The organism is Curtobacterium sp. MCBD17_032 (genome assembly GCF_003234855.1).
Classification (GTDB): domain Bacteria; phylum Actinomycetota; class Actinomycetes; order Actinomycetales; family Microbacteriaceae; genus Curtobacterium.
Genome location: NZ_QKTO01000016.1, coordinates 1 through 56,057 on the forward strand (window position 1 = coordinate 1; position 56,057 = coordinate 56,057).

Below are 56,057 nucleotides of genomic sequence, written 5' to 3' on the forward strand. Positions count from 1 at the left end.
GGGTCGAGCCGGCGGGGATCGCCACGGGGAAGTTCCACGGCGGCGTGACGAGCGTCAGCGCGGCCGGAGTGAACGACGCGCCGTCGACGGTGTCGAGCGATGCGGCCAGTTCGCCGTAGAAGTGCGCGAAGTCGATGGCCTCGGAGACCTCGGGGTCGGCCTGGTCGATCGTCTTGCCGGTCTCCGACGCCATGACCTCGATGAGGGCGGCGCGGTTCGCCTCGAGGGCGTCGCCGACGGCGTGCAGGACGGCGCCGCGGGCGGCACCCGACCACGAACCCCAGGTCGTGCCCGCGGCGCGGACGCGCTGCAGGGCGGACTCGAGGGTCGTGGCGGAGGTGATCCGGGCCTCCCGGACGGCGGCGACGCCGAGCGTCGAGGTGGCGATCCGTTCGGTGATGGCGGCACCCCATGCGCGGACGGCACCGACGGACGGGTCGCTGTCCGGCGTGTTCTCGAAGTGGCCGGGGACGGGACGGTCGACGGCCGCGTACCGGTCGGCGACACGGTGCGGCGCCGGGGCGTCCAGTCCCCCGGGCAGCGCGAGCGGGGCGAGGGAGTCGCGGAACCGGGCTTCCTCGCGGGCGAACAGCGTCGGGGACGAGGCGAGGGAGAACACCGCGGACATGAAGTTGTCCTGCGACGCGCCCTCCTCGAGCCGGCGGATGAGGTAGGCGATGGCGACGTCGAACTCGCCCGGGTGCACGACCGGCGTGTAGAGGAGCAGCGAGCCGACGGTCTTCTTCACCGCGGCGGCCTGGCCCTGCGCCATGCCGAGGAGCATCTCGAACTCGATGCCGTTCCGCACACCGCGCTCACCGGCGAGGAGCCACGCGTGTGCCACGTCGAACAGGTTGTGCCCCGCGACGCCGACCCGCACGTTGGCGATGCGCTCGGGCGTGAGCGCCCAGTCGAGCACGCGCTTGTAGTTGGTGTCCGAGTCCTGCTTGGTGTGCCAGGTCGCGAGCGGCCAGCCGTGCACCGAGGCCTCGACCTGCTCCATCGGCAGGTTCGCGCCCTTCACCAGACGCACCTTGATGTCGGCGCCTCCGCGGGCACGGCGGGCGGCGGACCACTCCTGCAGGTGCTGCATCGCAGCGAGCGCGTCGGGCAGGTACGCCTGCAGCACGATCCCCGCCTCGAGGTCGGTGAACTGCGGCTCGTCGAGGAGCTTCGTGAAGACCGCGATCGTCAGGTCGAGGTCCTTGTACTCCTCCATGTCGAGGTTGATGAACTTCTTCGGCGTCGACGCTGCCGCGCGCTCGAACAGCGGCCGGAGCTGCCCGACGATGTCGTCGACGGCGTGGTCGAAGGCCCACGGGGAGTGCGGGTGCACGGTCGAGGACACCTTGATCGACACGTAGTCGACGTCAGCGCGGCTCAGCAGCGCGTGGGTGCCCGCGAGCCGGCGCGCGGCCTCGCGCTCACCGAGCACGGCTTCGCCGAGCAGGTTCACGTTGAGGCGGATGCCGTCCTGCTTGATCTTCGCGATCGCCGGACCGAGCTTCGCGTCGGTGGCGTCGACGATGAGGTGGCCGACCATGTTCCGGAGGACACGTCGGGCGATCGGGACGACGACGCCCGGGAGGCCCGGTGCCATCCCGCCACCGAGGCGCACCAGACCGCGGAGCGCGGCCGGCAGGAACCCGGGCGCGTCCGGCGCGATCGCGCGGAGCTTCCGGGCGGCGACGCCGAGGTCCTCGGGGCGGACGACGCCGTCGACGAACCCGACGGCGAAGGCGAGCCCCTTCGGGTCGGCGAGGACGCCGGCGAGCTGCTTCGCGGAGCCGTCGACCGGGTACGTCTCGGCCTCGGCGAGCCACTGCCGGACGAGGGCGACGGACGCGCCGGCGAGGGCGTCGGGAGCGGTCGGTGCGGCGGCGTCGGTGCGCGGCTGGACGTCGGTCATGGGGACAGTGTGACGGCCGGGCTTCCGGTAGCGGAAGCAACTCTTCGTGATGCGTACCGTTCAGCTCAGCTACGCTTTCCGGCATGCTCGACGTCCGTCGCCTGGTGCTCCTGCGCGAGCTGTCGATCCGCGGCACCGTGGCCGCCGTCGCCGAGGCGATGAACTTCACGCCGTCGGCGGTGTCGCAGCAGCTCGCGGTGCTCGAGCGGGAGGCCGGGGTGCAGCTCCTCCGCCGGGCTGGCCGTCGCCTCCAGCTGACGCCGCAGGCCGAGGTGCTGGTGGCCGCTGCGGGTGAGGTGCTCGACACCCTCGAGCGGGCACAGGCGACGGTGGAGTCGACACTGACGACCGTGCAGGGGCGCATCCGTGTCGCCGTGTTCCAGTCGGCGGCGCTGGCCCTCATGCCGTCCGCGCTCCGGACCATGGCGGTCGAGCACCCGGACGTCCGGGTGGAGATGGTGCAGCGCGAACCGGAGACCGCGCTCAACGAGACGTGGGCCCGGGACTTCGACATGGTGGTCGCCGAGCAGTACCCGGCGCACGCCGCGCCGCGCTTCCCCGGCCTGGACCGGCGCGACCTGACGACCGACCCGGTGCGTCTCGCGCTGCCACCGGAGGCCACCGCGCTGTGGCCGGTGACCTCCCTGGCCGAGGCGGCGACGCTGCCCTGGGTGATGGAGCCGCGGGGCGCCGCATCCCGGCACTTCGCCGAGCAGACCTGTCGTCGCGCCGGGTTCGAGCCCGACGTCCGGTACGAGACCGCGGACCTGCAGGCGCAGATCCGGCTCATCGAGTCGGGCAACGCTGTGGCGCTCATGCCGGACCTCGTCTGGGCCGGCCGGTCGACGAGCTGCCGACTCCTGGACCTGCCCGAACCGGGTCGCCGGACGATCTTCACGGCGCAGCGGATCGCGAGCGCGGAGTCCCCCGCGGTGTCGGCGTTCCGCGCGGCGCTCGAACTGGCAGCGGACGCCCGACGGGTCTGAGGGCAGTGTGACGAGCGTCCTGAGTCGTGATGCACCTGTGACCTGACGCAGTGTCAGGCCTCGGGATCCGCGGACATCTCCGAGTGAGGGCGCCCGACCGGGGCCCGACCGGCATCCGAGGGGGATCCCATGAAGCAGTCCTGCACATCCACGTTCCGGCGCAGCGCCGCGGTCGGCGCCGCGCTGGCCGTCGTCACCGCGTCGTCCGCGTTCGGCATCGGCGCCACGGCCGCGACGGCCGCGACGGGCGCCGAGGGCGCGCCGTCGACCACGACCGTCACGACCGGTACGACCGGTACGACCGGTACGACCGAGACCGGACCGGGAGGCACGTCCGCCGGTCCGACGACGACGCCCGTCGACCACGCTGTGGCTGTACCGACCGTCGCGCCGGCAGCCCCGGCGGAAGCCACACCCGGTGCCGCTCCCACGGCTCCCGCTGCTCCCGCGGCTCCCACGGACGGGACCGACGCCGCGCAACCGGCGGCCCCCGCAGTCACGCCGGCTCCGGCTCCCGAGGCCGCGCCGGCCGCGCCCGCGGCTGCAGCTCCCGAGGACGGCAGCGACCTCGCCTTCACCGAGCCGTCCACCGAGGACGAGCCGCTCGCCCTCACCGCCACGGCCGGGACGCCGTTCTCCCACACCTTCCGCACCACGGGCGGCAACGGCACGGTCGGCTACGCCATCCGGAAGGCACCGTCCGCCGACTGGACGGTCAACGTCGAGACCGGCGTGCTGAGCGCCACGCCGACCGTCGTCGGGACGTACGAGTTCCAGGTGGTCGCGCTCAGCGGTTCGACCCAGATCACCGAGTACGTCGAGGTGACGGTCTCCCCGGGAGCCCCGGTGGGCGTGACCTACGCGGTCTCCACCGCCGACCACTCCGGCATGTGGCAGGTCGAGACGGACGGCACGATCTGGGAGCACGCGATCGGTCAGGGCCGGGTCCGGATCGTGGACAGCATCCCCGTGGCGGACGGTGCGACGCTCCAGCTCGCCGGACTCGCCGTGGACACCTGGGGCAACCGCACCACGCTCGGTGACGACTACCCGCGCTCGACGGCGACCAGCTCCGCGGCGTCCGACCGGGTGGTCTGGGACGACCGTTGGTCGGTGAACACCGTGACGTTCTCCGGCCCGGGGGCGCGCACCGTGACCGTGGCCGAGGGCGGCGTCGCCACCTCGTTCACGGCCGTGGTGCCCTCTGCGTCGTTCGGCTTCACCGAGCAGTCGTCAGCGAAGGCACCGATCGCGCTCGCCGCCACCGCGGGCGAGCGGTTCTCCCACACCTTCAGCGTGACCGACGCCCCCGTTCCCGAGGCCGTGCGCTACGAGCTGCGCGGTGTCCGAGACGGGGGGTCCGACCACACGTCCGCTCCGGACGGCCTCGACGTCACGATCGACCCGGAGTCGGGTGTCCTCAGCGGCACCGCGACCGCGGCGCGGTCCTTCCCGTTCCAGGTCGTCGCCGTGAGCGGCGGCCAGGAGTCGGTCGCGCACGTCGAGCTGACGGTGGCGCCGGGAGCGGTGGCACGGATCGCTTCCTCGGTGACGTTCGAGGACGACCTGGTGGTCGGAGGCCGTCAGGACCGCTGGACCGTCGACGGGGACGTGATCACCTACCACCCGATCGAGGGCGAACCGCGTCGTGTCGAGGCGATCCCCGCCCGCCAGGGCGAGAGCGCGATGATGAGGCACGAGCCGTTCGACGCCTACGGGAACCTGGCCTGGACGGACACCGAGTTCCGCTTCGCGAGCGACGTGGCGAGTGACCGGATCGACTACGACGCGGAGAGCGTCAGCACGTGGGTGACCTTCGTGCACGCCTCCCCGCACACCGTCACGGTCACGTACGGCGACGTCACCAGCGACATCCGCTTCGAGGTGGCCCCCGCTGCCGCATCGACCGCCGGGCTCACGACCCCGACCGCTCCGTCCGGCAGCCTCGCGTACACGGGTACGGACCAGTCCGGTCCGCTCACGTGGGCGCTCGGGCTGCTCACCGCCGGCGCCGGTCTGCTCGTGCACCGGCTGCGTCGACGTCGCGCCTGACGCTGGCTCCGCGGGAGGGGCGTGGCCGGTCGGTCACGCCCCTCCCGTCATCGGGCGTCGTCCCGTCCCCAGATCGGGTCACGAATCGGGAACGACGCCCCGCCGAACCCGCGCGTACCAGTACGCTCCGATCACCCCGTGACATTCACGGCGGATTCTCACGATCCGGCGCCCGACCGGACCTGAACCTGGGGGAACCCGTGCACCGCAGCACTGCCTTCGTCCGACGCGCCTGCGCCGTCGGCACCGCCACCGCGCTCGTCGGCCTGACGACCGGACTCGGCGTCATGACCGCCACCACCGCGTACGCCGCGGACGAGACGGGCGTCAGCGCGCCGACCGTCGTCGTCGGCGACACGACGAGCCCGGCCGCTCCGAGCCTCCCGACCGACGCGGTTGCCGGAACCGGGACCGGGACCGGGACCGGGACCGGGACCGGGACCGGGACGATCGTCCCGACCGCGGGCGCCACCGGCTCCCCGGACACGCTCCCGTCGAACCCGGCGACGGACGCACCGAGCGCTCCCGCCGGCCCTGCGCCCGCTCCGGACGCGTCGTCCGATGCCCCCGTGACGACCGCCGCAGCTCCCAGGGTCACGATCAGCGGTGACGCGAAGCTCGGCTCGAAGCTCACGGCCGAGTCCGACGGTGGCCTCCGGTACGCCTGGAGCATCGACGACACGGTCGTCGAGACCCGGAACGTCTTCACCCCGACCGACACCGCGCTCATCGGCAAGGTCGTGGTGCTGACGGTCACCGACGCGATCACCGGCGCGAGCAACCGGGTCGAGAGTGCGCCGATCCTGCCGAACCCGACGTTCGCCGCCGCGACGACCGACGAGGAGCCCCTCGCCCTGTCGACGACCTCCGGTCAGGCGTTCTCGCACGACTTCACCGTCGCCGGCGTCCAGCCCGACGATGTCTCCTACACAGTGACCTGGTACGACCCCGATGCCGTCGACCCGGACGAGCCGGTGTACACGCCCGCTTCCCAGCTCCCCGACGGCATCGCGCTCGACCAGGCGACCGGTGTGCTCTCCGGAACCACCGAGTACGCCGACTTCTTCGACTTCGCGGTCACCGCCACGAGCCGAGGCGTCTCCGCGACCCAGTACGTCGAGCTGACCGTCGATGCTGCTGCGCCGCTCGGCGTCCAGGTCTACGCGATCGACAAGGCCGACTTCAAGGACTTCGTCGGCAACGGCGACGACCTGCCGCAGGGATCGCTCACGAGCTGGATCGTCGACCCGGAAGGTGCCGTGTCGACGTTGGTCGAGACGTTCGAGGAGACCGAGGAGGGTGTCGCGTTCGTCCCGGTCATCACTCCCGGCGGTAACCCGACGGCACAGCAGGGCGGCACCCTCCTGGTCAACGGTGGCGTCGTCGACCGCTTCGGCAACGAGATCCAGGACGAGGACGGCGACTCCGCTGCCGTCACGGTGCGGTCCGACGTGGCCAGTGACGTGGTCGCCGTGGCCGCCGACCTCGGTGACTACTTCGACGGGATCATCGGCGTCACCTTCCCGCATGCCTCGACCCACCGTCTGACGGTCGCCGCTGGTGACTTCACGACTGCGTTCGACGTCGAGGTCGTGCCGACAGCGGCCGTCATCCCGCCCGCGGCCGTGCCGCCGGTCGCACAGCCGATCGGCAGCGTGCCGGTGGACACCGCTCCTCGCGCGCACCGCCTCGCCTACACGGGCACCGACACCACCGGGGCGCTCCCGTGGGCGCTCGGCATGCTCGCCGCCGGTGCTGCACTGGTCGGGGCACGCGTCCTGCGTCGCCGCACAGCGCTGACGTCGGACGAGCGCTGACCCCAGCGCGATCGGTACGGCCTCGTCGGTCCCAGCAGGGACCGGCGGGGCCGTACCGCTGTCCGGGGACGGCGACACCGGGGGCCGTCAGACCCGGCGGACCTCGTCCGCTCGCCCGAGGAGCTCCGTGTGGAACGCAGTCTGGCTCAGGGCGCTCGCGAGCAGGAACCCCGACATGGACGCGATGCCGCCGCTGAACGGCACGCGGGACGCGACCTCGAACAGCGTCGGCCGGCGCAGGGCGTCGAGGGCCTCCGCCACGTGCCGGTCGCGCTCCTCCCGGTGGGCGACGAGTTCCCGGGCCCGGGACACCACGTCGCGGAACCGGTACTCGTGGCCCGGGCAGACCTCGAGGTCGTCGAACCCGTCGAGCTTCGCGAGCGACTCGAGCGCGTCGCGCAGCGGGTTCGTCGCGGTCCGCCCGCCGAGGCCCACCCCGGGGTTGATCCGCGGGAGGACGTGGTCGCCGGTGAACAGGAGGCCGTCCGCCTCGTCCACGAAGCAGACGTGCCCGCCCGTGTGGCCCGGCGTCCAGAGCGTCCGGATCGTGCGACCCGGGACCGGCAGGAGATCGCCGTCGGCGAGCAGCAGGTCGGCGAACGGGCGCTGCGCGGCCCCGAGACCGATCCGACGGCCGGTCCCCCATGCGGCCAGCACGCCGTCGAGCCGGTCGGCCGGCACGCCCCACGTCCGGACGTCCCGGTCGTTCTGTTCGGCGTCGGCCCGTTCGTGCTCGAGCGCGTGCACCTCGGCGACGTGCATGGCGACGGGAGCGCCGGACCGGCGTCGCACCTCGGACGCCGCGCCGAGGTGGTCGGCGTGCAGGTGAGTGACCGCGACGAGGGTGACGTCCTCGACCCGGCGGCCGACGACGCGCAACCCGTCGGTGAGGGCATCGAGCGAGCCACCGTCGGACCACCCCGGGTCGATGACCGCGAGGGCGCCGTCACTCCCCTCGACCACGTAGGCGAGCGTCGCGTCGGGGACACCACCGCGGAAGGGGACGGCGATGGTCCAGATGCCGGGCCGGACCTCCTCGACGGGCGGGAGGGCGCCGGCGGCGAGTGCCTCGGCCTGCGCGGGGCTGACGGGTGGCGGGATCGGCACGCGACCACCTTAGCCAGCGGGTGCCGACGGACCAGGGTGGGGCGGGCCTCCAGGCCGGTCCCGCGACCGGCGGGTAGACAGGCGGCATGGAGACCATCGCGCCCATGCTCGCCAAGGCCGTCGCCACCGTGCCCGACCCCGACAGCGTCGCGGGTGGCCTGCGGTACGAGCCGAAGTGGGACGGCTTCCGCGGCATCGTGACGATCGACGGCGACGACGTCGAGATCGGCAGCCGCGGCGCCAAGCCGCTGACCCGGTACTTCCCGGAGCTCGTCGAGGCGTTCCGCGCCCGGTTCGGCGGCCGGGAGCACCCCGTCGTCCTCGACGGTGAGGTGGTCGTCCGCTCGGGGGTACCGGGGAACGAACGGCTCGACTGGGAGGCCCTGTCGCAGCGGATCCACCCCGCGGCCTCGCGGATCGCGAAGCTCTCGGTCGAGACGCCGGCGCAGTTCGTCGCCTTCGACCTGCTGCACCTCGACGGCGAGGACCTGACCGGCCGGCCGTTCGACGAGCGGCGGGCGGCGCTCGAGGAGCTCGGAGCCGACCTCACCGCGCCCCTCTTCGTCACCCGCACGACACTCGACGTCGACCTCGCCCGGGAATGGCTCACGACCTTCGAGGGCGCAGGGCTCGACGGCGTCGTCGCCAAGCCGCGCACGAAGCCGTACGAGCCGAACAAGCGCACGATGCTGAAGGTGAAGCACCACCGCGAAGCGGACGTCGTGGCCGTCGGGTACCGGGTCCACAAGAGCGGGACCGGCGTCGGGTCGCTGCTGCTCGGCCTGTACGACGAGGACGGCGAGTTGCACATGGTGGGTGGGGTCTCCGCCTTCACCGACAAGCGGCGCCGCGAACTCGTCGACGAGCTGGAGCCGCTCGTGGAACGGGACACGGACGGGAGGCCCGTCACCGGTGACGGGGAGCGGTCGCGGTTCTCGTCCGGTCGTGACACGTCGTTCGTGCGGCTCGCGCCGGAACGCGTCCTGGAGGTCCGGTACGACCAGATGGAAGGCGACCGGTTCCGGCACACGGTGCAGTTCGCGCGGTGGCGTCCGGACCGGGAGGCACGCTCATGCGGGTTCGACCAGCTGGAGGTCCCGACGGCGTACGACCTGAGCGCGGTCCTGTCCTGACGTCCGCGGTCCCGTCCCGATGTCCGCGGTCCTGTCCCGATGTCCGATGTGCGCTCCGGAGGTATCAGTAGTTAGCCGAACTAGTGAAACTGTGGAAGCATCTGAGGCACCAGGGGAACGGTGGTCCGACACCGTCTCGACACCACGGATCGGAGTGGACATGAGCAACGAGATCCTCATTCGCCGGGCGCAGCGCAGCCCCTTCAGCGAGGTCCGCGAAGCACGTCACCTGCGTGCACTCCAGACCAGCGCGATCGTCAGCGGCATCGCCGGTGTGACCGCCGCCGCGCTCGCCTTCGTCACGATCGGCCTCGGCGCATGATCGTCCTCGACGGCGTCACGCAGGGCAACCGCCGCACGTGGTCCCGCCTCACCCGCCTGCACACCGCCACGGTCGGCCTGCCGCTGCAGACCTCGCGGGTCGAGGACGACGGACTCCGGAACGAGGACACCTCCTCGCTCGTCTGATCCCGGGCCGGGCCCGTCACCAGGGCCGGGCCGTCAACCCTTCTTCGCCCGGGACGGCTGGACGCGGGGCGGCTCGCCCGGCATCTTCGGGAAGTCAGGCGGGAACGGCAGTTCACCCTCGCCCCGTTCCAGGTCCCGTTCCCACCACGCGAGGAGCGGGTCGATGCTCCGCGGCGCAGCGGACATCGTCTCCCACGGGTCGCCGGTCGCGGCGAGGCGACCGGGCACGGTCCGGATCGTGAACGTGGTCGGGTCCGCGCCGTCGAGCTCCTCCCACGCCAGCGGGGTCGAGACCGCCGCGTGCGGGAGGGCGCGGGGGCTGTAGGCACCGGCCATCGTCCGGTCACGGTTCGCCTGGTTGAAGTCGACGAAGACGCGCTGCCCACGCTCCTCCTTCCACCACGCGGTCGTCACCTGCTCGGGCATCCGTCGCTCGAGTTCGCGGGCCGCGGCGATCACGGCGTGCCGGACGTCGAGGAACTCGTACACCGGCTCGATCGGCGCGAACACGTGCAGGCCGCGGTTGCCGCTCGTCTTCACCCACGCCTCGAGTCCGACCTCGGCGAGCACCTTCCGCAACGCGTGCGCGGCGGGGACCGCGTCGTGGAAGTCGGTACCGGGCTGCGGGTCGAGGTCGATGCGGAGCTGGTCCGGGTGGTCGCTGTCCTCGGCCCGGGACGCCCACGGGTGGAAGACGACGGTGTTCATCTGCGCCGCCCAGACCGCGACGGCCGGCTCGTCGACCACGAGCTGGGGGTGGCTCCGGGCACTCGGGTAGGTCACAGTCACCGCACGGACGTAGTCGGGCGCACCCTTCGGCGGGTTCTTCGAGAAGAACTGCTCACCGTCGACGCCGTCGGGGAACCGCTGCAGCGAGATCGGTCGATCGCCGTTCGCCCGGACGAAGGGCTCCCCGACGTCGACCAGGTACTGCGCGAGGTCGAGTTTCGTGATGCCGAGGTCCGGCCAGAGCACGCGTGCCGGACTCGAGATCCGCACCTCCCGGTCGCCCTCGGGTCCGGGTACGGTCAGCGTCGTCGCCGGTGTCGCCATGCTGCGGAACCTACTCCCCCGCACCCGCGGAGCGCGTGTCCCCGGTGTGCGGGCAGGATGACACCGTGAACGCGTACCTCGGGGTCGACCTGGCGTGGGGACTCGGCACCGAGCACCGGGCACCGAACGAGACCGGCCTCGCCGCCCTCGACGACGCGGGACGGGTCGTGGACGCCGGATGGGCCCGCGGGGTCGACGCGGTCACGACGTGGATCGCCGACCGGCTCGGTCCGCGCACGCTCGTCGCCGTGGACGCCTCACTCGTCGTGACGAACCCGACCGGCATGCGCCAGGTCGAGCGGCAGGTCGGGCAGCGCTACGGCCGCTGGAAGGTCGCCGCGAACCCGACGAACCTGGCCTCCGCCGCGAGTGCCGGAGCACGTCTGCTCGACCGCCTGACCGCGCTCGGCGCCACCTACGTCGGCGACACCGCGGGCATGCGGGACCGCAGCGGCCCCGCGGTGTTCGAGTGCTACCCGTACACGACCCTCGTCGGCGTCGAGGAGTTCGGCTACGACGACGAACGACCGCGGTACAAGCGGCTCGACCCGTCGGTCCCGCCCGCGGTCGCCCGGCAGCGCCGTGCCGAGGCGTTCGACGAGCTGGTCCGCCGTCTCCGCACGACCCCGCTCGACCCGCCGCTCGACCTCGACGGCGACCCGCGCACCCGGGCACTCGCGGAGCCGTCGGTCCTGCACGGCCCGACGCACAAGCACCGCGAGGACCTGCTCGACGGCGTCCTCTGCGCCTGGACGGCGGCGTTCTGGGAGCGGCACGGCGACCGACGGGTGCAGGTGCTCGGCGGCGATGACCGCTCCCCGTCCGACCCGCGCGATGCGGCCGGTCGGTTGCCGGCCCTCGTCGCACCGGCGCGGGAGGCCCAACGGCCTGCTCGCTAGGCTGGCCCGGTGAGCACGACGACCGAACCGCTGCGCATCGGGCTGGTCTCGCTGCACACCTCCCCCGGCGACGAACCCGGTTCCGGTGAGGTCGGCGGCATGAACGTCGTCGTCCGGCACCAGGCCGAGGCCCTCGCCGACCGCGGCCACCAGGTCGACATCGTCACGCGGCGCTCGTCGCCGACCCAGCCGGACTCGGTCGCGCTCGTCCCCGGCGTGTGTCTGCGCTTCCTGTCCGCGGGTCCGGCACAACCCGTGCCGAAGGGTGAGCACGACGCCTTCATCGAACCGTTCCGGCACGGGCTCGCCGCGCTCGGGCCGTTCGACGTGCTCCACTCGCACCACTGGTTCTCCGGCGCCGCCGCGCTGCCCGTCGCGCGGGACCGCGGCATCCCGCACGTCCAGTCGTTCCACTCGATCGCGGCCGACGCCGAGACGCCGCTGTCCGAGGGCGAACGCCCCGAGTCCGCCGGCCGGATGGCGGGTGAGCAGCGGCTCGCCCGCGAGTCCGACGCCGTCGTCGTCGTGAGCGAGGCCGAGGCCGAGACCGTCCGCACCCGGCTCGGCGGTGACCCGTCGCGCGTCTGGATCGTCCTGCCGGGCGTCGACGGGTCGGTGTTCCGCCCTGCCGGCAGCGGTGCCCGCCGCGCCGTCGCCCCGTACGTGGTGGCCGCCGCGCGCGTGCAACCGCTCAAGGGCCTGGACCTGGCGATCGAGGCCGTCGCCGGGATCGACCGGGAGGCCCGCCCCACCCTCGTCATCGCCGGGGACGCCTCGAGCGAGGCGGGCGACCACGTGGCCGAACTGCGTCGGCTCGCCGAGTCGCGGGGCATCGCCGACCGGGTCACCTTCATCGGGCCGCAGTCCCGCGCCGACCTCGCCTTCCTGTTCCGCGGCGCGGCGGCCGTGCTCGTCCCGTCGCACTCGGAGACGTACGGACTCGTCGCGCTCGAAGGCTCGGCGTCCGGGGTGCCGGTCGTGGCGGCCGCTGCCGGGGGCCTGCGCGAAGCCGTGGTCGACGGTGAGACCGGGGTCGTGCTCGAGTCCCGCGACCCGATGGTGTGGGCGGCGGAGATCCAGCGCGTCCTGACGGAGCCGGACTACGCGGCCGCACTGTCCGCCGCGGGACGCGAGCACGCCGAGCGCTTGAGCTGGGACCGTTCCGCGGCCGGTCTCGAGCGCGTGTACCTGCGGGTACTCGGGCGCTGAGGGCACCGTGACGGCCGTTCCCGCATCGATCGACCTGAGCGCGTTCTGGGCGGCGCTCGACGCCGTGCCGGCAGCGGCGGACGCCGAGCGGTTGTTCGACACCGGCACCGACGACATCGTCGGCGGCGGTGCCGGGGCGCTGCGTCGGGCGAACCTCGACCGGTACCTCCGGCGGTTCGGCCCGGCGGCCGAGACGATCCTGGTGGCCGAGGCACCCGGGTGGCGCGGGATGACGAACACCGGCGTGCCCTTCACGAGCATGCGCGAGCTGCAGGACCCAGACGGGCTCTTCGCCGACGTCCCCCTGACGGTCCCGGGGACCCCGACCGCTCCGTGGGAGGCGTCCTCCCGCGTGGTGCACGCCGCCCTCCGCGGATGGCACGGCCCACTGCCGGTGCTCTGGGCGGTGTTCCCGCACCACCCGTTCGTCGCGCCGGACCGGCTGACCAACCGCACGCCGCGCCCCTCCGAGGTGCGGGACGGCGCTCCGGTCGCGCTGGCCCTCGCCGAGGCCGTCGGGGCCCGCCGCTTCGTGGCGGTCGGCCGGAAGGCGCAGGGAGCGTTGGCGGCCGCGGGCATCGACGCGATCGCGGTGCGGCACCCCGCCCAGGGCGGCGCGGCACAGTTCACCGCGCAGCTCGCCGAGCTCCGCTGAGGAACGACGCCGGATCGTGCTGCGGACTACGCCGAGCGGACCTCGACGCCCTTGGCCGTGAGTGCCTCGGACACGTGTGCCGGCAGCGGGGCGGCGGCGTACACGATCCGGAGCGCCGGCAGGTCGACCAGGTCGTCCCAGTTCTGCGGGTCGTAACGGTCGTCGGAGCCGTCCCACCCCGGGTGCACGTCCTGCAGGACCTCGAGGTCGGAGTCGACCGTCAGCTCGGTCACGAGGTCGAGGTGCGACGGGAGTAGGTCGAGGTCGTCGTAGTACTCACGCGCCCGGTCGTCCTGTCCCGTGACCTCGTCGTCGTCGACCGTGTCCTCGTCGTCGTCGCCGTCGTAGGGCTCGAGGACGTCCAGGTCGTAGCACAGCACGTCGAGCACGAGCAGCTTCGCGTTGAAGTCCGCGAACTCGATCGGTTCCTCGGTGGTCGTCGACTCCTCGTCCATGCAGGGAGCGTACCGAGGGGCGGCTCCACGTGCCCGGCACGGCGGATTTGCCTGTGGGACTGGACAGGAAGCCGTCAGCAGGAACATGGTGGGGCATGGCGACCACCACGAAGACCGAGCACGACGCGGGGCATCAGACCGAGCTCCGCCGTGTCATCGGTCCGAAACTCCTCCTGCTGTTCATCGTCGGCGACATCCTCGGCACCGGCGTGTACGCGCTCACCGGGCAGGTGGCCGCAGAGGTCGGCGGGGCCGCGTGGCTCCCGTTCCTCATCGCCTTCTCGGTGGCGTTGCTCACGGTGTTCTCGTACCTGGAACTCGTGACGAAGTACCCGCAGACCGCCGGGGCCGCGCTGTACGTGCACAAGGCGTTCGGCATCCACTTCGTCACGTTCATCGTCACCTTCATCGTGATGTGCTCGGGGATCACGTCGGCGTCGACGGCGTCCCGCGCGTTCGCGGCGAACCTCGGCGTCGGGTTCGGGCTCGAGCTGCCGAACGTCGTGGTGATGCTCATCGCGATGGGCTTCATGCTCGCCGTCATGGCGGTGAACTTCCGCGGTGTCAGCGAGTCCGTGAAGACGAACGTCGTGCTCACGCTCGTCGAGCTCTCGGGCCTCGTGCTCGTCATCCTCGTCGGCTTCTGGGCCATCGCCGGCGGCAACGCGGACTTCTCACGCGTGGTGATGTTCGAGACGCCGGAGGACAAGAGCCTGCTGCTCAGCGTCTCGACGGCGACCTCGCTGGCGTTCTTCGCGATGGTCGGGTTCGAGGACTCGGTGAACATGGCCGAGGAGACGAAGGACCCGTCGCGGATCTTCCCCCGCGTGATGCTGACCGGTCTCGGCATCACGGCCGTCATCTACGTCCTCGTGTCGATCTGCGCCGTGGCCGTCGTGCCGATCGGCGAGCTGGCCGGCAACGAGACGCCGCTGGTGACCGTCGTGCAGACCGCGGCCCCGGACTTCCCGATCGGGTCGATCCTGCCGTTCATCTCGATGTTCGCGGTCGCGAACACCGCGCTCATCAACATGATGATGGCGTCCCGGCTGCTGTACGGCATGAGCAAGCAGGGCGTGCTGCCGCGGTTCCTCGGTCGGGTCTCCCCCACCCGCCGGACCCCGTCGACCGCGATCGTCTTCACCACGCTCATCTCCCTGCTGCTCATCGGCTGGGTGTCGCTCGACCCGGAGTCGCCGATCGTCGTGATCCTGGGCGGGACGACCTCGCTGCTGTTGCTCGCGGTGTTCGCGGTCGTGAACACCTCGGTGCTCGTGCTGCGTCGGGACAGGGTCGGGCACAAGCACTTCAAGGCGGGCGTCGTCCTCCCGGTGATCGGCGTCGTGGCCTGCCTGTGGCTCGTGCTGCCGTTCTCGTCCGGACGCGCCGCGGAGCAGTACCAGATCGCCGGCGCCCTGCTCGCGCTCGGTGTCGTGCTCTGGCTCGTGACCTGGTTCACGCACGGGCGGAAGGTCGCGGACAAGGCGCCGACCGGGCTCGTCACCGAGCCGACCGCGGTGCAGCGCGACCCCCGCGACGACCACCGCTGACCGGCAGCGCTGGTCAGCTGCGTCGCCGGGCTCCTGCCGGACCGCCGCTGCGCGTGCGGCGTCAGCCCCGGCGGGCGGGGAGGCCGAGCGGCCCCGGGGTCCGGTCGATCGCCCGGACGGCGAGCGACCGGACCCAGTCGAGCCGTTTGCCCGGCCACCCGTGCACGATGCCGGTCCACTGCTCCGGCAGCGCCGAAGCCCCGGCGAGGGCGCCGGCCAGACCGCCGGTGATCGCGGCGACGGTGTCGGTGTCCCCGCCGCCGCGGACGGCACGTTCGAGCGTGTCGACCAGGCCGTCCCCCGAGGTGATCGCAGCCACCGCCGCCTGCAGCGAGGCCACGACCCATCCGTTGCGCTCGGTGTGGTCCTCTGGCGTCGAGCCCTCGGCCGCGGCGATGCGGTCGAGCCACAGGGTCCGCCGTTCCCGCGGCAGCAGCGGAACCCCGCGGCGGACATCGAGTCGACCACGACGGACCGCGTGCCGGATCGCCACCGTCCAGAGCACGCAGGCGTCGCCGGCGTCCTCCTCGTGGTGCGTGAGGTCGCTCACACGGCGGGCCGCGACGGCGAGGGGCCGCTTCGCCCCGTCGCCGAGGAACCCGAGGACGAGCGGCGTCGTCCGCATGAGCGACCCGTTGCCCGCGGACTGTCCGCGTTGCTCGTGCACGGCGCGGGCTGCGGCCTTCGCGGCCTCCTCGGTGTTCGCGGTCATCCGGCCCAGGACGGCGCGGGTCTGCGCACCGACGTCGGGAGCGTCCTGCGCCCAGTCCGACCAGGCTGCGAGGAGGCGCCCGTGGGTGCGGGGCTCGTTCCAGCGCGCACCGTTGGCGACCGCCTCGAGCACCGGGATCGCCATGCTCGTGTCGTCGGTCCACTCCCCCGGCTCCCAGCCGAAGGGTCCACCGCCGCGCATCCCGACGGGGTGGTCGGCGGCCAGCGCGGGGCCGAACTCGTAGGGGGCTCCGAGCGCGTCCCCGCACGCACTCGCCAGCACGGCGCCGAGCGCCCGGTCCTGCATCGCTGTGTCCATCGTTCCCTCCGCCGACCACGGTAGTGCCGCGAACCGGGGGCATGTCGGCACTCCCCACGTCCAGCAGGAACGCTTAGCCTCGTGTGTGGTGCAGCGGCTCGTCCGCCGCTCCCGACCCCGACCACCAGACGGAGGACCCGCCCCATGCGCCGTGCCGGCATCGCGCTCGCGTCGGTCTTCGGCGTCGGTGTGGTCGCGGCCGTCATCGGGGTGATCGTCCTGGTCGTCGTCGCGGTGAACTCGTTGACCGGGATGGCATCGTCCTCGGCGACGCCCCGCGCGCTCACCTGCCCGGCCGCGCCGGCGAAGACCGTCGGCGGCGTCGTCGTGCCGGCCGGCCCGATCGGTGGCTTCTGCCAGGACCGGCTCGTGAACGCCGCCGAGGTCATCCGCGCCGCTCGTGCCCTCGGCATCGGGCCGCACACGCAGGCCGTCGGTGTGATGACCGCGATCGGCGAGTCGGGGCTCGTCAACATCGACCACGGCGACGCGGTCGGGCCGGACAGCCGGGGACTGTTCCAGCAGCGGGACAACGGCGCCTGGGGCACGTACGAGCAGCGGATGGACCCGTACACGGCCGCGTCGATGTTCTACGCGAAGCTCGTCAAGGTGCCCGGGTGGAAGACCATGACGCCGACGCAGATGGCCCACGCCGTGCAGGTGAACGCCGACCCCGACCACTACGCCAAGTACTGGCCGACGGCGAAGCGCGTGGTCGAGGGGCTGACCGGCGAGACCGTGCCGGACGTCGCGCCCCAGGGCTAGTCACGTGGCCGGCTCGACGGGCTCGTCGTCGTCGAGCTCGATCATCGACGCCCCCTCCTCGTGCACCACGACCTGCCCGCGGAGCCGGACGCCGTGCTCGTCGAGGGCGCACGCCATCGCGTCGACCCACGCCCAGTCGACGGGGAACAGTCCGGTCGCGCCCGGTCGTTCCCACGCGAGCACGACCTGCGCGGCGCCGACCTGGGCGGCCACGTCCTCGACGAGCGCCGCGACGTCCGTCACCTGGTCGTCGGGTTCGTAGGGCAGGTCCGCGATCGGCATCACCAGGTGCACGGGCACCCCTCGTTCACCGAGGAACAACACCCAGCACTGTCGCCGGACGGGGGCGTCGAGGAGGGCGACGACGAGGTCGACCACGTCGGCGTCGGTTCGGACTGCGGTTCGCTCGAGTCGGTCGAGCACGTCGGTGTCTGGCATGCCCTCAGCGTCGCCGTCCGCCCCCTGACCGGACCCGGCTCGACCCTGATCTGTGGACGACCACGACCGCCGGCCGCCCTGTGCAGGAGAGCGCTCAGATGCCGATCGTCACCGAGCCGTCCACGAGGAGCCGCGCCACGAGGAACACCACGACGACCAGCCCGAGGCCGAGCAGCGCGACCGGCCACGCCGTCCGGCGTCTGACGAGCCGGAGCACGCAGACGACGGCCGCCGCCAGGAACACCAGCGCGACGAGCACCGGCCCGAGCGTGACGACCGCTGCGCCGAGCCCCTCGTCACAGCGGTTGCCCGGGGCGTCACACGACCCGAACCCGAGCGCCAGCAGCATGATCCCCCATCCGGCGGTCACCGCGGCGAGCGCCCCGACCACCAGCAGGACGACCGACGTGACCACGTCCGCGACGCGACGACCGCGGTGTCTGCCGGTCCGGGCCTCCCGGTCGGCAGCGCCGTCCCGGTCCACCGACGTCATCGGCGGCGGCGATCGCGGGCCGACCGCAGGGCGGCCGCGAGCACGAGGACGGGGCGCAGGAGCACGCGGGCGGAGGAACGCATGCCCCCCATGGTGCCCCGTGATCGCGACGGCCGTTGCCGCTACGGTCGGGGCATGGCCCGAGCCCGCGACCACGAACCCCCTGCCGCTCCCGCCACCGCAGCCGTGCTGCTCTGCGGGTTCGCGTTCCTGCAGGGTCTGATCCTGCCGGCGGAGGGCGTCGGCCGGCACCTCGCGATCGGCTTCCTGTTCGGTGGGCTCGGCCTGCTGTCGGCATGGCGGGCGATCCGGATCGGTCGGCGCCGACGCGCGGTCCGACGCTGGGCCTGGACCGCGGCCCTCCTCGGCATGCTCGGCGTGGGCATGCTGGCCTACCAGGGGCTCGTCATCCTGACCGGCGGCGCACTGCCCCCGCCGTTCTGGTGGCCGTACGCGCAGCGCTGACGGGAGGCACGACCGCCCGTGCCGATCCGCCGCGGCGGGTGCAGGATGGCGGCATGGCACCGACGCCGCGATCCTCCACCCTGTTCCGCCGGAAGCCGATCGACACGATCGACGACGACGCCGGAGGCGAGGGCGGCCTGAAACGTCACCTCGGCCTGTGGCAGCTCACCGCGATCGGCATCGGCGGCATCATCGGCGCCGGCATCTTCACCCTCGCCGGGGCGGTCGCGAACGGCGTCGCCGGGCCCGCCGTCCTCATCAGCTTCCTCGTCGCCGGGGTCGCCAGCGCGGCAGCGGCACTGTCGTACGCGGAGTTCGCCGGCCTCATCCCGAAGGCGGGCAGCGCCTACACGTACGGCTACGCGGTGCTCGGCGAGATCGTCGGGTGGTTCATCGGCTGGGACCTGCTGCTCGAGTACACGGCGATCGTGGCGGTGGTCGCGATCGGCATCTCGGGCTACGTCGGCTTCCTGGTCGGCCAGTTCGGCATCGACCTACCCGCCTGGATGCTCGGCGCCCCGGGTACGGGCGACGGCCACGTCGTCGACGTCTTCGCGATCCTGCTCTGCCTGCTCACCGCGTTCGTCCTCACCCGCGGCATCCGGAGCGCGGCCCGGTTCGAGTTCGTCGCGGTCGGCATCAAGGTCGCGCTCGTCGTGCTCATCGTCGTGCTCGGGGTGTTCCACATCGACAGCGCGAACTACTCGCCGTACTTCCCGTTCGGGTTCGGCGGCGTCATGACCGGTGCGGCGACGGTGTTCTTCGCCGTGTTCGGCTACGACGCGATGTCCACGGCGGCCGAGGAGTCCACCGACGCCCGGAAGCACATGCCGAAGGCGATCCTGCTCTCCCTCGGCATCTCGATGGTCCTCTACGTGCTCGCCACGCTCGTCCTGACGGGGATGCAGGAGTACACGGACATCGATCCGGCGTCCGGGTTCTCGTCGGCGTTCGCGGCGGTCGGCCTCGGTGGGATCGCGAACGTCATCGCGATCGGTGCCATCGTCGGCATCGTCACCGTGCTCGTCACCTTCATGCTCGGCGCCTCGCGCGTCTGGTTCTCGATGAGCCGTGACGGCCTCATGCCGAAGTGGTTCGCCAAGACCGACCCGAAGCGCCACGTCCCGACCCGGGTGACCTGGATCCTCGGCATCGCGTCGGCGGTCCTGGCGGGTGTGCTGCCGATCGGCGTGGTGGCCGAGCTGACGAACATCGGCATCCTGCTCGCGTTCGTGGTCGTCTGCACCGCGGTGATCGTGCTCCGCTACCGGCAGCCCGACCTCGACCGGCAGTTCCGCCTGCCGTTCATGCCCGTCGTCCCCGCGATCGGGGTCCTGGCGTCGCTGTGGCTCGTCTCGTTCCTGCAGTGGGAGACGTGGGTGCGGTTCGGGATCTGGTTCGCGATCGGGCTCGGCGTGTACTTCGGCTACTCGCGCAAGCACAGCGCGCTGGAGCCACCGCGAGAGCCGTGATCCTGGCGGTCTCCGAGCCGCCGGACACAGCGGACGGGGAGCCCGGCGATCGCCGGGCTCCCCGTCCGGTCGGGTCAGGGTCGGGAGCTAGCTGATGCGGCGGTAGCCGGCGATGAACTGGCGTCCCTGCTTGTCCTTGATCTCCTTGATGCCCTGGGCACGGAGGAACCCGAGCATCTGGGTGTCCGGCACGCCCCAGTAGGTGTGCTGGCCGTGGTCGATGACGATGTACTCGTCGGGGCCGCCGGGGGTCGAGTTCGGAACGTGGGTGAGCCGGATCATGGTGCCTTCTTCGTCGTCGTCGTTGTCGTTGTCGTCACCCACGGGCGAACCGGGGTTGAGTGCTGCGTTCTCGAACGCGGGCGCAGGGTCGATCGGGGTGCCGTTCTGGCGGAGTTCGAGGTGCAGGTGTGGACCCGTCGAGTTCCCCGTGCTCCCGACCTTCCCGATGAACGTGCCGAGCGAGACACGCTGCCCCACTGCGGCGTTCATCGTGCCGTCGGCCATGTGGCCGTAGCGCGTCCGCCAACCGTCCCCGTGGTCGATCTCGACGAGGTTGCCGTACCCCCCGGAGAAGCTCGCGACGGTGACCGTCCCCGAGGCGACCGCGAAGATCGGCGTCAGGTTCGGTGCCGCGATGTCGAGCCCTTGGTGGTTCGTCGATCCGCCGTGGCCCGGCGACGGTCTCGATCCGAAGCGGGACGAGATGCCGTGGCGAGCCGTGAACGGGTACCGCCACGCTGGTGCGGCGAACGCCGCTGTCGATCTCCAGAACGGCCCCATGGCGAGCAAGGCTGCCCCTGCTCCACCCGCCGCGAGGAGTGAGCGCCTTCGGAGCAGTGGCTGCTCGTCGGCGCGTTGTTGAATTTTCCCCATGACTTCAACCTGGCAGAGCATTCAGGCTGCGTCAAGCGCGGATCGGCGCCCCTCCGTGTGGTCCGCCTGCGGCCCAGGACTACGCCTCGCGGCGGTGCTTCCCGAGCGAGGCCGTCGGCGCCGCCATCGGGTGGTTGCGGAACCACCGGAGCAACTCGCGCGCCTTGCTCGCGTCCGCACTGGTGTCGCCGGTGAGGAAGTCGCTGAACCCTTCGGGCGGGTCGACCTCCGCGTCCCGGCTGAAGGCCATCGACCAGTCGGGGAACCGACGGGTGTGGATCGTCTCCTCCACCAGCAGCCGCACCTCGTCGTGGCGCGGGTCCCCCACGATCCGACCGTAGGTCGCGATCACCGCGTCGTGCGGCCCTTCGATGAGCTGCATGAACCGACCCTCGCGGTGCACGAGGAGACCGGTCAGCCCGTCCTGTGTGTTCCGGACTCGCGAGTACTCGAGGACCTCGTCGAGTGCGGCGCCGTCGAAGTGCTCGGTGGCCGAGCTCATGTAAACGAGTGACTGCAGCATGGTGATCCCGATGATGGCTCAGGAGCGCCGGGATGAGCCAGTCCCCCGAACGGGCGTGACCTTCCGCGGACGGTCGGTCACCTTGGGGAACGTGCCGCGGACGACGTCGCCGTCCTCCTCGGGTTCGCCGTCGACCTCCACCTCGTCGGCGGCGGGTTCGTCCGTCGTTCCGTAGTTCATCAGACGGTCGCGGTCCCAGCTCATGAGCATGCCGGCGTACGCCTGACGGTCGTCGTCGTCCACCTGCACGCTGTACGAGGTGCGGTCGTCCGCGGCGTCACGCGGGACACCCCGGAACTCGACCGTGTAGGAGTCCGCGGTCTCGGTCATCGAGACGGTGCCCCCGTCGGTCCCGAGCAGTTCGCAGGTCGCCGTGCCCGGTGTGGCCGCCGCACGGCTCGGCGTGGGTGTCGGGCCCGATGCCGCGTCGTCCCCGCCCGCGGAACAGCCGCTCACTGCCACGGCGGTGAACAGCGCCGCCACGATCACCGTCGCTCCGTCCCGGATGGTCTGCACGGTCATGTCGTCCCCCTCGTCCCGGCGCCGACCCGACGCCCGGTCCACCGTACCGAGGTCCGTCGTCGAGAGCGTCGGCGGGGCCTGGCACGATGTCCCTGTGCCCGCTGCTCCGATGATCGACGCCGTCGACGTCATCCGCTTCGTGGGGCCGCAGACCTTCGGGCGGGCCCGTGACGTCGTGCGCGCCGGGCTGGTCGAGGACGCCACGTGGCACGACGAGGACGGCTCGATCACCGCCACGGTGAGCGGCAGCGCCGACGCTCCGTACGACGTCCAGGTCGACACCACGGTGGCCCGCGGCGCGTTCGTCCGCCCCGTCCGCAGCCGCTGCTCGTGCCCCCTCGGCGGCGAGTGCAAGCACGTCGCCGCCGCGCTCCTCACCGTCAACGCCCGGGCCCTGGCCGCGCAGGCCGGACCGCGCACGCAGGCGCCCACCCCGCCGACACCGGACTGGAGGCGCGACCTCGCCCGCCTCGCCGGGGACGACGACGAGTCGGCCGGGTCCGGCACCGTGCCTCCGGCGGGTGGGATGGGCCTCCAGTTCGAACTCCGCGACGCGGTGCCGGCGCGGCTCGCCGGCCGCGCCGGCGCGGCCGGCCGCCCGCTGCCGGTGGCGTCCCGGGCGGTGCGCCTCGGCGTCCGCCCGGTGAGCCGGAGCGCGGCGGGCAACTGGGTGCGCGGACAACTGACCTGGGGCGCGCTGCCCTACTCGATGAACCGCCTCGGCCTCGAGCCGGAGCAGCACGCCTGGTTCATGCAGTTCGCGGCGCTGCACCGCGCCGGACAACTCGCCGGTCTGCCCGGGGAGAGCGACTGGATCCACCTCGACGACTTCCGCAGTCCGCTGCTCTGGCCGTTGCTCCGGCAGGCCGGGCCCCTCGGGATCGCGTTCGTGACCGGCAAGCGCGCGGCCGGGGTCGAGCTGGGCGCCGACGCCCGCGTGCTGCTCGACGCCACGCGGACTGCGGACGGACTCGTGATCGGAGCGAGCGCCGTGATCGACGGGCGGCCGGTCGCCGTAGGTGCCGCTCGCGTCGTCGGCGACCACGGTGTCTACGCCTTCCGGGAGTCGCCGGAGTTCTCCGTCGCCCTCGCACCGACGCCGACGCCGGTCCCCGAGGACCAACGGCGGATGCTCGTCGAGGGCGCGCGGATCACGGTGCCCGCGGACGAGGTCGACGAGTTCCTGGCGGACTGGTCACCGCGCCTCCGCGGCTCGCTCGGCCTCGTCAGCTCGGACGGGTCCCTCGAGCTGCCCGAACGGACCCCGCCGGAGCTCGTGCTCACCGTGACGTTCGAGCCGGCCCGGGCTCCGCGGACGGACGACCGTGCCCACCTGCAGTGGCGGTGGAGCGTCGACGGGCGGAAGGACCCGGTGTCGCTGCACGGACCGCTGCCCGACCTCGGCAGCGTGCTCGCCGCCGACGACGCTCCGGCCACGGCGGCTGCTGCCGACGAGTCGGACCCGGCCACGTCGGGGACGTCCGATGACACGGCGGAGCGCTCCGGACCTCCCGTCCCGGACGCCGACCACGCCGATGTACCCGAGCACCTGTCCGGGCCCGGTGGCGGACTCGGCTGGTTCGAGGACGGGACGATCGACGGCGCCGACGTCGCCGTGCTCGCCACCGAGCTGCTGCCCGCGCTGCCGGCCCGCGGCGTCCGCGTCGTCCTGCAGGGCGAGCGGGTCGACTACGAACGGCTGAGCGGCCGACCGCACATCCGCGTGACGACGATGCCGTCCGACAAGCACGACTGGTTCGACCTCGGGATCATCGTCAGCGTCAACGGCAAGGAGATCCCGTTCACGCCGCTGCTCCGGGCGCTCGCGAAACGGGACCGGCGGCTCAAGCTCGTGGACAACTCGTACCTCTCACTCGCGGACCCGGCGTTCGACCGGCTCAAGGAGGTCATCGAGGAAGCCCGCGAGCTCGAGGAGTGGGAGCCCGACCAGCCGCTCACCGTCACGCCGTACCGGGCCGCGCTGTGGGCGGAGTTCGACCAGCTCGCCGACGAGACCGAGCACGACGAGCGCTGGAAGGAGATCGCCGGCCGGCTGCTCGACGCGACCGCACCGGCCGACCTCACCGTGCCCGAGACCGTCCACGCCGACCTCCGGCCGTACCAGCGTGACGGGTACGCGTGGCTGTCGTTCCTCGTCGAGCACGGGGTCGGCGGGGTGCTCGCCGACGACATGGGTCTCGGCAAGACGTTGCAGGCACTCGCGATGATCGCCGAGCGTCGGGCCGCCGAGCCGGACGCTCCCCCGTTCCTCGTCGTCGCCCCCACGTCCGTCGTCGGCAACTGGGCGGACGAGGCGGCGAAGTTCGTCCCCTCGCTGCGTGTCACGACGATCGCTTCGACCTCGCTGAAGGACCCCGCCCGGGTCGCCCGGGCGGCGGCCGCCTCGGACGTCGTCGTGACCTCGTACGCCCTGCTCCGACTCGACGCGGCCGCGTACCTCGACCTGCACTGGTCTGCGCTGCTGCTCGACGAGGCACAGTTCGTGAAGAACCCGCAGTCGCAGACGCACCGCGTCGCCGCCGAACTCCGTGCCCCGGTCAAGATCGCCGTGACGGGGACGCCGCTCGAGAACGGCCTGCCCGACCTCTGGGCGCTGTTCTCGATCGTCGCCCCCGGGCTGCTGTCGTCGTGGACGCGGTTCGGCGACGACTACGTGAAACCCCTCGCCTCGCCCGAGCTGCGCGGCACCGCCCGGAAGGAGCTCACGGACCGGCTCCGGCGGCGCATCCGGCCGCTCATGCTCCGCCGGACGAAGGAGAGCGTCGCCCGGGACCTGCCCGAGAAGGTGGAGCAGGTCGTCCGCGTCACCCTCGACCCCGCGCACCGCGCCCTGTACGAGACGACGCTCAACCGCGAGCGGCTCAAGGTGCTCGACCTCGTCGACGACCTCGACCGCAACCGGATGATCGTCTTCCGGTCCCTCACCCTGCTCCGGATGCTCGCGCTCTCCCCCGCGCTCGTGTCCGACGACCACGACGACGTGCCGAGCGCCAAGCTCGACCTGCTGCTCGACGAGCTCGAACAACTCGCTGCGGAAGGGCGGCGGGCGCTCGTGTTCAGCCAGTTCACCTCGTTCCTGAAGATCGTCGCGCGAGCCCTCGATGAGCGCGGGGTCGCGTACGAGTACCTCGACGGGTCGACCCGCCGCCGCGGAGCCGTCATCGACCGGTTCCGGGACGGCACCGCACCCGCGTTCCTCATCTCGCTCAAGGCCGGTGGTTTCGGGCTCACCCTGACCGAGGCGGACACCGTGTTCGTGCTCGACCCGTGGTGGAACCCGGCTGCGGAGAACCAGGCCGTCGACCGGACGCACCGGATCGGGCAGACCCGGTCGGTGACCGTCGAACGCCTGATCGCCGAGGACACCATTGAGGAGAAGGTCCTCGCGCTCGCGCAGCGGAAGGCGCAGCTGTTCGCGACGATGATCGACGACGACGCGCTGTTCGCCGAGGGGTTGAGCGCGGAGGACATCCGGTCGTTGTTGGCGTGAGTCCGAGACCGGGGTGCAGCGACATACGAAGTACCGATTCCTTGGCCCTGGCCGAACCTGCTCGTTACCGTCTCGCCATGCTCCTCGCCAGCCCTGCTCCGCACTCCGCCACCCGCTACCCCACTGCAACTCCCGCTGTCCGGACACCTCCGGATGACGACGGGAGCACCACCGGCGCCCGCCTCCGGCACACCGGACCGGGGCGATCTGAGCTCCACCTCGCCAACGGAGCTGTCGTCACGCTCCTCGGGCCGTCCGGCGCCTTCACGGGCGAGTTCGCTCCCGACCATCTGGAGCGCGTGCGGACCGCGGGCGGATGCTGACGCTCGACGCCAACGTCATCATCGCCGTCACCGACGCGGAGGACGCAGCGCACGGGCGAGCGCTGGACGTCGTCGAGTCGTACGAGTGGGAGGGCTTCGCCACGAACAACGCGCGGGCTCGGGTTCCCCGTGATCGACGGTCCGGAAGACGTCACGGCGAACCCGTACGCCTGCTGCAGCGAGACCGATCCCCACAGAGAACCGACCTGGCAGGAGTGAGTCCCACCAGGCCGGTGACGGTGCAGCGATCGGTCAGTTGCCGAGGCCGTCGATCCGCGCGATCTCGTCCGCGTTCAGTTCGAGCGTGGCACCGGCCGCGTTCGACCGGATGCGGTCTGGGTTCGACGACTTCGGGATGACGACGAACTGGTGCGCGACGTGCCACGCGACGATGACCTGCGCGGCGTCGGCGTCGTGCGCCTCGGCAATCTCGACCAGCGTCGGGTCCTGCAGGTTGCTCGCCTTGAAGGGGCTGTAGCCCTCGAGGACGATCCCCCGGTCGCGCAAGCCGTCGGCCACGGCACGGTCGAACTCCACCGGGCTCCAGCGGATCTGGTTCACGGCCGGGGTCGCGCCGGTCGCGTCGATGAGCTCGTCGATCTGGTCGAGCGAGTAGTTGCTCACGCCGATCGCCTTCGTCAGGCCAGCCTGCTGCGCCTCGACGAGCTGCTGCCAGACGTCGGGACGGGCCTCCCCGTTCGGCGGCCAGTGCACGAGCCACAGGTCGAGGTGGTCGAGGCCGAGCTGGTCGAGGCTCTCCTCAATCGTCTCCCGGACGCGGTCGGCGTTGTCCGGCGGGAGCTTCGTCGTGATGAACAGGTCCTCGCGGGCGAGGCCGGACTCGGCGATCGCCTTCCCGACACCGCGCTGGTTGCGGTAGCCGGTCGCGGTGTCGATGTGGCGGTAGCCGGCCTGGAGTGCAGCGGCGACCGCGGCGGGAGCGTCGGGCTCCTCGATCTGCCAAGTGCCGAAGCCGAGGAGCGGCATCGACCCTCCGGTGACGGGTACGGACGGTTGTGCGTAGTCGGTCATGGTCCCTTGCTACGCCCGCGGCCCACGACCGGACCCAGGCGCGCGGAGCGGCGCGCCTGGAGGAGTCGGCGGCTTCCGCCAAGATCGACGAGTCCCACGAGCACCACCAGGAGCACCACGCACATGACGTCCCGCCGACGCCGCACCCGCACCACCGTCCAGTCCACGATCATCACCCTCGCGGTCGCCCTCGGCGTCTGGGCGCTCTTCTCGTCGGGAGTCCTCGCGAGTGACACCGACGCCACCACCAGCGGGCCGTCGAGCACCGGCACCGAACCGACCATCGCGACGACGACGCGATCCACCGCGCCCGGACCGACGACCTCGGCACCGACGGCCAGTCCGACGGGGACGAGCCGACCCTCCAGTCCGGCCAGCGGTGACACCGGGAGCACCGAGGCCGCCGCTGCCGCCCGTTCGATGCTCGCCACCCTCGTCGTGAAGGGGAAGGCACCCGCGACGGGCTACGACCGCGAGACGGACTTCGGCACAGCCTGGCTCGACGTCGACCACAACGGCTGCGACACCCGCAACGACGTCCTGGCCCGCGACCTGACGGACATCGTCCGGCAGGGGCCGTGCAAGGTCATGTCCGGGAACCTCGTCTCCCCCTACACCGGCAGCGAGGTCGCGTTCGTGCGGGGCAACACGACCTCCACCCTCGTGCAGATCGACCACGTCGTCGCCCTCGAGAACGCATGGCGGACCGGCGCACAGCGGCTCACGCAGGACGAGCGCGAGGCGCTGGCGAACGACCCGGAGAACCTGTTCGCCGTCGACGGGTACTCCAACTCGCAGAAGCGCTCGTCGGACGCCGCGACCTGGCTGCCCGCGGCGAAGGGGTTCCGCTGCGAGTACGTCGAGCACCAGATCGCGGTGAAGGCGGAGTACCGGCTCTGGGTCGTGCCGGCCGAGCGTGACGCGATGGAGCGGGTGCTCTCGAGCTGCTGAGGTGCCTCGTCGCACCGCCCCCGGTCAGACAACACCTGTAGCGTAAGTCGTGTCCGGCGGACGCCCGTCGGACCGGACTCGCCGCCCGGTGCCGCGACCCAGCGCACCGCTTCCGGACCCCGAGCCCTTCATCGTCGAAGACCGCAGGAGGCCCTCATGACCAGCACCAGCACCACGCGCTTCACCGATCGCGTCGTCCTCATCACCGGCGGTGGCTCCGGCCTCGGCCGCGCTACCGCCGTCCGTCTCGCCGCAGAGGGTGCGAAGCTCGCCCTCGTCGACGTCTCTGAACAGGGCCTCGAAGCGACGAAGGCCGCGGTCCTCGAAGCCGCACCCGACGCCGAGGTCCTCACCACCATCGCCGACGTCGCTGACGAGGCGCAGGTCGACGCGTACGTCGCCGCCACCCGACAGCACTTCGGCCGCATCGACGGCTTCTTCAACAACGCCGGCATCGAGGGCAAGCAGAACCCCACCGAGTCCTTCACCGCCGCCGAGTTCGACAAGGTCGTGGCGATCAACCTGCGCGGGGTGTTCCTCGGCCTCGAGAAGGTCCTCGCCGTGATGCGCGAGCAGGGCTCCGGCATGGTCGTCAACACCGCCAGCGTCGGTGGCATCCGTGGCGTCGGCAACCAGTCCGGCTACGCGGCCGCCAAGCACGGCGTCGTCGGTCTGACCCGTAACTCCGCAGTGGAGTACGGCCAGTACGGCATCCGCATCAACGCCATCGCCCCCGGTGCGATCTGGACGCCGATGGTCGAGAACTCGATGAAGCAGATCGACCCGGAGAACCCGCGGAAGGCCGCCGAGGAGTTCATCCAGGTCAACCCCACCAAGCGCTACGGCGAGGCCCCCGAGATCGCCGCGGTCGTCGCCTTCCTGCTGTCGGACGACGCGTCCTACGTCAACGCTGCGGTCGTCCCGATCGACGGCGGGCAGTCCGCCAAGTACTGACCCCGGTGGTCGACGTCGTGGGGCGCGCCTTCCGGCCGGGAGGCGCGCCCCACCCGGTCCACCACTCCTGCGTGGCAGCATGGCCGGTGACACGACCCTGGAGGGGGAACGCGATGAGCGCGAACGGAACGACCGGGTCGAGCTTCGGCCGGGGTGCCGAGGACGCGGTGCCGAACGACGCCGGCGAGCTGCGACGGCGGATGAGCGCCTCCGCCGCCGGCTTCCTCGCGAGCGCCGCCTGGGTGCCGTGGAAGACCGGTGGCGTGGACGGCGACCCGGAGGACGGCAGTGTCGCGCACGTCGTCATCCGTGAACGCCAGTTCGTCCCGGTCTTCACCGACCCGTCGGAGCTGCGGACGAGCCTCCCGGGCCTGGAGGCACGCGCCATGCCGATGGCCGAACTGGTGACCGCGCTGCCCGAGGAGTTCGGCATCGTCGTCGACCCGACGAGTGCGCAGGCGGCGAACTTCCTGCAGGCCGACGTGCTCGCCGGCCTGCGCGAGGGGATGCGAGGCAGCGCGCCGCTCCCGGGTGCCGACCCCGCCTGATGCCCGGGCCGCTCACGCTGCCGGAGGCATTCGCGCTCCTGCTCGTCACGCCGGACGGGCGACTGGTCACCCCCGGTCAGACGTTCGACGCCGGGCTCGCCGGTGCCGCGCTCGGTGAGCTCGCCCTCCGGGGCAGGGTCTCCCTCGACCGCAACCGGGTGCTCGTCGCCAAGGCACCGCCGCCGGGCGACCCCGTCCTCGACGGGTTCACGGCTCTGCTCGAGGCGGCGCCGTCCCCGCGGCGGCCGAGCAGCTGGGTCTCCCGGCTCGGGAACCGTGAGCTCCGCGGTGCCGTGCTGAACGGGCTCGTCGCCCGCGGCGTCCTGGGCCGGGAGGAGAAGCGGTTCCTCGCCGTGTTCCCCGTCGTGCGGTGGCCGGAACGGGACGGCGGCCCCGCGAACGCGCTCCGCGCCGAGGTTCTCGCCGTCCTGCGGGGACATGCCGCGCCGACGCCGTTCACGACCGCGCTCATCGGGCTGCTGCAGGCGACCCGGACGCTGCGGGCGCTGTTCGGGATGCACGACCGGGCGCGGGTGCGGTGGCTCACCGAGGACGACTGGGTCGCAGCGGCGGTCCGGACGATCGTGCAGCGGGCGCAGTCGGCGGGCGGCGGGATGGACGGTGGCGGCGACGGTGGCGGGGACGGTGGAGGTGGTGGCGGGGGCGACTGACCTCCCCCCTGCCGGATCCGCTCTCGCCTGCAGCACCAGAACGGGGGGCTCCCTCGCCAGCCGTCCCGCCAAGAGACTGGTTCGGTTCTGACGGCGAACAAGGGGGAGACGATGCCGCTGGGTGGACCTGGACCACGAGACTGGAGTCCGACGCCGCCACCCCGGGGTCGAGGAGGGAGCATCCCGCCGATCGCCGCGGCCACGATGTCCGACACACGGCCACGGCGGCGGACGCGCCCCGCTGCGCACGCCTTGGCGGCGATGCTGCTCGGGGCCGTCAGCGTGGTCCTCGCGCTCCTGGCGCCGCAGCACGACCACGTCCAGACGGGCTTCGTCGCGTCGACCATCGGGATCACCGCCATCGTCGTCGGCTGCCACGCGGTCCGGCTCGCTCGCTGGGGCTCGGCGGCGGTACGCGCGTTCGGTCGCGGCGGTGCCGTCCTCGGAGGAGTCGGCACAGCGCTCATGGCCTACGCGGTCCTCGCCGTGACCCTCGTCCCGGCCGGGATCGCACTACCTGCCGTGTCGTTGCCCATCACCGGGAACGACTCCTGGATGCAGTCGTCGACCGCGGTCGTCGAGCAGGCCGCACCGTCGATCGAGGACGACGTAGCGGCGCCGGACGCAGCACGAGCCGACGAGGCTGGAGCGGCGCAGGCCGCTGCTCCAGCCCCTGGTGCTCTGCCCGCGATCGCCTCGACCGAGACGGAGCGGGATGCCCTGACGCAGAGTGTCGGAACCTTGGCGTTCATCATGCGGCAGCGCTACGGGACGGGCCCGTTCCCGGCCACGCTCGTCGTCGACACGAGCAGCACCGCTTCGATCCGGCTGGTCGACGGCAGCGTGCTGACGAGCATCCCCTCCGGCGCTCAGGTCGCCTACTCGGTCACTCCGGACGCGACAGCGTGGTCCGTGACAGTCCTCGGCGGCGAGTTCGGGACGACCGCGCACTTCGACTCGACGGTCGGCACGGTGGAAGTCGGCTGAGAGCGATCGACAACCCCGGACCCGACCTGATGTCACTCGCGTCAGTTCCCGAGGAACATCGACGACGCCGCCGAGAGCAGCGTGACCGCCAGGCCGACCGGCACCCCGACCACGCCGAGTGCCACGACGGCAGCGACTTGCAGGCGTCGACGCCGCGCATCGGCGACCTCACGTGCGAGGCGGTCGAACCGCTGCTCCATCCGCAGCGTGTCGTCGAGTACGACTGCGTCAGAGTGCCAGGTGGCTCGCTCCTCGGCTGCGGCGACGACAGACCGGACAGCGCCCTCGGCGAGGACGACCGGCTGCGTTCCGATCCAGCGCCGGACCTGCCCGACGCGGAGGACCGGCACCGCTGGCTGACTCTTGATCGTCAGCTCCTCAGCGCTGACGACGATGAGGGACCGCACCGGGACGTCGAACCCGGCCGCGGCTCGGAGGAGCCGTGTTGCTCGTTCCTCCTCGGCGCGAGCAGCATGAGTGTTGCTCGTTCCTCCTCGGCGCGAGCAGCATGAGTGTTGCGCGTCTTCCGTCCGGCGACCATGAAGGTGGTGCCGGCCACCCACACCCGTTGTCCGCTGTGGTTCTTCGTGTTGATCGTGAAGACGCCGGTCGGACCGATGACGACGTGGTCGATGTCCGTCGTGCCCTTCCCGACCGGCACCGCGTGCAGCACGGTGAACGCGGATCCGAGCCGCGCGAGTTCGGCAGCCACACGACGTTCACCGAGCACGCCCTTGAACCAGGAACGGGCCTCCTGGCGGAGCGGATCGCGCCCCCAGAACCGCTGCCATCCGGATCGAGGCGGGGCCTGCGACTGTTCACGCAGGCACTCCTGCATCACGGCGTACCCGGGGCGCCGAGCGCGTAGCGTCAGTTGCTGCAGTGCTCCCGTGTCAGCGGCATCCGTCGCGATGCTGTGAGCGGTTGCCCGCGCGGTCACCTGTTCGTTCCCCACGGCCTGAGCTTGGCAGCGCGGCGACCGGGCGCGGCAGCCCGCGTTCGGGCGACACCCCGGCATCGGTCGCGCTCCCCCGGTGTGGCAGCATGCGGGACGTGACTGCGCACCGGCGGCGTTGCACGCTCGCCGCGCGATGGCTTCGCCGCTCAGCCCCGCGGCGCCACCAATTCGATGAACCGCGACAGCAGCGCCAGCCCCGGGATCGACGGCGGCAGCGCGGTCGTCAGCGCCGGCGAGTGCACGAGGTACGCCGCCCACTTGGCCCGCGACAGCGCCACGTTCAAGCGGTTCGGCATGAGCAGGAAATCGAGCCCGCGTGGGATGTCGGCTGCGCTCGACGCGGCCAGCGAGGTGATGGACACCACGGCCTCCCGGCCCTGGAACAGGTCGACGGTCCCGACCTGCGTGCCGCGGAAGCCGGCGGTGTCCAGTGCCGCACGGATGACCGCACCCTGCGCGTTGTAGGGCGCGACGACGATGACGTCCTCGTCGGTGAGCGTGCGTGTGCCGTGCTCGTCCGTCCAGGTCCGCCCGACGACGTCCGCGACGAGCGCGACGACTTGCGCCGCTTCCTCCGGCGACGAGGTCGTGTTGCCCGCGTGCACGACGGGCACCGGGTGCACGCCGGGGTCGATCCCGTCGAGGTGCCGCCCCGACACCATCGACGCGAGCTGCCCGTCGTAGGACAGCCCGGAGACGGCCGCGGTCAGCGCCGGCTCCATCCGCCGGGTCTTGGCGAGGAAGTAGCCGAACTCCGGCGGCAGCACGTGCTCGCCGTCCGCCAGCCATCCGAGCGCAGACTCGTCGACCGGCTCGGGGTGCGACCCCTGCGACACCTGGGGCAGCTGCTGCGGGTCCCCGAGCAGCAGCAGACGGGAGGCGGCGATCGCGGAGGCGATGGTCGGCGCGAGGGAGAACTGCCCGGCCTCGTCGACGACGAGCAGGTCGAGGGAACGCCGGCCGATCGTCGCATCGTTCGCGAACGTCCACGCCGTCCCGCCGACGACCCCGCCGGTGCCGGTGTCTTCGCACGACTGCAGGAACGCGGCGATCGCGGCACCGTTCTTCACGGGGGTCCACCGTGCGGCCTCGATCTCCTCGGCGTCGGCACCGCTCTTCGGCTGCTTCACGACACGATCGGCAGGCACCCCGGCGGCGATGACGGCGTCGAGGAAGTTCTCGCTCGTCGCATGGGATTGCCCGACAACGCCGACCCGCCACCCGTGCTCGCGCACGAGCTTCGCCACGACGTTCGACCCGACGTACGTCTTGCCGGTGCCGGGAGGCCCCTGGATCGCGAGGTACGACCGGTCCAGTCCGAGCAGGGTCGCCACCACGGCGCCCACCGTGTCGTCGCCCGTGACCTCCGCGAGGGCCCCGCGCGGCGGCACCCTGCGGAGGAGGTCGAGCGCCGGGTCGGGCAGCATCTCGGGCAGGGCGTCGAGCACCTCGGCGCCCCACTCGGCGATGGCCTCGGGCTGCGGCTTCGCCCGTGGGGGCGACGAGGGCGCGAGCGCGACCGGGAAGTCCGCGTGCGGTTCTCCCCCGCCGACCGGCATGCGTTCGAGGAGCAGCACCTCGGTGGCGTCGCCGTTGTCCCACACCTCCAGGATCACCGCTCGGTCCGTGGCGGCCTTTGAGCCCGGGCCGGGCGCGGTGAGCGACGCTGGGAGTGGGTCGTCGTACACGAGGTGGGGCGAGCCTCCCGGCCGGAGCCGCGAGCCCGGCGCGAGCGTCCCCGACACCCGGATCTCCCGGGAGAGCGAGCGGGCGCGCGGCAGCGTCGCCCAGTCGCGCTCGACGGACGCGCGTTGGACGACCAGGACGTCCCGCGTGTCGGCCCACTCGTCGACCGGGTTGCGGAGGCGGTCGAAGTGGTCCTGCCAGAACGTCTTCGCCTCGCGGCGGTGGTAGTCGATCGCGGCTGCGGCGAGCGCGAGCGCGGTCTGGTCGGGCGTGCGGTCGAGGGCGTCGACGTCGCCGAGGTACTCGGTCAGCGCGACCGTGACCGGGTTCGGCTCGCGCTCGACCGGGATGGGCGGGAGGCCCTCGAGCTCGGTCGTCAGCGTGGCGTCGGGCGCGTGCTCGGCGCGCAGCCCGAGCAACCAATCCCGCAGGCGCAGCGTCGACCGGCAGTCGTAGGCGTTGTAGTCGGCGACCTGGTCGAGCTGCCGCTGCCCCTCGGCGGGGTCGCCGGTGCGGAGCTCCTCGATCGCGTCGACGTAGGCGGTGATGCTGTCGGCCGCGTTCGTCACGTCGCTCAGGCGCAGGTCGTCGCCCATGTAGAGCGGCTCGAGCTTCTTGATCGAGTAGCTGCGGCTGCCGACGACCAGGGCCTTCCGCACGATCGGGTACAGGTCCACCAGGACGCCGGCGCGCAGCAGGTCGTCGACCGCGTCCTCCCCCACCCCGTGCCGGGCGGCGAGGGACAGCAGGTGCGTCCGCTCGTACGCGGCGTAGTGGTAGATGTGCATGTCCGGAAACTGCTCGCGGCGATCGGCGATGAACGCGAGGAAGTCCAGGAGCGCCTGTCGCTCGTCGCGGATCGTGTGCGCCCAGAACGCGCGGAACTCGGCCTGGTCGTCGACGAGGCCGAACAGGTAGTCGAGGCCCCAGTGCACGCCGTCCTCGGTGTGGAGGGGGTCGCCCTCGAAGTCGAAGAAGACGTCCCCCGGGTCGGGTGCCGGGATGGCGTCGAGGGCACGCGGGTCGAGCACCTCGAAGGCCGGTCTCGCTTGTTCGGCTTGTCCGGCCGCGCGCTCCGTCTGGATCTGGAGGCTCGCCTGCCGCACCAGACGGTCCAGCGTCGTCTTCGACATGGTCGCCACCGGCGCGGTCCGGACCGCCAGGTCGTCGATCGACCGCACACCCTGCCGGATCAGCTTCGTCCGCTGGTCGAGGCGCATGCCGGCGACGATGACCAGGTCGCGGTGTCGCTGCACCTCCTGCTGGCAGGCGGAACACCGGCCGCAGCTGGACCAGCGCGGGTCACCCCACTGCAGGGCGTCCTGTGCGTGGAGTCGCTCGTCGATCACCCGGATCAACTCGGCCCGCTGCGTGCGGTACACCGGGACGATGTCGGCCAGGTTATGCGTGGTCGTCGTCCGGTCACCGAGGACCAGGTGCACCTGCTGCCCGGTCGGGATGTCGTTCGCCCGCATCTGCTCGGCGTAGGCAGCGAGCTGCAACAGGGCGCTGATCTTGGCGTGGCGGGCGAGCTTGGTGTCGTAGACCTCGTACTCGCCGCGGTCGTTGCGGATGATGAAGTCGGCGAAGCCGATGAAGCCCGTGCCGTCTGCGGACGCCGGGACGTGGAACGTCGGTTGGAAGAGGACATCCGCGCCGTCCCGCATCGCTCTCAGGGCTTGCTCCGCCGCTTCGGCGTACTGCGGCGGCGCCGGGCGGTCGAACTCCACGACGTCGTGGGTGTGCTTCAGGATCTCGAGGTGGTCGAGCTCGTGCTGGTCCCCCAGGCGGGCCGTCCGGTCGAGCATGTCGTCGTGCTCGTCCGGCAGGGGTTCGCCGAGGCCGAGCCTGACGCCGAGGCGGCGGAGGAACGCCCACTCGCAGGTCGCCCACGTGGTGAGGTCGCTCGGGCTGAGCAGGGCTCGGCCGTCCTCGGTGATCTGCATGCGGTCCTCCTTCCGGTCACAGCCAAGCCTAGGAGCGGGCGCCGACACCATCGGCCGGAGCCCGGGAGCCTCGGTCGGTCGGGCATCACATCGCAGCTGCGCGACATACCACTGTTGCGCTCGCTGGCTGGAATGTGGAATGTTGCGGGGTGTCGGGCGCTCGCCCGCATGAGGGTGAGGAGACACCATGACCACGCTGACCACGATCCCGCTGGCTGCCGCCGCGCGAGCGTCCGCACTCGACGGCGACCTGATGCAACGGGTGACGGCGAGTCGGAACCCCGTGCTCATCATCGTCATCGCTGCCGCGATCATCGTCGGTCTCGGCTTCGTCGCCTACCTGCAGGTCCAGTGCATGTCGCACGGCTACCGGGCCTTCAACGCGGTCGTCTCCGTCCAGTGGCACGGCGCGGTCAACGCGACGGTGAAGTTCAGCTGCGTCAAGTGACGGCCGTGCCGGTCCCCGATCCACTCCTCGCGGAGAACTGCCGCAAGGAGTACCGCACCGGCACCCGCGCGCTGGCCGGGGTCGACCTCTGCGTCGAGCCCGGCCGCCTCGTGGCGCTGCTCGGCCCGAACGGCTCCGGCAAGTCGACCCTGATCCACGGCATCGTGGGCCTGCACGAGGTCGACGCCGACGTGCTGGCGCTCGCCGGTCACGACGTCGACACCGTCGCAGCCAAGCGCTCCCTCGGCTTCGTACCGGACGAGTTGCCCATCCCGCTGTCCCTGACCGGCGGCGAGTACCTCGACCACCTCGAACGACTGCGGCTGAGCGCGGGCAAGCAGGGACGCGACCGGGGCAGGGCGCGACCGGACGGATGCACGACCGCAGCGTGGCGGGACGCCCTGGTCGAGGAACTCGCCCTCGGCCCGCACCTCGGCAAGTTCATCGGCGACATGTCGCACGGCACGAAGAAGAAACTGCAGCTCGTCGCCGCGGTGGAGCACGTGCCCGACCTCCTCGTGCTCGACGAACCGTTCCGTGGCCTCGACCCACGATCCGTCGTCGTGATCCGCGCCGTGCTCGACGCACTGCGGTCGCGCGGCACGGGGATCCTCGTCGCGACGCACGACGTCCTCGCTGCCGAGCACTGGTTCGACCGGGTCGTGATCCTGCACGACGGCGTGGTGCTCGCAGACGGCCCTCCCGCCGACCTTGTCGCCGAGCACGGCGTCGACTCCCTCGAGGCCGTGCTCCTCCGCACCGTCGGCGCTCCGCCCACCGACACCGTCCGCGCCCGCCTGCACGACCACCTCTCCGAAGGAGCCCGTCCATGACCCCGGTGCGCATCGGCATCACCGTCCTCGCCGCCGCGTTCGGCGCCGGCCTCGTCATCGCGCTGATCGCCGCCGGCAGCGTCGCACTCGCCGTCGGCACCGCCGCCGACGTCCACGTCCCCGGTCTCATCGACGTCACCGCCGGCGCGGGCGACGACCTGGCCAGCGCGTCCTTCGGCAGCGGCGTGCTCCTGTGGTTCGGGGGCATCGCAGCAGGCCTCACCGGGGCCGGGCTCGTCCGTCCGTGGCTCGCTCGCCGGTCGACCGCCTCCTGGCCGCGCCGTGACGCGTGAGCTCGTCGCGATGGTCCGCCTGGTCCACGCGGCCTGGCGTGGCGACCTCACGCGCAGCGTGACCGGATCACGCGTCCTGACCACCGGCCTGGAGGCGCTCCTCGCCCTGGTCGTGACGGGCTGGCTGGCGCTGTCGGTCACCATGGTGAGCCCGGGACCGGTCGCCGTGCCGGCGGCTGCGCAGTTCCAGCTGCTCGACGACGCGATCCAGGGAGCCGTACTGGTCAGCGCCTGCATCGCCTGTGTCTGCACGGTCCTGATGCCCACGTCACGCGCCCTCAGCACGATGCTCGCTGCGGTTCCGGTCGCACCCGCGGCCCGGGCGATCGGCACAACCGTGCCCGTGCTGGCGATCAGTACGATCGGCGGACCGGTGGTCGTCGCACCGTTGCTCGCGGGCGCGGTCCGTCTGTCCAGGCTGCCCATCGCCGTCAGTGCGGTGGCCCTCGTCCCGTGTGCGGCACTCGCGGCGGCCCTGGCAGCGAGCGCCGTCATCCGGGTGCTCGCTGCGGCGGCGAGCAGCTGGGGACTCGCCGAGGCCGTCGGGACGACGGTTGCCACCGCGGTGACCCTCGTGCTCGCAGGGTTCGCCGTGGTCGGTGTCCGGACGGTGAGCATGCCGTCCGACGCGGCGGGCGGCTCCTGGCCGCTCGCACTCCGGGTCGCCTCGGTGGCACTCGCCCTCGCCGCAGCGACGGTCGTGTTCCTCGCCAGCAGTCTGCTGCATGAGCCCGTCGCGCCGGGGGTGGTCCGGTTCCTCGCGCGTCACGGTCGCACCGTGGCACGGCGGTCCCCGGCAGCGGTCGACCTCCTGCTCTGGGTCCGCGATCCCGCAGCCCTCTCGACCCTGCTGCTCATGACCCTGCTGGTCGTCGGCACATGGATCGCCACGGAGCGCGGCATCGCGTGGTCGGAGGCACTGGCGGGTCCGGTGCTGCTCGGTGTGCCGTGTGCCATCGGCCTCGTGCACTACGGCACTGACCGGACGACGTCGTGGCGACGGAGCGCGGTGCGCCCGATCGAGCGCGACGGGTGGGCGGCGATGAGGGTCGCGCAGGGCATCGCGGTCGCACTCGCCGGAGCGGTCCCGACCGCGATGCTGCTCCTCCCGCCGGACCTCGGCCCGGACGGCCAGCAGGTGCGGTCGGTCGTCGTGCTCGCGGCGAGCGCCGGGGTGATGGCCGGCGTGCTGCTCCCGAGCGACCTGGAGTTGCCCGGCGCCGCCGTGCTCGCAGCGCTCGTCGCAGCACTGCTCGTTGCAGTCCCGATGTGGGTCATGACGCACGCGTTCCCCCTCCAGCACCGACCGATCGCGGTCCTCGGGATCGCTGTCGTCCTGATGCTGCTCACGCCGCTCGTCATCCAGGCTCGACGTCGACGAGCGGTGTCCGCGTGACGACGTTCGCGCTCCACGACGGGGTCACCCTCGAACCCGCCGCGAGCGAGGCGACGTCCTCTCGTCCGGGAACGGGCACCGTCCGCGTCACCGACACCGCGACCGGGATCGACGCCCTGGTGGCTGCGCCGGATCTCCCCCGCTTCCTGCTCGACAACGCGCTCGCCCGGCCGCCGAGGCGCAGCGCGACCCCATGCCCGTGGGGACGTGCACGCCGGACGCGAGCCGAGCCTCCCGGCTGCCGCAGTGCCTGCGAGGCGACCGTCCTCGCGCTCGTGCGTGCTGGTGGGCCCCTCGTGCTCGTCAGCGGGCTCGCCCTCAGCGGTGGGTTCGTCTTGCTGCATGCACCGCCGCGGTGGGTCGCGGCGGCGGCGTTCGCGCCGGTCCTGGTGCTGCTCGTGACGATCGCGCACGAGGCGGGCCACTGGGTGGCGCTCCGGGTGCTCGTCGATGGTCGGGCGGGGGCGATCCTCGTCGACTGGCGGACGTGTGCGGTCCTGCACGGCGACCTGGCGCATCCCCAGGACCGCTGGGTCGCGGCGGCCGGTCCAGCGGCCGGGCTGGTCGCCGGGATCGGGAGCATCGCGGTGACGCATTTCGATCCGATCGGTGCGTGGACGAGCGCGGTGCTCGTGGCGGTGAACCTCCTCGGGTTGCTGCCGGTGACGGCGGACGGGCAGCGGGTGTTCAGGTCACGGCCGTGAGAGTGAAGCGGCGGGACCCGGCGTCCGTCGTCCCCTACGGTGACCGGATGGAATCCTCTGATCGGAACCGCGAGCTGCTCCGGAAGAACGCGAACCTGCTCATCGACCACGGCGCGAAGGGCCCGTCGGTGGCGGCCGAACTCGGCCTGCTCGTCGCCGCCAGGAAGGGCACCGAGGGCGTCGGCGGCAGGCTCGCCCTCACGCCGAGCGCACTCTTCTTCCACGCTCACGCGGGAAACCGCGTGCGACCCGACTTCGGCATCCCCCTCGACGAGATCGCTGCGCTCCGCGATGTCTCGCGGGGACTGTCCCGGCAGCTCGAGGTCGAACTACTGAGCGGCACCCGCGCCCGCTTCGTGGTGTGGGGCGTTCCTCGACTCATCGCCGCGATCGACGAGGCTCGCGCCGCGCTCTGACAGAGACGGGCATCCCTTCAGCCCGCCGCACACCGGCTCACGATGCCAGCCGTACGAACCTCGGGCCGTCGGACCCGTCGCGCGACACATGGGCGGTGAACTCAGCGAGCCCACGTACCCAGTGCCCGTGTTCGCCGTACAACGCCTGGTACACGACCACCGGCTTCTCGGTCTCGACGTCCTTCGCCACGAGCACGACCTCGTACTCCCCGCCCGTGAAGTGCCGGTACCCCCCAGGAGTCACGTCGTCGCTCACCCTCCGGATGGTACGGAGACGACCGTCTGCGGGCCGAACTCGAAGCCTCCGGCCGACGCACTCGGTACGATCGCCGTCGGAGGGGGAACGATGAGCGACAGCATCAACACGTGGGGCGGCAGCGCGACCAAGGCGGAGGTGGCGCCGATGATCGTCGTGCGACGACCGCTGTTCCCCGGGGTGATCTTCTTCGTCCTCGGCGTGGCCCGCCTGCCTGTTGTTCGCGTCGGCGCTCGCTGCTGGTCGCATCAACGTGTACGACCGGCACTACGACGTGAAGTCCGGCTTCGGGAAGTTCCGCCGGCGCGAGGTCGACGACATCCACACGCTCAGTCTCGGGAAGCAGTCGAACGGCAGTGTGACGTTCATCAGCCTCACCGCCTGGAACGAGCAGCGGAAGAAGCAGTTCATGGTGTTCACGAACTACCGCGGGTTCAGCGAGTTCACTGCATGGCTCGGCGAGCGACGGCCCGAGCAGTGGGCGGAGTGCGAGCGGCTGGGCGTTGCGGACTGACCGCCGGATGCTGGAGCGTCGAAGCGGTCGGTCCGCGTCTTCTCCTGGTGTTGCGGGGATGGACGAGTACGGGCGGATCACCCGGCGGACGTGGCGCCGGACGGTGGTCATCGCCGTCGTCGGTCTGATCGTCGGCGGGGTCGCTGGATGGCTCGTCGGACACGATGCTCCGGCCTCGCCGACCGTGCTCGCGACGCTGGGTCCCGCGTTCGCGCTCGGCGGCCTTGCCGGGGGCATCTCCATCATCGTGACGAGCCTCGGCATCTCGATGAGGATGCGTGCGCGGATGCAGGGGCTCCCCGCTTCCGCCCGACGGACGGTCACGCAAGCGATCAAGACGGGCACCCCGATCGAACCGGCGGGATCTGAGCTCGGCTGGCGCGCATTCGACCAAGCCCGGTTGATGGCGGCGTACCATCCGCTGGCGTTCGGACAATTCCTGCTGCTCTCCCTCGGGATCGTCGGGCCGCAGTTGTCACTGTTGGTCCGCGAGGAGGTGTTCTCCGCCTGGCTCAGCCGCATCACGTGCTCGGTGCTCGTCGTGGCGGCAGTGGTGCTGACTCCATTGCTCGTTCGGAGTTCTCGGAGGGCCCGGCGCTACGTCCTGCTCGCATCGGCGTGAGACAGTCCTGCCGCTTCCTCGAGGCATGGCTCGGCGAGGTGTGAACGCGTCCGGTGCCCGTCGGGGCACTCCAAGACCACACCGCTGTCGGACGGTTGCCAGGGCTACCGACCCTTGGATCGGCACCCCGCCGATAGCACCCGCGTCACAGGAGTCAACACCCTCGCGTTCCACTCCTGCACGACGTATGGTCCTCGCATGACCGTCGCCCTCTCGCTCGCGGTCGTCGCTGGTGTCCTCGCCCTCGCGACGGTCCTCGGCCTGCTGCTCCGCAGCCGGACCGGCCGAGCCCATCCGGTCGCGGCTGACGCTGGTGACGGATCGACGTCGGTGGCCGACCTCGCTAGCCGGGAGGCGTTCGGCACCGCCGCCACGCTACTCCAGTTCTCCACGCCAACCTGCGCACGCTGCCCCGCCACAGCGAGACAGCTCGACGCGGTCGCCGCATCGAAGTCGACGGCACATGGCCTAGACCGCGTCCGACGGCTCGAGATCAACCTCGCCGAACGACCGGAACTCGCGCGTCGCTTCGACGTGATGCAGACGCCGACCGTGCTACTCGTGGACGGGTCACACACCGTCCGAGCCCGCTTCGGCGGACCGCCCCGCCAACCCGAACTCGTCGCCGCGCTCGACGCCGTCCTCACCGAGGAGCACTCGTGACCACCTCCCCCGCACCGCCCCGCGAGGTCGACCCGCGTTCGCCCCGCTTCGGCGCCGCGATCACGACGGTCCTGCTCGCGATCGACATCGTCCTCACCCTCAACGACGGCACACGGGCGATCGGCATCGTGCTCCTCGCCGTCATCGCCGCGCTGTTCGCCTGGGGCGGCTTCGCCGGCATCGCGCGGCACCCGTACGGCGCGCTGTTTCGCCGACTCGTGCGCCCGCGACTCGGCCCGCCCGCCGAGCTCGAGGCTGCTGAGCCCCCGACGTTCGCGCAGCGGGTCGGGCTCGTGGTGACCGGGGTCGCACTCGTCCTGGCGCTCATCGGCGTCCCCTACGCAGCTCCGGTCGGTGCTGCCATCGCGCTGGTCGCAGCGTTCCTCAACGCAGCGTTCGACGTCTGCATCGGGTGCATGATGTACGTCTGGCTGGTGCGGGTAGGGGTGTTCCGCAGCCGCAGCAGCGTGGCGTGACACGAGCTGAGTTCGTGCAGAACCCTCCTCTGCCGGCGCCCGTCAGCTGACCGAAGATCGGTACGCTCGCGGCATGTTCCTCGACGCACCGCGCGGCTTCTGTGTTCCTGCAGTGCTCGCCACTCGGAACGACATGCTGGCGACGGCAGAAGGCACCCTCCCGCTCGAGGCATGGGCGCGCAGTGTCGAGGAAAAGCGTCGCTCTCAGAAGCCGGACATCGTCCTGCCGCAGTTCGACCCGGCGGAGTCCGGCATCGAGGCGCGAGTACTGCTGCTCCTTGAAGCACCGGGCCCGAGGACCGTGCCCGGATGGGGCGGGTCCGGGTTCATCTCAGTCGACGACGACGACCCGACAGCCCAGAACGTCTGGACGACTCGCAACGCTGTGGGTCTCCACGAGCACGTACTCGCTTGGAACATCGTGCCGTGGGTACTCGGCCGCGCGTCGGTGAAGCCGACCGGTCAGGAGATCGAGCAAGGGGCGAGCGAGTTGCGGGGCTTGCTGGACCTACTGCCCGAGCTCCGCGTCATCGTCCTCGCTGGGCGGAAGGCGCAAGACGGTTGGGACGCCCACCTCGAAGTCGAGCTCGGCCGCCGGTATCGGGCGCTCCGCACCGTGCATCCCGCCGGACAGTCGTTCGCGCAGGTCGGTGCTCGGGAGAGGTTCACCGCGACCCTGGCAAAGGTCGTTGAACTCGCGCGCTGAGCCCGGCGCCGGATGCCCCCCATGGCAGCTTCCGACGCTAGCACCGGCAGCTCGTGCTCAGCGGGCTTCGACCGCCTGCTCGGACCTCGTGACGACGTCGTCCGCTCGAGTCTCCGGCCACCCCATGCAAGATCGCCCGCCACTCATCGGGCAGCGCCGCCGCCCAATACAGCGCTACCGCCCCAGACTGGTGAGCATGGGCTGGACGCCTCAGACATGGATGGCCCGCGTCTCACGCAGTCCAGGGGCCGCAAAACTCAGTTCCCAACAAAAGATTCAGCCATAGCTCGCCGAGGCAGCACTATCGCTCCCCCGGAGCTGACCCGTGCCACAGGCGACGAGCATAAGCACCGCGAGGACTCGAATTCGTGTCTACTGCAACCAGACGCAGGGCGCCGACACTTGATATAAGATCACAAGGCAGGCATGATGCGAAGAAGCAACACGACCACCGAATCAGGAAGCCCAATAGTGCGCATCACACCGCTACTACAACCGTACATGCCGACCGACACAGCCTTGGCCGTTTTGCAGCGGTGGCTCTCCGAACGTCCCGCGGGCGAAGTCACAATGGTAAGCGCCTGGGGAAAAGCGTCCGCGTTGTCCCTGCTCGAGGAATCCATCGCTTCCTTCAAGGCCGATGGCGGGAGACTGGAATTGTTCCTCGGACTCAGCCAAGGCGGCGCTACCGAGCAAGGCCTAGAGATGGCCCTGGACCTCGCAAACAAAACTTATGTCATTTTTGACCCCTCCGGTCGCACATTCCATCCAAAGCTCTATCTTCATCGGGACGCGCGGAGTTTTAGTGCCCTGATCGGATCGCAGAACCTCACAGCCGGTGGGCTACAAACAAACTACGAAGCCGGACTATTGATAGAGGGGACTTTTTTCAATCGGGACGATATGGAGGTCCTGGGGAAACTAGAGGACTACGTCGAAACCCTGAGAGTAGACGTTGATATCTGCAAGCCGCTCGACGAGCGCCTCCTCAAAGCACTGATTGCTGACCCGGCGATTCCAATCGGTAGCGAGGCAACTTCAGAGAACGAGGCCCCCTCCGCCGAACGGTCGGGCGCAGAGACGAGCCTATTTGCTCCCTCCGCAATGCAACTAGTATATGGACACCGGCGGAGGCGGCCAACGTCTAGGTCGATCCGCGCGCCACAACCTCAGGGAGAGGTCAATGCGTTACGTCAGTACGATGTCAACGAGAACACCGGGGCCTTCTGGTCGAAGAGGTTGCCACGATCCGATGCAATGCGGCTTCCAAACGCCCATCCAACCGCTCACCTCGCTCTCACGCAAGCAGGTTATCCGATAGACCCGGCAGTCTACTTTCGAAACGACTTCTTTGCGGGTTGTGAGTGGATTCCGACGCTTGACCGCGACCGGCTTCGGGAAGAAGCACTTGTGCCTTTCACCGTGAGAGGACTATTCAGATCCGTTCGGACCGTACAACTTCAGATCGACCACACACCAAGCTGGCAATCCTCGCAAGGCAACAGAGCTACATCTATCCGCTGGGGAGATCTATTTCCCGTGTTACGAGAAGAGGTCGACGTGACCGGGCTCGAGCTGGTTATCGAACGATCAGTTCACCAGACATTTCAGATGACATTCACTCACAATTTCAATTAGGCCTGACTCGCCAATGGTGAAGCCGTTCGGTGGCCTCGATAATCATTTGCACGTTTTCGGCTCCGGCCCGGTTCTCGAGCGCAGCACGGCCGGAGAGGTACGCCTCCTCGACATTTCCCGACGCAAGCGCGCCAGCAATACTGAGAAGGTCCGATTCGGGCCTTCTCAGATCAGACATTAGGACGGAGTTGGCTTCGTTCGGCACCAGAACCATGACTCCACCCCCGAGTGAATGCACTTCAGAGGCAATCGACAGTTGCGTCAAGGGCGAATACCAATTTAGTACGAACTGCTCGACGGCCCCGCTTATAAGGTAGCCACATAACAAGCTGTTCGACGCCGTGAGCTCGGCGTCGTTTATCAGGACAAGAGGACTTTCACTGAAGACCGTCATGATGAGGTCGGGAATCTCAACCGTGGGGACGCGAAACCATGGGTCCCGTCGGCTCGCCTTGTACCCACTCGAAACGCCAAGCTGCTCGCCATACCTGACGTAGCGAAGTTCACCATCGGACAACTCACCGCCGGTGGGAAGCCAAAGCTCATCCACCGCACTTTCAGGAAGCTTCGAGGTCGATAATCCGTGACCCTTCAGTCGCCGCCCGTTTGTAATCGACTTCCGCAGCGATGCCGCCGGTAAATCATATGCTTCCGCAACTTCGCTCGGCGGATGGAAGAAGTCCTTATCCCCGGCGACATAGCCTATACGAAAGCGCATGAGATCACTTGCTGGCGTCAGAGAGCCAGCAAACTCTTCTTGCAGCATTGACCAAACATCTGAGCCCGCGAGGGCGCGCTGGAAGCTTCGCTCCCCCGAAACAATCTTTGAAATCTGAATATCCGACTGCACATTCGGACGTGACTCGATTAGATCCGGAACAGATTCGTAAGCCTCAAACTTCACACTTTGAGTTGCACCGCCGTGCCCACTGGCAAGCAAGAGTATGACATCTTGATTTAAATCGGGGAACAAGCGCTGACGAACTCGCACCACCCGAAGTTCCTCGAACTGCGTGGAGAGCCACCCCCAATATTTCCGAGCGTACCTCACATAAGTAAAATCTGATGGGAGCACCATTGCTAGCATTCCACCGCGGTTCAGGAATGAGATAGAATGTATGAGAAACGGTAGCCAAAGACTCGCTGATGGAGACAACAGCTCCCCAGTCGATTGGAAAACGACCTTCCGCGATTGACGCTTAGTTTCCTCATCTAAGTGACGAAGCCGCACATAAGGCGGATTCGCCATGACGGCGTCAACTGGCTCGGCTTCCAGTGCAAGGAAATTTCCAGAGCGAATCTCCGAGGGGAGTAGATCGGACGCAAGCCGTGCCCGTTTGACGGCCTGCACATCTAGTTCCGCGCCGATCCACGTGACACGCTCTAACCCGAGTTTCTCGGCCTGCTCATTCACCGCGACGATGAACGCAGCATCACCGAAGCTCGGTTCAAGAAAGCTTCTAGCTCCTGCCCTGAGCAGCCAGTCTGCGAGAAAATGAGCAGTATCAGAGGGGGTGTAGAAGCGGCCTGCAGCACGATCGCGAGCCAGAGAGACGGTCCGATTATTAGAATACCCCTCATGGTGGTACCGCGCAGCTTCGCGACTGACTTCCGATCGCAACCACACAGCGCCCCCGTTCAGCTGAGCGACTGGAGCGGGCAGCCACGACACTTGTCGTCGGCGCCAGCTCCTGATGGTCGAAGCGGACACCTGGAAGATGCTCGCGGTCTGCGCCACGTCGACTAGCTGCTCGGTCGGGTTTGACGTTGACTCGTGCACCGCTCGATCCTACTGCAACGCAGGCGTTGCCTGGGCTGGCTCACCGCGAAGGTGATCAGGCTAGGAGATTGTTGAAGGTCAACGGCGGGGCGACGAACCCCCACTATGCGGGCCATCGGTCCTGCGTCACCAGAACCTGTGTTTTACTCACTGAGTGACTACAGCTTGGGATGCCCTCAATGAAGACTTCGCTCCCCACAAGATCGGCAACAGAACAGACAGTACAGCCATGCTCGCTTGGTACCTACGCAATGTCGAGCGCCTAGACGACGAGTATATTTCGGACTACATTTGCGACGGGAACGGCGACAAAGGCATCGACGCACTCGTGGTGAATGACAGCGAATCTGAAATAACCATCTATCAAGCTAAGCGCATGGATTCTCCTTCAAAGACGCAAGGAGACAAGGATCTAAAGCATTTTGTGGGAGCTGCTCAATATTTTGCGTCGGAGGAGACCGTTCGAGGGCTTTTGGAAAGCAAGCCTCGCGACGAGCTCCGCCGCCTTCTACTTCGAAACGACGTCCAATCCAAGGTGGCTCAAGGGTATCGAGTCAAACGCCTCGTTTATGTGACCAATTCGCTCCTTGACAGCTCCGGGGACGGCTACGTCGATGCGATGGTCACTCAGGAGCCAAGTCTCGATGTGTGGGATCAGACTCGACTTGCAGCTGTGGCGGAACGGGTACGGCGGGAAGGTATGCGGCCCGAGCGAGTAACGCTCCGCGCGACCACTGCCCCAATAATCGACGATCTCGGAGGCAAAGCGAAACTCGCTGTCGCTCTGATTCCAGCCAAGGAGCTACTAAACCTTCCAGGAATCGCCGACATGACGCTGTTCAGTCGTAACGTTCGCCTCTCCGCTGGCAACACCAGGATCAATCGTGAACTTGCAGAGACAGTGGATAACGCTGCTGAGCACGATATATTTCCCGCAGCGCACAATGGCATAACGATGCTCACATTGGGGCTTGCCGCGCGCGGGAGAACCATAAAGCTGAATTCCGTGAGTGTAGTCAACGGCTGCCAGTCTATGCTCGCCCTGCATAAGGCCGAAAAGTCGCTCTCCGATTCATTGAAGTTGTTGGTCAAAATTGTCGAACTCCCGAGTGCGGGTAGCAACCTGAGCGACACGATCACCTACCGCGCGAATAATCAAAATGCGGTCAATATGCGGGATCAGCGGTCAACAGACACAACGCAACTCGATCTGAAGCGCCAAGTCACCAAAACCTTCTCCGGAACATTTGCGTACGTCATCAAGACTGGGGAACTGACGACTAATCTCGAAGTTCTGGACAACACCTTGGCAGCGCAGCTCATTGTTGCAGTCCTCCGCCAACGTCCATGGGCCGCCGTACGAAAGGTTCGCTTGTTTGACGAGGACTATCATGAGGTTTTCAAGCAGGACATCACGGCATACTCTCTACGTTTCCTCTTTCTGCTCAATGCCGCTGTTGAGGCGGCTCGAGACGACCTGAAGGGCGAATTGCGCTCCTCCTTCGCCTCTGTAAAGTTCACTCTTGCCTCGCTAACTACCGACCTTCTTCGGTTGTCGGCTCATGGCATAGGATTGATAAACGACCCTGCGAGGTGGATCCCGGGACGAGAAGATGCCGTACGGGACAAGCTGATTTCCTTGACGCGCGAAGTAGTGACTCATTTGAACGCGTACGTTGACGATCAACAAAAGTTGGCCGGCGAGCAAGGTCTCGATTTCGACGCGAAGACGGTTTTCAAAAGCCAGCAGGGCGTGAGCCCTCTCCAAACAAGGGTCACGATGTTGGGCCGTTGGATGGGTGACCGCGATGAGGAATATCTGTTCAACATTGCGCCGGTCTGATTCGCATCTTTCGCCATAGTTCTGGATGCGGCGGGCAAACGCTTACCGTGAGCGAGAGGAGGCGCGGCACCACCCGGCCCCGCGCCTCCTTCTCCTCCATTCCAGCATCAACTCACCGAGTGAGCACGAACCGCCCCGCGTCCCCCAGCTTCCAACCGCTCGTGCGCCGCCGAAGCCCGCACGGCCGGCAGCACCTCCGCCACCCGCGGCGTAGACGTCCGGCCCTCCAGCGCGTGCCGCAGCTGCTTCAGCTCGTCGAACGACTGGTACTCCGAGAACACCGTCACCTGCACGAACTCGATCCCCGAGCCTCGTTGCCCTGCCACCCCCGTACGTCGTTGAAGACTCGCCCGTCGCGAACGACGTCGACCACCTCGTCCGGCGGCACAGCAGCATCGGCGAGCGCATAGGTCCCGTCCGGCACGAGCTCACGGACGGCCGAAGCGCATGAAGCATCTCGCGGCACCACATGGTCCGGCCCGAGCTACCGACCGAGCGCTTCGTCCGCCGGAGCAGCGCCCGCGACCACGGTTCACCAGCGGCACCACGCAGTTCCGAGCAGCCCCGCGGCCCCGGTCACGGCGAGCGCCTGTCCCGGTGAGAGTGAGGCGTGCCACATGATCTGCGACGCGGGCAGCCGTTTATGGGCACGGTCGCCGCAGCCTCGATCGAGGTCCCACGAGGGTTTCGCGTGAACGACCTCACCGGCGCGACGAGCTCCTGCACGAAGGCGCCATCGTGGGCCCTGAGCAGCAGCGCCATTGCCACGACCTCGTCGCCGACTTGCCATCGGGTGACGTCGGGCCCGATCTCGTCGATCACGCCGGGCACGTCCATGCACGTCCATGCACGTCCATGCACGGACGACCGTGTCGGTCGGGATCACGGCGAACGCCTGCACCGGATCCGCTCGGCGCGCGGCTCCGATACCTCGTGGACGGCGAGGGCCTCGGTCCGTTCGGACATCTCGGCTCCGAGGACCTGCGTCCTGCCGATATGAGCACGTTGCTCGATGTAAGGCGCGACCTACCGGCCCGCCGTTCGCTACAGTCCTGCCGTGTCGCGTCGGAGGTGCGTTCTCTACGTGCTGCCGCCTGATGACATAACAGGCAAGATGTAAGAGTGCCCCTCACTTCCCACGCCACGCTTCGAGACCGGCTCCTGACGTACCTAGCTGGTGTGGGAGGCTCCTCGAAGCGGGCCCAGGCACTGGACGCACTCGAAACGCTCTACGCCGGCCAATGGACGGAAGAGGACCGCTCGCCTCAAAACACCAGACAGTTTGAAACTAAGTGGCGGAATCGCGTCAGCTTCGAACGGCAACGGCTGGTGGAGCGTGGGTTGTTGCAGGCTCGTTCCGACGGCATCTGGGCGTTAACCGATGGCTTCGATCTCTCTCGGGTGGATCTACCGCGACTCGCAGCTCGGAACGCAGAGATTCAACGTCGGGAGGAGATGTGGGTTGCCGCGAAGGCTGCGGGAGCTCCGGGCGATGTTCTCTCGAGGGAACTCGGATCGTTACACCTGCGATCGGGCGGCCGTGGCATCTATGTTGACGTGCCCATGACTAAGAGTGCAATCGCCCCCGCCGGCATCGCTGTCTCTTTCCTCGATCTCGGCGAAGTCTACGCCAACGAACGCAACCCCCACGGGGTCAGTTACCGGCTGCCACGGACGACCCGCGAAGGTCGGGATCAGGCGGAGATCGCAGCAACCGTCCGTGCCTACGAACTGGCAATGCCGGTGTTCGCGATCCTCCCGGCTGCGCGACCGGCGTCCCGGTCGGTTCGTCGTGCGGTCGTCGAGAGTGTCGACCTTATACGTGGCTCCGCACTAATCACGTTCCTAGATGACGATCCGCTGCCGCCGGAGCCCAAGACCAATGAGGACAACGAGTTCGAACTTGTCGTAGATGACGTCGAGACTCGATGGCAGCGACGCAAGGCAAGGCCGAATCAAGCGCGATTCGCGTTCGCGGTCCTGCAGCGCTACGGCGCTCGTTGCGCCGTGTGCGACCTCGACGCAGAGCCGGTCATCGAAGCAGCCCACATCCGCGCAAAGGCGCTGCAGGGCTCCGACGATGCCCGAAACGGCCTGCCGCTCTGCAGTAATCACCACCGCATGTACGACGCGGGATGGTTCGCCTTCGAGCCCCTAACGACCAAAGTCGTATTTGGCGCTACGCGGGACTCGGGCCAGTTGCAGGTGGTCAGGAGCGATCTCACTCACCTCCCGCTCCAACCCAGCACGGAGGCTCTCGGGGACGCCTGGAGGCGATGGTCCGCGATGTCGTACGGAAACATCCTCCGATCGGAGGACCCGTCTCCACCCGCTCCCCCGATCCCCCAGCCCTGCCCTCCCGCGAGGCTGGACCCATGCCCGACACCCCCGCCATCGAGGTCCGCAACCTCACCAAGCGCTACCCCACCGGCCACACCGCCGTCTCCGACCTCTCCCTCACGATCGCCCGCGGCGAGACCGTCGCCCTCCTCGGCCCGAACGGCGCCGGCAAGTCGACGACGGTAGAGATCCTCGAGGGCTTCCGCTCCCGCACCTCCGGCCAGGTCCGCGTCCTCGGCACCGACCCAGGCCGCCCGACGCGCGAGCACAAGGCCCGCATCGGCATCGTCCTGCAGACCAGTTCCGAGTCCCCGAACGTCACCGTCGCCGAGCAGCTCACCCACTTCGGCTCGCTCTACCCCCGCAGCCGCAGCACCGAGGAGCTCCTCACCGCGACCGACCTGGAGGCCCAGCGCAACACCCGGGTCAGCCGCCTGTCCGGTGGGCAGCGCCGTCGCGTCGACGTCGCTCTCGGCGTGATCGGCCGGCCAGAGGTCCTGTTCCTCGACGAACCGACGACGGGCTTCGACCCGGAGGCCCGTCGCCGGTTCTGGGACCTCGTCAACGGCATCAAGCGCGAGGGCACCACGGTCCTCCTGACGACGCACTACCTCGACGAGGCCGCGCACCTCGCCGACCGAGCCGCCGTCATCGCGAACGGTGAACTCCGAGCACTGGCACCGATCGACGAGCTCGGCGGGCCGGACGCCCGACGTCCCCGCATCCGCTGGCGCGACGCCGACGGCACCCAGCACGAGGAACGCACCGACCACCCGCAGGACCGCATCCGGAGCACGGCCACTCCGATGCACGACCTGGAAGTCATCCGTCCGTCCCTCGAGGACGTCTACCTCGAGATGGTGGCCTGAACCATGACGACGATCCCGAACACCCTGACCCTCGGTACCGCCCGCATCACCTACGAGATTCGCTCCTACTTCCGCGCCCCAGACTCCGTCTTCTTCACGTTCCTGTTCCCCGTCGTCATGCTCGCGCTGTTCTCGGTCGCGTTCGCCAGCTCGAGCGACATCCAGGCCGGGACGGCGAGCGTCGACTACGCCACGTACTACCTTCCCGGCCTCGTCGCGACGGGCATCCTCCTCTCCGGCACGCAAGCGCTCGGCGTCGACATCGCCGGCGAGCGCAGCGACGGCACTCTGAAGCGCCTCGGCGGGACACCCCTCCCCGTCCTGTCCTACTTCATCGGCAAGATCGGCATGGTCCTGGTGACCACGCTGGTGCAGACGGCGATCCTGCTGGCCGTGTCGAGCCTCCTGTTCGGGGTGACACTCCCGACGGACGCGAGCCGCTGGGGCACCTTCGCCGGCGTGTTCCTCCTCGGCATCGCGACCAGCAGCGTCCTCGGGATCGCGATCTCCGCGCTCCCCCGCGAGGGTCGACGCGCCACCGCCACGATCGTCCCCATCGTCCTGGTGCTGCAGTTCATCTCGGGCGTCTACCTGCCCTTCATGCAGCTGCCCGACTGGTTGCAGGGCATCGCGAGCGCGTTCCCGCTCCGGTGGATGGCCTCCGGCATGCGGTCCGTCTTCCTGCCGGACGCGTTCGCGTCCGCCGAGCCGGGAGGCTCGTGGCAACTCGGCCTCGGAGCCCTCGTCCTGGCAGCGTGGCTGGTCCTCGGCCTGGTCGTCTGCGCGCTGACGTTCCGGTGGAACCGGAAGGACGGCTGACGATGGCGGCCAGCAGGGCTGTGGACAACCCGCTTCGACAGCCGGAGGCATGGGAGGCTGTCGCCATGACCGACACGCAGCCCCGGACGCGCAACAGCGTCTGGCTGCATGCGTTCTTCTCGGGCACGGTCGTGCTGACCGGTGTCATCGCGGTCGCCGCGCGGTCGCCGTGGCCGGCCCGCTGGCCGGCGTTCGCTGCGCTGGCGGTCCTCACCGTGGCGTACGTCGTGTACGGCCGGCGCGGGTATGACCGTCCGCGGGCAGCAGCTGCGTTCCTGCCGATCGCGATCGCGGCCGCGTTCGTGCTCCCTGCCGTCGTACCGACCACGGCCTTCGTGCAGTGCATCGTGTTCCCGCTCGTGTGGACGCAGGTCGAACGCGTGCGGATCGCCGTCGCCCTCACGGCGGTGGTCGGTCTCGCGAGCGGGATCGGCCTGCAGGTCTCCGGCGGCCCCGATTCCCTGGCCGGCACGCTCCTCATCGAGGTCGTCAGCGTCGTCGGCTCCTGCGCGATCGGCATCTGGATGACCCGGGTCGCCACCCTCGCTGAAGAACGCCGCCAACTGCTCGTCGAGCTCCATGCCACGCAGGACTCCCTCGCCGATGCGAACCGTGCCGCGGGCATCGCGAGCGAACGCTAGCGCCTGGCCCGCGAGATCCACGACACCGTCGCGCAGAACCTCGCCGGCATCGTCATGCTCACCGAGCGGGCACGGAACGACCTCGCCGACGACCGCCCCGACGCCCTCGAGGAACAGCTCACGATCCTCGAGGAGTCCGCCCGTGCCGCCCTTGAAGAGTCCCGCGTCCTCGTCGCTGCCGGCGCTGCCGGCGCCACCCACGACAGCCTCGCTGGAGCGCTGCACCGCCTCGGCGAGCGCCACACCCGCGAGACCGGCACGCCCGTCGCCGTCGTCGCAGCAGAGATCGCGCTCGACCGCGACGCGCAGGTCGTGCTGTTGCGCGTCGCCCAGGAGACCCTCGCCAACGTCCGCGCGCACGCGGCCTCCGCCTCGGTGCGGGTCGAGCTGCTCCACGAGCCCGAGCAGACCGTTCTGCGGGTGATCGACGACGGCGTCGGCTTCGATCCCGCCGTCCCGTCCGCCGGTCACGGCCTGCGTGGTCTGCGCGACCGGCTTGCCCTCGCCGGCGGCACCTGCACGATCGACAGCGCACCCGGGCGTGGCACGGTCGTGACGGCGACCCTCCCGACCGCCGCACCCGTGCAGGGCGGATCGAGCGAGCCCGCGACCGAACCGGACATGCGAAGCGGAGCGGCGCGAGACCTCGGCTCTGCAACGGCGGTCACCCAGTGATCCGCGTCGTCGTCGCGGACGACCACCCCATCGTCCGGTCAGGGATTGTCGCGCTCCTGCAGGCCGCCGACGACATCGACGTCGTCGGTCAGGTCGCGGACGGCGCAGCAGCGGTGTCCCTCGTGCTGGCCGAGCGTCCCGACGTGGTCCTCATGGACCTCCGGATGCCGGTACTCGACGGCGACGCGGCGACCGCCGAGATCCTCGCCGCGGCACCCGACGTCCGCGTCCTCATCCTCACCACGTACGAGTCCGACGACCAGATCCTGGCCGCGATCGAGGCCGGCGCGACGGGCTACCTGCTGAAGGCAGCCCCAGAGTCCGAGATCCTCGCCGGCGTCCGCGCCACCGCCCGGGGTGAGACCGCCCTCGCCCCGTCAGCGGCTGCCGCCCTGGTCCGCCGTGCTGTCGGCGCCGCACCGACGGGCCCGTCCTTGACACCGCGCGAACTCGACGTCCTGCGCCTCGTCGCGCAGGGCAACAGCAACCCGGCGATCGGCCGCGTCCTGTTCCTCAGCGAGACCACGGTGAAGACCCACCTCGGCCACGTCTTCGAGAAGCTCGGCGTCAACGACCGCACTCGTGCCGTGACCCGCGCGATGGAGCTGGGCCTCCTCCCCTGACCCTGCGGCCACGGCGTCGTCCTGGCCGTGATCAAGGCTCCAGTCCACGATCGGCACGGAGCGTCGCCCCTCGACCTGCAACGCCTTCGCTCTCCCCGCGGCGGACCGAGCACATCCAGCGCACGTTGCACGAGCGAACACGATCAACCGCGGGCTGAGCGGCTCACTCCTCGTCGACCGCGTTCGGGTCGACCAGACATCCGCTCTCCAGCAAGACGTCCTCGGCGCGCTGCCCGATCATCGCCCCGCCGTGCCAGTCGTCCGGCACGAAGAGGTAGCCGCCACCACCGTCGTACCGCTGGTACAGCTCGTAGCCCTCGTCCTGCAGCAGACGGAGTGCGGGCTCGCTCATCCGGGTACCTTCGGCGTCGGACGCCGCTCCAGACGGGGACGGGGACGCCGAGGCTGATCCGCCGTCGTACCACCACGAGTAGCGGACCATCGTGCCCGTGTCGTGGTTGTCCAATCGGCAGGAGTCTGTCTCGACGTCCGCCGCCGGAGCCGAGCTGTCCCGGCCCATCGACGCGACGACACGGTCGCCGAGCACGCGCAACTCCTCCTGCGCCTCCGGGATCGTCCGGGCCGTCTCCCCGTCGGTCGGGGGCTGCGCACGCTCAGCAGCGTCGGACGCCATGGACACCCCCTGGCTGAAGGGCAGCGGCAGGAGCGTGACGCCTCCGAGCGCCATGAGGAGCAGACACCCGGTCGGACCGACGAGGCTGACCGAACGGCCGGCACGCGCCTCTCGACGAAGACTCACGAAGCCGCAGAGCGGTACCCCGAACCCGAGCGCTGCAGCGATCGCGTAGGCGAGCATCATGCCCCCGTCCGACCAGCGGCTCGACCACGGTCCTGCGGTCGACAGGATCGACGCCAGTGCCAACCACCAGCCGACGAACAGCGCGACGATGCCACCCGCGATCCAGCCGCCGCCGTGCGTGCGGTGCCGGTGTTGCGGCGCACCGCCGCCCGCGGTCTCGTCGTCCTCCGCCATGCTTCCCCCTCGACTCAGTTCCACGTCCTGATCGCCACGATCACCGCGATCGGCAGCGACACCGCGAGCACGATCCCCACGGCGATCGCCAGTGTCCTCGCCGCCCGGACACCCTGCTGCCCGACCCACACGAGCAGCAGGATCGCCACGAGGTACAGCGGCACGACCAACAGCAGCGGCACGAACCCGAGCCCCGTTGACTCCACGAGCGCGCCGGCGAGCAGTTCGTACACGGTGCACGCTGCCGCCACCGCGAGCGCGACCCACACGCTGGTCGACCCCCGACCCGGGAGCGCGGTCACGTCCGGCTCACTCATCGTCGTACCCGTCGCCGGGCCCTCCCGCCAGACAGGTCGTCTCCACCATCACGTCGCCCGACTCCTTGGTCACGCTCGCGTTCGCTTCCGCGAGCCAATCGTCTCCGAGCGCGCGGATGTGCCAGCCGTGCGGGTCGGTGTCCCGGAGCCCCGCATCGCGGAACACCTGGCGGACCGGAGCCAGCCGCCGGTCGACCTCGTCGTCCGGCAGCTGATCGGCCTCCCGCTCCGCGTCGGTCTGCTGCTCGTCCTCCGGGTCCGAGGGCACCTGCCACCGCCACGTGTACTCCGTGCCCCGCTGCAGGTTCGACAGCGGGCATCCGCGCGTGAACTGTTCGACGTCCCCGGGGCGGACGTCCTCCCCCAGCGCGCGCACCGCGCGCTCCCCGACCGCCGCGAGGTCCTGCTCCGCCTCCGCCTGCGTCCTGCTCGTCTCGAGCGCGGTGAGCGGCTGCGCACGGCGCTCCGCATCCGCAGCGGAGGTCTCGGCCACCCCCACCGTCGGGTACCCGAGCGTCCCCGCCGCGAGGACGGCAAACACCGCGCACGCCACCGGCCCGACGAGCGTGACCGACCGGTTCCGCCGACGCTGCACCAGCAGCACGACCACGCCCGTCAGCGGCACACCCGCACACACGACCGTGACGAAGATGCTCCCCGTCGTCTGCGCCGCGAGCGAGTGCGTCGAGTTCCCGGCACCGCTGTACCCGTCGAGCGCGACGAGCAGCCACGCGATCCACCCGGCGG

56 protein-coding genes and 1 pseudogene (1 of these 57 running past the window's edge) are annotated in these 56,057 nt (G+C 70.2%); 38 read left to right on the top strand and 19 right to left on the bottom strand.

Annotated elements, in window-relative coordinates:
* Positions 1 to 1,909 (bottom strand): proline dehydrogenase family protein (locus DEI91_RS14525; protein WP_146244312.1); only part of this gene is annotated, 1,909 nt, incomplete at its 3' end.
* 83 nt (positions 1,910 to 1,992) lie between these two features.
* Between DEI91_RS14525 and DEI91_RS14530 the strand changes: the two genes are divergently transcribed.
* The 3 genes from DEI91_RS14530 to DEI91_RS14540 all read left to right on the top strand — a co-directional run bounded on the left by DEI91_RS14530 (position 1,993) and on the right by DEI91_RS14540 (position 6,764).
* Positions 1,993 to 2,895, top strand: a complete 903-nt coding sequence (locus tag DEI91_RS14530; RefSeq protein WP_111052976.1) for a LysR family transcriptional regulator — start codon at positions 1,993 to 1,995, stop codon at positions 2,893 to 2,895.
* Between the two features lie 129 nt (positions 2,896 to 3,024).
* The gene (locus tag DEI91_RS14535; protein ID WP_111052977.1) at positions 3,025 to 4,947 is read left to right on the top strand and encodes a hypothetical protein; all 1,923 of its coding nucleotides are present in this window, start codon (positions 3,025 to 3,027) and stop codon (positions 4,945 to 4,947) included.
* A 200-nt stretch (positions 4,948 to 5,147) separates the two neighbouring features.
* On the top strand, positions 5,148 to 6,764 hold the full coding sequence (locus DEI91_RS14540) for a hypothetical protein (RefSeq protein WP_111052978.1): 1,617 nt from the start codon (positions 5,148 to 5,150) through the stop codon (positions 6,762 to 6,764).
* Between the two features lie 87 nt (positions 6,765 to 6,851).
* On the opposite strand, the gene DEI91_RS14545 is transcribed toward DEI91_RS14540, so the two are convergent.
* Positions 6,852 to 7,871, bottom strand: a complete 1,020-nt coding sequence (locus DEI91_RS14545; RefSeq protein ID WP_111052979.1) for an MBL fold metallo-hydrolase — start codon at positions 7,869 to 7,871, stop codon at positions 6,852 to 6,854.
* 86 nt (positions 7,872 to 7,957) lie between these two features.
* On the opposite strand from DEI91_RS14545, the gene DEI91_RS14550 reads away from it, so the two are divergent.
* From DEI91_RS14550 to DEI91_RS16355, 3 genes are all read left to right on the top strand, one after another.
* Positions 7,958 to 9,004 carry an ATP-dependent DNA ligase gene (locus DEI91_RS14550; protein WP_111052980.1) on the top strand — a complete coding sequence of 349 codons (1,047 nt, stop codon included), beginning with the start codon at positions 7,958 to 7,960 and terminating at the stop codon, positions 9,002 to 9,004.
* 160 nt (positions 9,005 to 9,164) lie between these two features.
* The gene (locus tag DEI91_RS16350) at positions 9,165 to 9,326 is read left to right on the top strand and encodes a hypothetical protein (RefSeq protein WP_181439628.1); all 162 of its coding nucleotides are present in this window, start codon (positions 9,165 to 9,167) and stop codon (positions 9,324 to 9,326) included.
* Positions 9,323 to 9,472, top strand: a complete 150-nt coding sequence (locus DEI91_RS16355) for a hypothetical protein (protein ID WP_181439629.1) — start codon at positions 9,323 to 9,325, stop codon at positions 9,470 to 9,472. Before DEI91_RS16350 ends, DEI91_RS16355 begins: the two co-directional genes overlap by 4 nt.
* A gap of 33 nt (positions 9,473 to 9,505) precedes the next feature.
* Here DEI91_RS16355 and ligD read toward each other — a convergent pair whose 3' ends face one another.
* Positions 9,506 to 10,525 carry a non-homologous end-joining DNA ligase gene (ligD, locus tag DEI91_RS14555; RefSeq protein ID WP_181439630.1) on the bottom strand — a complete coding sequence of 340 codons (1,020 nt, stop codon included), beginning with the start codon at positions 10,523 to 10,525 and terminating at the stop codon, positions 9,506 to 9,508.
* Between the two features lie 65 nt (positions 10,526 to 10,590).
* Here ligD and DEI91_RS14560 point away from each other — a divergent pair, with 65 nt between their 5' ends.
* From DEI91_RS14560 to DEI91_RS14570, 3 genes are read left to right on the top strand one after another with little or no spacing between them, the layout of a single operon-like run.
* Positions 10,591 to 11,424: a DUF429 domain-containing protein gene (locus tag DEI91_RS14560; RefSeq protein ID WP_181439631.1), complete on the top strand. Its 834-nt coding sequence runs from the start codon at positions 10,591 to 10,593 to the stop codon at positions 11,422 to 11,424.
* A gap of 9 nt (positions 11,425 to 11,433) precedes the next feature.
* Entirely contained in the window at positions 11,434 to 12,633 is a 1,200-nt protein-coding gene (locus tag DEI91_RS14565) for a glycosyltransferase (protein WP_111052983.1), read from the top strand.
* Between the two features lie 7 nt (positions 12,634 to 12,640).
* Positions 12,641 to 13,288 (top strand): uracil-DNA glycosylase, encoded by a 648-nt coding sequence (locus DEI91_RS14570; protein ID WP_258374450.1) that lies wholly within the window; start codon positions 12,641 to 12,643, stop codon positions 13,286 to 13,288.
* A gap of 26 nt (positions 13,289 to 13,314) precedes the next feature.
* Here the strand turns inward: DEI91_RS14570 and DEI91_RS14575 are convergent, their stop codons facing one another.
* Positions 13,315 to 13,743, bottom strand: a complete 429-nt coding sequence (locus DEI91_RS14575; RefSeq protein WP_111052984.1) for a DUF6892 domain-containing protein — start codon at positions 13,741 to 13,743, stop codon at positions 13,315 to 13,317.
* Between the two features lie 95 nt (positions 13,744 to 13,838).
* On the opposite strand from DEI91_RS14575, the gene DEI91_RS14580 reads away from it, so the two are divergent.
* On the top strand, positions 13,839 to 15,293 hold the full coding sequence (locus DEI91_RS14580; protein WP_111052985.1) for an APC family permease: 1,455 nt from the start codon (positions 13,839 to 13,841) through the stop codon (positions 15,291 to 15,293).
* 61 nt (positions 15,294 to 15,354) lie between these two features.
* On the opposite strand, the gene DEI91_RS14585 is transcribed toward DEI91_RS14580, so the two are convergent.
* Positions 15,355 to 16,323, bottom strand: coding sequence for an ADP-ribosylglycohydrolase family protein (locus DEI91_RS14585; protein ID WP_111052986.1), 969 nt, complete (start codon positions 16,321 to 16,323; stop codon positions 15,355 to 15,357).
* A gap of 144 nt (positions 16,324 to 16,467) precedes the next feature.
* On the opposite strand from DEI91_RS14585, the gene DEI91_RS14590 reads away from it, so the two are divergent.
* Positions 16,468 to 17,088: a hypothetical protein gene (locus DEI91_RS14590; RefSeq protein ID WP_111052987.1), complete on the top strand. Its 621-nt coding sequence runs from the start codon at positions 16,468 to 16,470 to the stop codon at positions 17,086 to 17,088.
* Here the strand turns inward: DEI91_RS14590 and DEI91_RS14595 are convergent, their stop codons facing one another.
* Positions 17,089 to 17,526 carry a hypothetical protein gene (locus DEI91_RS14595; RefSeq protein WP_111052988.1) on the bottom strand — a complete coding sequence of 146 codons (438 nt, stop codon included), beginning with the start codon at positions 17,524 to 17,526 and terminating at the stop codon, positions 17,089 to 17,091.
* Between the two features lie 94 nt (positions 17,527 to 17,620).
* Positions 17,621 to 17,941, bottom strand: a complete 321-nt coding sequence (locus DEI91_RS16940; protein WP_146244313.1) for a hypothetical protein — start codon at positions 17,939 to 17,941, stop codon at positions 17,621 to 17,623.
* A 213-nt stretch (positions 17,942 to 18,154) separates the two neighbouring features.
* On the opposite strand from DEI91_RS16940, the gene DEI91_RS14605 reads away from it, so the two are divergent.
* Complete coding sequence (locus tag DEI91_RS14605) at positions 18,155 to 18,484, top strand: hypothetical protein (RefSeq protein WP_111052990.1); 330 nt, start codon at positions 18,155 to 18,157, stop codon at positions 18,482 to 18,484.
* Positions 18,485 to 18,537: 53 nt separating this feature from the next.
* The gene (locus DEI91_RS14610) at positions 18,538 to 19,956 is read left to right on the top strand and encodes an amino acid permease (RefSeq protein WP_111052991.1); all 1,419 of its coding nucleotides are present in this window, start codon (positions 18,538 to 18,540) and stop codon (positions 19,954 to 19,956) included.
* Positions 19,957 to 20,043: 87 nt separating this feature from the next.
* Here DEI91_RS14610 and DEI91_RS14615 read toward each other — a convergent pair whose 3' ends face one another.
* The 3 genes from DEI91_RS14615 to DEI91_RS14625 form a co-directional block, all read right to left on the bottom strand.
* Positions 20,044 to 20,739 (bottom strand): M23 family metallopeptidase, encoded by a 696-nt coding sequence (locus tag DEI91_RS14615; protein ID WP_220038097.1) that lies wholly within the window; start codon positions 20,737 to 20,739, stop codon positions 20,044 to 20,046.
* Between the two features lie 172 nt (positions 20,740 to 20,911).
* Positions 20,912 to 21,355, bottom strand: coding sequence for a BLUF domain-containing protein (locus DEI91_RS14620; RefSeq protein WP_111052993.1), 444 nt, complete (start codon positions 21,353 to 21,355; stop codon positions 20,912 to 20,914).
* Between the two features lie 18 nt (positions 21,356 to 21,373).
* On the bottom strand, positions 21,374 to 21,877 hold the full coding sequence (locus tag DEI91_RS14625) for a hypothetical protein (protein ID WP_146244314.1): 504 nt from the start codon (positions 21,875 to 21,877) through the stop codon (positions 21,374 to 21,376).
* Between the two features lie 94 nt (positions 21,878 to 21,971).
* Here DEI91_RS14625 and DEI91_RS14630 point away from each other — a divergent pair, with 94 nt between their 5' ends.
* Positions 21,972 to 25,388 (top strand): DEAD/DEAH box helicase, encoded by a 3,417-nt coding sequence (locus tag DEI91_RS14630; protein WP_181439632.1) that lies wholly within the window; start codon positions 21,972 to 21,974, stop codon positions 25,386 to 25,388.
* Between the two features lie 575 nt (positions 25,389 to 25,963).
* On the opposite strand, the gene DEI91_RS14635 is transcribed toward DEI91_RS14630, so the two are convergent.
* On the bottom strand, positions 25,964 to 26,743 hold the full coding sequence (locus DEI91_RS14635; RefSeq protein ID WP_111052996.1) for an aldo/keto reductase: 780 nt from the start codon (positions 26,741 to 26,743) through the stop codon (positions 25,964 to 25,966).
* A 123-nt stretch (positions 26,744 to 26,866) separates the two neighbouring features.
* On the opposite strand from DEI91_RS14635, the gene DEI91_RS14640 reads away from it, so the two are divergent.
* The 5 genes from DEI91_RS14640 to DEI91_RS14660 all read left to right on the top strand — a co-directional run bounded on the left by DEI91_RS14640 (position 26,867) and on the right by DEI91_RS14660 (position 30,854).
* On the top strand, positions 26,867 to 27,694 hold the full coding sequence (locus DEI91_RS14640; protein WP_111052997.1) for an HNH endonuclease family protein: 828 nt from the start codon (positions 26,867 to 26,869) through the stop codon (positions 27,692 to 27,694).
* A 156-nt stretch (positions 27,695 to 27,850) separates the two neighbouring features.
* A complete protein-coding gene (locus tag DEI91_RS14645) occupies positions 27,851 to 28,648 on the top strand; it encodes an SDR family oxidoreductase (RefSeq protein WP_111052998.1) in 798 nt (265 codons plus the stop codon).
* Between the two features lie 113 nt (positions 28,649 to 28,761).
* A complete protein-coding gene (locus DEI91_RS14650; protein ID WP_111052999.1) occupies positions 28,762 to 29,196 on the top strand; it encodes an SseB family protein in 435 nt (144 codons plus the stop codon).
* Positions 29,196 to 29,867 carry a GPP34 family phosphoprotein gene (locus tag DEI91_RS14655; RefSeq protein ID WP_111053000.1) on the top strand — a complete coding sequence of 224 codons (672 nt, stop codon included), beginning with the start codon at positions 29,196 to 29,198 and terminating at the stop codon, positions 29,865 to 29,867. Before DEI91_RS14650 ends, DEI91_RS14655 begins: the two co-directional genes overlap by 1 nt.
* A 204-nt stretch (positions 29,868 to 30,071) precedes the next feature.
* Positions 30,072 to 30,854 (top strand): hypothetical protein, encoded by a 783-nt coding sequence (locus DEI91_RS14660; RefSeq protein ID WP_146244315.1) that lies wholly within the window; start codon positions 30,072 to 30,074, stop codon positions 30,852 to 30,854.
* A gap of 41 nt (positions 30,855 to 30,895) precedes the next feature.
* Here DEI91_RS14660 and DEI91_RS14665 read toward each other — a convergent pair whose 3' ends face one another.
* The 3 genes from DEI91_RS14665 to DEI91_RS14675 all read right to left on the bottom strand — a co-directional run bounded on the left by DEI91_RS14665 (position 30,896) and on the right by DEI91_RS14675 (position 35,444).
* Complete coding sequence (locus DEI91_RS14665; protein ID WP_111053002.1) at positions 30,896 to 31,261, bottom strand: hypothetical protein; 366 nt, start codon at positions 31,259 to 31,261, stop codon at positions 30,896 to 30,898.
* Positions 31,225 to 31,809 (bottom strand): nuclease-related domain-containing protein, encoded by a 585-nt coding sequence (locus DEI91_RS14670; RefSeq protein WP_220038098.1) that lies wholly within the window; start codon positions 31,807 to 31,809, stop codon positions 31,225 to 31,227. Before DEI91_RS14670 ends, DEI91_RS14665 begins: the two co-directional genes overlap by 37 nt.
* A 149-nt stretch (positions 31,810 to 31,958) precedes the next feature.
* Positions 31,959 to 35,444, bottom strand: a complete 3,486-nt coding sequence (locus tag DEI91_RS14675) for a bifunctional RecB family nuclease/DEAD/DEAH box helicase (protein ID WP_111053004.1) — start codon at positions 35,442 to 35,444, stop codon at positions 31,959 to 31,961.
* A 187-nt stretch (positions 35,445 to 35,631) separates the two neighbouring features.
* On the opposite strand from DEI91_RS14675, the gene DEI91_RS16360 reads away from it, so the two are divergent.
* Genes DEI91_RS16360 through DEI91_RS14700 form a run of 6 tightly spaced genes read left to right on the top strand, consistent with a single transcriptional unit; the run spans position 35,632 to position 39,534 of the window.
* Positions 35,632 to 35,892, top strand: coding sequence for a hypothetical protein (locus DEI91_RS16360; RefSeq protein WP_181439633.1), 261 nt, complete (start codon positions 35,632 to 35,634; stop codon positions 35,890 to 35,892).
* Positions 35,889 to 36,725 (top strand): ABC transporter ATP-binding protein, encoded by an 837-nt coding sequence (locus DEI91_RS14680; protein ID WP_181439634.1) that lies wholly within the window; start codon positions 35,889 to 35,891, stop codon positions 36,723 to 36,725. Before DEI91_RS16360 ends, DEI91_RS14680 begins: the two co-directional genes overlap by 4 nt.
* A complete protein-coding gene (locus DEI91_RS14685) occupies positions 36,722 to 37,018 on the top strand; it encodes a hypothetical protein (RefSeq protein WP_111053006.1) in 297 nt (98 codons plus the stop codon). Before DEI91_RS14680 ends, DEI91_RS14685 begins: the two co-directional genes overlap by 4 nt.
* Positions 37,008 to 38,414, top strand: coding sequence for a hypothetical protein (locus DEI91_RS14690; protein ID WP_111053007.1), 1,407 nt, complete (start codon positions 37,008 to 37,010; stop codon positions 38,412 to 38,414). Before DEI91_RS14685 ends, DEI91_RS14690 begins: the two co-directional genes overlap by 11 nt.
* Positions 38,411 to 39,118: a hypothetical protein gene (locus tag DEI91_RS14695; protein ID WP_111053008.1), complete on the top strand. Its 708-nt coding sequence runs from the start codon at positions 38,411 to 38,413 to the stop codon at positions 39,116 to 39,118. The genes DEI91_RS14690 and DEI91_RS14695 overlap by 4 nt, the downstream gene beginning before the upstream one ends.
* Before the next feature lie 47 nt (positions 39,119 to 39,165).
* Complete coding sequence (locus DEI91_RS14700; RefSeq protein ID WP_146244316.1) at positions 39,166 to 39,534, top strand: hypothetical protein; 369 nt, start codon at positions 39,166 to 39,168, stop codon at positions 39,532 to 39,534.
* 37 nt (positions 39,535 to 39,571) lie between these two features.
* Here DEI91_RS14700 and DEI91_RS14705 read toward each other — a convergent pair whose 3' ends face one another.
* Complete coding sequence (locus tag DEI91_RS14705; protein ID WP_258374451.1) at positions 39,572 to 39,790, bottom strand: DUF1653 domain-containing protein; 219 nt, start codon at positions 39,788 to 39,790, stop codon at positions 39,572 to 39,574.
* 253 nt (positions 39,791 to 40,043) lie between these two features.
* Between DEI91_RS14705 and DEI91_RS14710 the strand changes: the two genes are divergently transcribed.
* From DEI91_RS14710 to DEI91_RS14735, 6 genes are all read left to right on the top strand, one after another.
* Positions 40,044 to 40,304 carry a hypothetical protein gene (locus DEI91_RS14710; protein ID WP_146244317.1) on the top strand — a complete coding sequence of 87 codons (261 nt, stop codon included), beginning with the start codon at positions 40,044 to 40,046 and terminating at the stop codon, positions 40,302 to 40,304.
* Between the two features lie 58 nt (positions 40,305 to 40,362).
* Positions 40,363 to 40,926, top strand: a complete 564-nt coding sequence (locus DEI91_RS14715; RefSeq protein ID WP_111053011.1) for a hypothetical protein — start codon at positions 40,363 to 40,365, stop codon at positions 40,924 to 40,926.
* A gap of 198 nt (positions 40,927 to 41,124) precedes the next feature.
* On the top strand, positions 41,125 to 41,589 hold the full coding sequence (locus DEI91_RS14720; protein WP_111053012.1) for a co-chaperone YbbN: 465 nt from the start codon (positions 41,125 to 41,127) through the stop codon (positions 41,587 to 41,589).
* Positions 41,586 to 42,065, top strand: a complete 480-nt coding sequence (locus tag DEI91_RS14725) for a DUF4395 domain-containing protein (protein ID WP_111053013.1) — start codon at positions 41,586 to 41,588, stop codon at positions 42,063 to 42,065. The genes DEI91_RS14720 and DEI91_RS14725 overlap by 4 nt, the downstream gene beginning before the upstream one ends.
* A 73-nt stretch (positions 42,066 to 42,138) precedes the next feature.
* Entirely contained in the window at positions 42,139 to 42,771 is a 633-nt protein-coding gene (locus tag DEI91_RS14730) for a uracil-DNA glycosylase (protein WP_111053014.1), read from the top strand.
* Between the two features lie 471 nt (positions 42,772 to 43,242).
* Positions 43,243 to 44,409, top strand: coding sequence for a phospholipase D family protein (locus tag DEI91_RS14735; RefSeq protein WP_220038099.1), 1,167 nt, complete (start codon positions 43,243 to 43,245; stop codon positions 44,407 to 44,409).
* On the opposite strand, the gene DEI91_RS14740 is transcribed toward DEI91_RS14735, so the two are convergent.
* Complete coding sequence (locus DEI91_RS14740; RefSeq protein WP_111053016.1) at positions 44,402 to 46,189, bottom strand: N-6 DNA methylase; 1,788 nt, start codon at positions 46,187 to 46,189, stop codon at positions 44,402 to 44,404. The two genes, DEI91_RS14735 and DEI91_RS14740, sit on opposite strands and share 8 nt — an antisense overlap.
* Before the next feature lie 154 nt (positions 46,190 to 46,343).
* On the opposite strand from DEI91_RS14740, the gene DEI91_RS14745 reads away from it, so the two are divergent.
* The 7 genes and pseudogenes from DEI91_RS14745 to DEI91_RS14785 all read left to right on the top strand — a co-directional run bounded on the left by DEI91_RS14745 (position 46,344) and on the right by DEI91_RS14785 (position 53,999).
* Complete coding sequence (locus DEI91_RS14745) at positions 46,344 to 48,032, top strand: AIPR family protein (protein ID WP_181439636.1); 1,689 nt, start codon at positions 46,344 to 46,346, stop codon at positions 48,030 to 48,032.
* 1,122 nt (positions 48,033 to 49,154) lie between these two features.
* Positions 49,155 to 50,123 (top strand): annotated as a pseudogene (locus DEI91_RS16945) (winged helix-turn-helix domain-containing protein); the annotation flags it as partial.
* Positions 50,124 to 50,407: 284 nt separating this feature from the next.
* Positions 50,408 to 51,241, top strand: a complete 834-nt coding sequence (locus DEI91_RS16765) for an ABC transporter ATP-binding protein (protein WP_111053021.1) — start codon at positions 50,408 to 50,410, stop codon at positions 51,239 to 51,241.
* Between the two features lie 3 nt (positions 51,242 to 51,244).
* Positions 51,245 to 52,060 carry an ABC transporter permease gene (locus DEI91_RS14770; protein WP_111053022.1) on the top strand — a complete coding sequence of 272 codons (816 nt, stop codon included), beginning with the start codon at positions 51,245 to 51,247 and terminating at the stop codon, positions 52,058 to 52,060.
* A 65-nt stretch (positions 52,061 to 52,125) separates the two neighbouring features.
* The gene (locus DEI91_RS14775) at positions 52,126 to 52,701 is read left to right on the top strand and encodes a hypothetical protein (RefSeq protein ID WP_111053023.1); all 576 of its coding nucleotides are present in this window, start codon (positions 52,126 to 52,128) and stop codon (positions 52,699 to 52,701) included.
* Positions 52,702 to 52,704: 3 nt separating this feature from the next.
* Complete coding sequence (locus tag DEI91_RS14780; RefSeq protein WP_111053024.1) at positions 52,705 to 53,376, top strand: sensor histidine kinase; 672 nt, start codon at positions 52,705 to 52,707, stop codon at positions 53,374 to 53,376.
* Complete coding sequence (locus tag DEI91_RS14785; RefSeq protein WP_111053025.1) at positions 53,373 to 53,999, top strand: response regulator transcription factor; 627 nt, start codon at positions 53,373 to 53,375, stop codon at positions 53,997 to 53,999. Before DEI91_RS14780 ends, DEI91_RS14785 begins: the two co-directional genes overlap by 4 nt.
* 163 nt (positions 54,000 to 54,162) lie before the next feature.
* Here DEI91_RS14785 and DEI91_RS14790 read toward each other — a convergent pair whose 3' ends face one another.
* The 3 genes in view from DEI91_RS14790 to DEI91_RS14800 are tightly spaced (at most 14 nt apart) and all read right to left on the bottom strand, a layout consistent with a single transcriptional unit that may run on beyond the window.
* Entirely contained in the window at positions 54,163 to 54,993 is an 831-nt protein-coding gene (locus DEI91_RS14790) for a hypothetical protein (protein WP_111053026.1), read from the bottom strand.
* 14 nt (positions 54,994 to 55,007) lie between these two features.
* Positions 55,008 to 55,310: a hypothetical protein gene (locus tag DEI91_RS14795; protein ID WP_111053027.1), complete on the bottom strand. Its 303-nt coding sequence runs from the start codon at positions 55,308 to 55,310 to the stop codon at positions 55,008 to 55,010.
* On the bottom strand, positions 55,303 to 56,057 hold the 3' portion of the coding sequence (locus DEI91_RS14800; protein ID WP_111053028.1) for a hypothetical protein. Its footprint extends 79 nt past the window's final position; 755 of the gene's 834 nt are visible here — the last part of the coding sequence; the start codon falls outside the window, past its right edge; the stop codon is at positions 55,303 to 55,305. Before DEI91_RS14800 ends, DEI91_RS14795 begins: the two co-directional genes overlap by 8 nt.

Excerpts from the sequence above, each read along its gene's own strand:
- DEI91_RS14530 (WP_111052976.1), top strand. The coding sequence starts at position 1,993 with ATGCTCGACGTCCGTCGCCTGGTGCTCCTGCGCGAGCTGTCGATCCGC.
- DEI91_RS16360 (WP_181439633.1), top strand. The coding sequence starts at position 35,632 with ATGACCACGCTGACCACGATCCCGCTGGCTGCCGCCGCGCGAGCGTCC.
- DEI91_RS14595 (WP_111052988.1), bottom strand. The coding sequence starts at position 17,526 with ATGCCAGACACCGACGTGCTCGACCGACTCGAGCGAACCGCAGTCCGA.
- DEI91_RS14585 (WP_111052986.1), bottom strand. The coding sequence starts at position 16,323 with ATGGACACAGCGATGCAGGACCGGGCGCTCGGCGCCGTGCTGGCGAGT.
- DEI91_RS14700 (WP_146244316.1), top strand. The coding sequence starts at position 39,166 with ATGGAATCCTCTGATCGGAACCGCGAGCTGCTCCGGAAGAACGCGAAC.
- DEI91_RS14575 (WP_111052984.1), bottom strand. The coding sequence starts at position 13,743 with ATGGACGAGGAGTCGACGACCACCGAGGAACCGATCGAGTTCGCGGAC.
- DEI91_RS14605 (WP_111052990.1), top strand. The coding sequence starts at position 18,155 with ATGGCCCGAGCCCGCGACCACGAACCCCCTGCCGCTCCCGCCACCGCA.
- DEI91_RS14675 (WP_111053004.1), bottom strand. The coding sequence starts at position 35,444 with ATGCAGATCACCGAGGACGGCCGAGCCCTGCTCAGCCCGAGCGACCTC.
- DEI91_RS14550 (WP_111052980.1), top strand. The coding sequence starts at position 7,958 with ATGGAGACCATCGCGCCCATGCTCGCCAAGGCCGTCGCCACCGTGCCC.
- DEI91_RS16765 (WP_111053021.1), top strand. The coding sequence starts at position 50,408 with ATGCCCGACACCCCCGCCATCGAGGTCCGCAACCTCACCAAGCGCTAC.
- DEI91_RS14635 (WP_111052996.1), bottom strand. The coding sequence starts at position 26,743 with ATGACCGACTACGCACAACCGTCCGTACCCGTCACCGGAGGGTCGATG.
- DEI91_RS14590 (WP_111052987.1), top strand. The coding sequence starts at position 16,468 with ATGCGCCGTGCCGGCATCGCGCTCGCGTCGGTCTTCGGCGTCGGTGTG.
- DEI91_RS14775 (WP_111053023.1), top strand. The coding sequence starts at position 52,126 with ATGACCGACACGCAGCCCCGGACGCGCAACAGCGTCTGGCTGCATGCG.
- DEI91_RS14610 (WP_111052991.1), top strand. The coding sequence starts at position 18,538 with ATGGCACCGACGCCGCGATCCTCCACCCTGTTCCGCCGGAAGCCGATC.
- DEI91_RS14615 (WP_220038097.1), bottom strand. The coding sequence starts at position 20,739 with ATGGGGCCGTTCTGGAGATCGACAGCGGCGTTCGCCGCACCAGCGTGG.
- DEI91_RS14655 (WP_111053000.1), top strand. The coding sequence starts at position 29,196 with ATGCCCGGGCCGCTCACGCTGCCGGAGGCATTCGCGCTCCTGCTCGTC.
- DEI91_RS16355 (WP_181439629.1), top strand. The coding sequence starts at position 9,323 with ATGATCGTCCTCGACGGCGTCACGCAGGGCAACCGCCGCACGTGGTCC.
- DEI91_RS14650 (WP_111052999.1), top strand. The coding sequence starts at position 28,762 with ATGAGCGCGAACGGAACGACCGGGTCGAGCTTCGGCCGGGGTGCCGAG.
- DEI91_RS14640 (WP_111052997.1), top strand. The coding sequence starts at position 26,867 with ATGACGTCCCGCCGACGCCGCACCCGCACCACCGTCCAGTCCACGATC.
- DEI91_RS14795 (WP_111053027.1), bottom strand. The coding sequence starts at position 55,310 with ATGAGTGAGCCGGACGTGACCGCGCTCCCGGGTCGGGGGTCGACCAGC.
- DEI91_RS14535 (WP_111052977.1), top strand. The coding sequence starts at position 3,025 with ATGAAGCAGTCCTGCACATCCACGTTCCGGCGCAGCGCCGCGGTCGGC.
- ligD (WP_181439630.1), bottom strand. The coding sequence starts at position 10,525 with ATGGCGACACCGGCGACGACGCTGACCGTACCCGGACCCGAGGGCGAC.
- DEI91_RS14580 (WP_111052985.1), top strand. The coding sequence starts at position 13,839 with ATGGCGACCACCACGAAGACCGAGCACGACGCGGGGCATCAGACCGAG.
- DEI91_RS14770 (WP_111053022.1), top strand. The coding sequence starts at position 51,245 with ATGACGACGATCCCGAACACCCTGACCCTCGGTACCGCCCGCATCACC.
- DEI91_RS14620 (WP_111052993.1), bottom strand. The coding sequence starts at position 21,355 with ATGCTGCAGTCACTCGTTTACATGAGCTCGGCCACCGAGCACTTCGAC.
- DEI91_RS14625 (WP_146244314.1), bottom strand. The coding sequence starts at position 21,877 with ATGACCGTGCAGACCATCCGGGACGGAGCGACGGTGATCGTGGCGGCG.
- DEI91_RS14685 (WP_111053006.1), top strand. The coding sequence starts at position 36,722 with ATGACCCCGGTGCGCATCGGCATCACCGTCCTCGCCGCCGCGTTCGGC.
- DEI91_RS14720 (WP_111053012.1), top strand. The coding sequence starts at position 41,125 with ATGACCGTCGCCCTCTCGCTCGCGGTCGTCGCTGGTGTCCTCGCCCTC.
- DEI91_RS14645 (WP_111052998.1), top strand. The coding sequence starts at position 27,851 with ATGACCAGCACCAGCACCACGCGCTTCACCGATCGCGTCGTCCTCATC.
- DEI91_RS14730 (WP_111053014.1), top strand. The coding sequence starts at position 42,139 with ATGTTCCTCGACGCACCGCGCGGCTTCTGTGTTCCTGCAGTGCTCGCC.
- DEI91_RS14790 (WP_111053026.1), bottom strand. The coding sequence starts at position 54,993 with ATGGCGGAGGACGACGAGACCGCGGGCGGCGGTGCGCCGCAACACCGG.
- DEI91_RS16350 (WP_181439628.1), top strand. The coding sequence starts at position 9,165 with ATGAGCAACGAGATCCTCATTCGCCGGGCGCAGCGCAGCCCCTTCAGC.
- DEI91_RS14715 (WP_111053011.1), top strand. The coding sequence starts at position 40,363 with ATGGACGAGTACGGGCGGATCACCCGGCGGACGTGGCGCCGGACGGTG.
- DEI91_RS14660 (WP_146244315.1), top strand. The coding sequence starts at position 30,072 with ATGTCCGACACACGGCCACGGCGGCGGACGCGCCCCGCTGCGCACGCC.